The sequence below is a fragment of the Hymenobacter metallilatus genome (assembly GCF_003944705.1).
Classification (GTDB): Bacteria; Bacteroidota; Bacteroidia; order Cytophagales; family Hymenobacteraceae; genus Hymenobacter; species Hymenobacter metallilatus.
In genome coordinates this window covers 112,340-170,010 of sequence record NZ_RWIS01000008.1, presented here as the reverse complement: position 1 = coordinate 170,010, position 57,671 = coordinate 112,340, and the positions used below count along the sequence as shown (strand labels likewise).

At 61.3% G+C, this 57,671-nt stretch carries 48 protein-coding genes (2 of these 48 running past the window's edge); 14 read left to right on the top strand and 34 right to left on the bottom strand.

The window, feature by feature from the left end; translation table 11 throughout:
* From EI290_RS13310 to EI290_RS13295, 4 genes are all read right to left on the bottom strand, one after another.
* Positions 1-704 carry the 5' portion of a LytR/AlgR family response regulator transcription factor gene (locus EI290_RS13310; protein ID WP_125431082.1) on the bottom strand. 76 nt of this gene lie to the left of the window's left edge, so only the first 704 of its 780 coding nucleotides appear in the window; the start codon lies at positions 702-704; its stop codon lies beyond the left edge, outside the window.
* 211 nt (positions 705-915) lie between these two features.
* Positions 916-1,953 carry a sensor histidine kinase gene (locus EI290_RS13305; protein WP_125431079.1) on the bottom strand — a complete coding sequence of 346 codons (1,038 nt, stop codon included), beginning with the start codon at positions 1,951-1,953 and terminating at the stop codon, positions 916-918.
* A gap of 6 nt (positions 1,954-1,959) precedes the next feature.
* Positions 1,960-2,910: an alpha/beta fold hydrolase gene (locus EI290_RS13300; RefSeq protein WP_125431076.1), complete on the bottom strand. Its 951-nt coding sequence runs from the start codon at positions 2,908-2,910 to the stop codon at positions 1,960-1,962.
* Positions 2,911-3,330: 420 nt separating this feature from the next.
* Positions 3,331-3,942 (bottom strand): recombinase family protein, encoded by a 612-nt coding sequence (locus EI290_RS13295; RefSeq protein ID WP_125431073.1) that lies wholly within the window; start codon positions 3,940-3,942, stop codon positions 3,331-3,333.
* Between the two features lie 187 nt (positions 3,943-4,129).
* Here EI290_RS13295 and EI290_RS22245 point away from each other — a divergent pair, with 187 nt between their 5' ends.
* Both EI290_RS22245 and EI290_RS13290 read left to right on the top strand, forming a co-directional pair.
* Complete coding sequence (locus EI290_RS22245) at positions 4,130-4,360, top strand: transposase-like zinc-binding domain-containing protein (protein ID WP_449404930.1); 231 nt, start codon at positions 4,130-4,132, stop codon at positions 4,358-4,360.
* Positions 4,361-4,401: 41 nt separating this feature from the next.
* A complete protein-coding gene (locus tag EI290_RS13290) occupies positions 4,402-4,833 on the top strand; it encodes an IS1 family transposase (protein WP_125431070.1) in 432 nt (143 codons plus the stop codon).
* Between the two features lie 42 nt (positions 4,834-4,875).
* Here the strand turns inward: EI290_RS13290 and EI290_RS13285 are convergent, their stop codons facing one another.
* A complete protein-coding gene (locus tag EI290_RS13285; RefSeq protein WP_125431067.1) occupies positions 4,876-5,373 on the bottom strand; it encodes a hypothetical protein in 498 nt (165 codons plus the stop codon).
* A 37-nt stretch (positions 5,374-5,410) separates the two neighbouring features.
* Positions 5,411-10,387 carry a DUF6443 domain-containing protein gene (locus tag EI290_RS22595; RefSeq protein WP_221766262.1) on the bottom strand — a complete coding sequence of 1,659 codons (4,977 nt, stop codon included), beginning with the start codon at positions 10,385-10,387 and terminating at the stop codon, positions 5,411-5,413.
* Between EI290_RS22595 and EI290_RS13275 the strand changes: the two genes are divergently transcribed.
* Positions 10,301-12,274: a Tn3 family transposase gene (locus EI290_RS13275; protein WP_246008949.1), complete on the top strand. Its 1,974-nt coding sequence runs from the start codon at positions 10,301-10,303 to the stop codon at positions 12,272-12,274. The genes EI290_RS22595 and EI290_RS13275 overlap by 87 nt on opposite strands.
* An 83-nt stretch (positions 12,275-12,357) precedes the next feature.
* Here the strand turns inward: EI290_RS13275 and leuB are convergent, their stop codons facing one another.
* The 12 genes from leuB to EI290_RS22465 form a co-directional block, all read right to left on the bottom strand.
* Positions 12,358-13,482: a 3-isopropylmalate dehydrogenase gene (gene leuB / locus EI290_RS13270; RefSeq protein WP_125431064.1), complete on the bottom strand. Its 1,125-nt coding sequence runs from the start codon at positions 13,480-13,482 to the stop codon at positions 12,358-12,360.
* Complete coding sequence (leuD, locus tag EI290_RS13265; RefSeq protein ID WP_125431061.1) at positions 13,470-14,069, bottom strand: 3-isopropylmalate dehydratase small subunit; 600 nt, start codon at positions 14,067-14,069, stop codon at positions 13,470-13,472. The genes leuB and leuD overlap by 13 nt, the downstream gene beginning before the upstream one ends.
* A gap of 160 nt (positions 14,070-14,229) precedes the next feature.
* Complete coding sequence (gene leuC / locus EI290_RS13260) at positions 14,230-15,642, bottom strand: 3-isopropylmalate dehydratase large subunit (RefSeq protein ID WP_125431058.1); 1,413 nt, start codon at positions 15,640-15,642, stop codon at positions 14,230-14,232.
* A gap of 169 nt (positions 15,643-15,811) precedes the next feature.
* Positions 15,812-16,978, bottom strand: coding sequence for a 2-isopropylmalate synthase (locus EI290_RS13255; protein WP_125431055.1), 1,167 nt, complete (start codon positions 16,976-16,978; stop codon positions 15,812-15,814).
* 260 nt (positions 16,979-17,238) lie between these two features.
* The gene (locus EI290_RS13250) at positions 17,239-17,679 is read right to left on the bottom strand and encodes a hypothetical protein (RefSeq protein ID WP_125431052.1); all 441 of its coding nucleotides are present in this window, start codon (positions 17,677-17,679) and stop codon (positions 17,239-17,241) included.
* A gap of 86 nt (positions 17,680-17,765) precedes the next feature.
* The gene (gene ilvA, locus EI290_RS13245; protein WP_125431049.1) at positions 17,766-19,040 is read right to left on the bottom strand and encodes a threonine ammonia-lyase IlvA; all 1,275 of its coding nucleotides are present in this window, start codon (positions 19,038-19,040) and stop codon (positions 17,766-17,768) included.
* A gap of 132 nt (positions 19,041-19,172) precedes the next feature.
* Positions 19,173-20,267: a ketol-acid reductoisomerase gene (gene ilvC / locus EI290_RS13240; protein ID WP_125431046.1), complete on the bottom strand. Its 1,095-nt coding sequence runs from the start codon at positions 20,265-20,267 to the stop codon at positions 19,173-19,175.
* Positions 20,268-20,446: 179 nt separating this feature from the next.
* Positions 20,447-21,037 (bottom strand): acetolactate synthase small subunit, encoded by a 591-nt coding sequence (gene ilvN / locus EI290_RS13235; RefSeq protein ID WP_125431043.1) that lies wholly within the window; start codon positions 21,035-21,037, stop codon positions 20,447-20,449.
* Between the two features lie 128 nt (positions 21,038-21,165).
* Positions 21,166-22,911, bottom strand: a complete 1,746-nt coding sequence (gene ilvB, locus EI290_RS13230) for a biosynthetic-type acetolactate synthase large subunit (protein WP_125431040.1) — start codon at positions 22,909-22,911, stop codon at positions 21,166-21,168.
* Entirely contained in the window at positions 22,868-24,595 is a 1,728-nt protein-coding gene (ilvD, locus tag EI290_RS13225) for a dihydroxy-acid dehydratase (RefSeq protein ID WP_125431037.1), read from the bottom strand. Before ilvD ends, ilvB begins: the two co-directional genes overlap by 44 nt.
* 259 nt (positions 24,596-24,854) lie before the next feature.
* Positions 24,855-25,742 carry a branched-chain amino acid transaminase gene (locus EI290_RS13220; RefSeq protein WP_125431034.1) on the bottom strand — a complete coding sequence of 296 codons (888 nt, stop codon included), beginning with the start codon at positions 25,740-25,742 and terminating at the stop codon, positions 24,855-24,857.
* 44 nt (positions 25,743-25,786) lie between these two features.
* Positions 25,787-25,960, bottom strand: a complete 174-nt coding sequence (locus tag EI290_RS22465; protein ID WP_185816983.1) for a hypothetical protein — start codon at positions 25,958-25,960, stop codon at positions 25,787-25,789.
* 171 nt (positions 25,961-26,131) lie between these two features.
* Between EI290_RS22465 and EI290_RS13215 the strand changes: the two genes are divergently transcribed.
* Positions 26,132-27,676 (top strand): hypothetical protein, encoded by a 1,545-nt coding sequence (locus EI290_RS13215; protein ID WP_125431031.1) that lies wholly within the window; start codon positions 26,132-26,134, stop codon positions 27,674-27,676.
* 4 nt (positions 27,677-27,680) lie between these two features.
* On the opposite strand, the gene EI290_RS13210 is transcribed toward EI290_RS13215, so the two are convergent.
* The 3 genes from EI290_RS13210 to EI290_RS13200 form a co-directional block, all read right to left on the bottom strand.
* Positions 27,681-29,129 carry a nitrilase-related carbon-nitrogen hydrolase gene (locus EI290_RS13210; RefSeq protein ID WP_125431028.1) on the bottom strand — a complete coding sequence of 483 codons (1,449 nt, stop codon included), beginning with the start codon at positions 29,127-29,129 and terminating at the stop codon, positions 27,681-27,683.
* Positions 29,130-29,247: 118 nt separating this feature from the next.
* Entirely contained in the window at positions 29,248-30,087 is an 840-nt protein-coding gene (locus EI290_RS13205; RefSeq protein WP_125431025.1) for a hypothetical protein, read from the bottom strand.
* A gap of 11 nt (positions 30,088-30,098) precedes the next feature.
* The gene (locus EI290_RS13200) at positions 30,099-30,548 is read right to left on the bottom strand and encodes an ABA4-like family protein (RefSeq protein WP_221766261.1); all 450 of its coding nucleotides are present in this window, start codon (positions 30,546-30,548) and stop codon (positions 30,099-30,101) included.
* Between the two features lie 156 nt (positions 30,549-30,704).
* On the opposite strand from EI290_RS13200, the gene EI290_RS13195 reads away from it, so the two are divergent.
* Positions 30,705-31,412: a hypothetical protein gene (locus tag EI290_RS13195; RefSeq protein ID WP_125431022.1), complete on the top strand. Its 708-nt coding sequence runs from the start codon at positions 30,705-30,707 to the stop codon at positions 31,410-31,412.
* A 119-nt stretch (positions 31,413-31,531) separates the two neighbouring features.
* Here the strand turns inward: EI290_RS13195 and EI290_RS13190 are convergent, their stop codons facing one another.
* From EI290_RS13190 to EI290_RS13180, 3 genes are all read right to left on the bottom strand, one after another.
* Positions 31,532-31,969: a hypothetical protein gene (locus EI290_RS13190; RefSeq protein WP_125431019.1), complete on the bottom strand. Its 438-nt coding sequence runs from the start codon at positions 31,967-31,969 to the stop codon at positions 31,532-31,534.
* 109 nt (positions 31,970-32,078) lie between these two features.
* Positions 32,079-34,262, bottom strand: coding sequence for a dipeptidyl peptidase 3 (locus tag EI290_RS13185; protein ID WP_246008948.1), 2,184 nt, complete (start codon positions 34,260-34,262; stop codon positions 32,079-32,081).
* 138 nt (positions 34,263-34,400) lie between these two features.
* Entirely contained in the window at positions 34,401-35,516 is a 1,116-nt protein-coding gene (locus EI290_RS13180) for an AMP-binding protein (protein WP_125431016.1), read from the bottom strand.
* A gap of 154 nt (positions 35,517-35,670) precedes the next feature.
* Between EI290_RS13180 and EI290_RS13175 the strand changes: the two genes are divergently transcribed.
* Positions 35,671-35,889 (top strand): hypothetical protein, encoded by a 219-nt coding sequence (locus EI290_RS13175; RefSeq protein ID WP_125431013.1) that lies wholly within the window; start codon positions 35,671-35,673, stop codon positions 35,887-35,889.
* Positions 35,890-35,953: 64 nt separating this feature from the next.
* Here EI290_RS13175 and EI290_RS13170 read toward each other — a convergent pair whose 3' ends face one another.
* The 6 genes from EI290_RS13170 to EI290_RS13145 form a co-directional block, all read right to left on the bottom strand.
* Positions 35,954-36,370, bottom strand: a complete 417-nt coding sequence (locus tag EI290_RS13170) for a DUF6370 family protein (protein ID WP_221766260.1) — start codon at positions 36,368-36,370, stop codon at positions 35,954-35,956.
* Positions 36,371-36,949: 579 nt separating this feature from the next.
* Positions 36,950-37,768, bottom strand: a complete 819-nt coding sequence (locus tag EI290_RS13165) for an alpha/beta fold hydrolase (protein ID WP_125431010.1) — start codon at positions 37,766-37,768, stop codon at positions 36,950-36,952.
* Between the two features lie 304 nt (positions 37,769-38,072).
* Entirely contained in the window at positions 38,073-38,897 is an 825-nt protein-coding gene (gene menB / locus EI290_RS13160) for a 1,4-dihydroxy-2-naphthoyl-CoA synthase (protein WP_125431008.1), read from the bottom strand.
* A 132-nt stretch (positions 38,898-39,029) separates the two neighbouring features.
* Positions 39,030-40,904 carry a 2-succinyl-5-enolpyruvyl-6-hydroxy-3-cyclohexene-1-carboxylic-acid synthase gene (gene menD / locus EI290_RS13155; protein WP_125431006.1) on the bottom strand — a complete coding sequence of 625 codons (1,875 nt, stop codon included), beginning with the start codon at positions 40,902-40,904 and terminating at the stop codon, positions 39,030-39,032.
* Between the two features lie 146 nt (positions 40,905-41,050).
* Positions 41,051-42,271 (bottom strand): chorismate-binding protein, encoded by a 1,221-nt coding sequence (locus EI290_RS13150; RefSeq protein WP_125431004.1) that lies wholly within the window; start codon positions 42,269-42,271, stop codon positions 41,051-41,053.
* Positions 42,268-42,699, bottom strand: a complete 432-nt coding sequence (locus tag EI290_RS13145) for a hotdog fold thioesterase (protein ID WP_125431002.1) — start codon at positions 42,697-42,699, stop codon at positions 42,268-42,270. Before EI290_RS13145 ends, EI290_RS13150 begins: the two co-directional genes overlap by 4 nt.
* Before the next feature lie 207 nt (positions 42,700-42,906).
* Here EI290_RS13145 and EI290_RS13140 point away from each other — a divergent pair, with 207 nt between their 5' ends.
* Complete coding sequence (locus EI290_RS13140) at positions 42,907-43,530, top strand: histidine phosphatase family protein (RefSeq protein WP_125431000.1); 624 nt, start codon at positions 42,907-42,909, stop codon at positions 43,528-43,530.
* Between the two features lie 166 nt (positions 43,531-43,696).
* A complete protein-coding gene (locus tag EI290_RS13135) occupies positions 43,697-45,457 on the top strand; it encodes a pyruvate dehydrogenase complex dihydrolipoamide acetyltransferase (protein ID WP_125430998.1) in 1,761 nt (586 codons plus the stop codon).
* 82 nt (positions 45,458-45,539) lie between these two features.
* On the opposite strand, the gene EI290_RS13130 is transcribed toward EI290_RS13135, so the two are convergent.
* The gene (locus EI290_RS13130; protein WP_125430996.1) at positions 45,540-46,148 is read right to left on the bottom strand and encodes a hypothetical protein; all 609 of its coding nucleotides are present in this window, start codon (positions 46,146-46,148) and stop codon (positions 45,540-45,542) included.
* Positions 46,149-46,442: 294 nt separating this feature from the next.
* Between EI290_RS13130 and EI290_RS13125 the strand changes: the two genes are divergently transcribed.
* From EI290_RS13125 to EI290_RS13105, 5 genes are all read left to right on the top strand, one after another.
* Entirely contained in the window at positions 46,443-49,001 is a 2,559-nt protein-coding gene (locus EI290_RS13125) for a TonB-dependent receptor (protein ID WP_125430994.1), read from the top strand.
* A 209-nt stretch (positions 49,002-49,210) separates the two neighbouring features.
* Positions 49,211-51,544, top strand: coding sequence for a S9 family peptidase (locus tag EI290_RS13120; protein ID WP_125430993.1), 2,334 nt, complete (start codon positions 49,211-49,213; stop codon positions 51,542-51,544).
* A 220-nt stretch (positions 51,545-51,764) separates the two neighbouring features.
* On the top strand, positions 51,765-52,301 hold the full coding sequence (gene hslV, locus EI290_RS13115; protein WP_125430991.1) for an ATP-dependent protease subunit HslV: 537 nt from the start codon (positions 51,765-51,767) through the stop codon (positions 52,299-52,301).
* A gap of 133 nt (positions 52,302-52,434) precedes the next feature.
* A complete protein-coding gene (locus EI290_RS13110; RefSeq protein ID WP_125430989.1) occupies positions 52,435-52,950 on the top strand; it encodes an STM3941 family protein in 516 nt (171 codons plus the stop codon).
* Positions 52,951-53,101: 151 nt separating this feature from the next.
* Positions 53,102-54,073, top strand: coding sequence for a deoxyhypusine synthase family protein (locus EI290_RS13105; protein ID WP_125430987.1), 972 nt, complete (start codon positions 53,102-53,104; stop codon positions 54,071-54,073).
* Positions 54,074-54,169: 96 nt separating this feature from the next.
* Here EI290_RS13105 and EI290_RS13100 read toward each other — a convergent pair whose 3' ends face one another.
* Positions 54,170-55,078: a DUF3667 domain-containing protein gene (locus EI290_RS13100; RefSeq protein ID WP_125430985.1), complete on the bottom strand. Its 909-nt coding sequence runs from the start codon at positions 55,076-55,078 to the stop codon at positions 54,170-54,172.
* 146 nt (positions 55,079-55,224) lie between these two features.
* Between EI290_RS13100 and EI290_RS13095 the strand changes: the two genes are divergently transcribed.
* A complete protein-coding gene (locus EI290_RS13095; RefSeq protein ID WP_125430983.1) occupies positions 55,225-55,554 on the top strand; it encodes a hypothetical protein in 330 nt (109 codons plus the stop codon).
* 93 nt (positions 55,555-55,647) lie between these two features.
* On the opposite strand, the gene EI290_RS13090 is transcribed toward EI290_RS13095, so the two are convergent.
* Both EI290_RS13090 and EI290_RS13085 read right to left on the bottom strand, forming a co-directional pair.
* Positions 55,648-56,706 (bottom strand): N-acetylmuramoyl-L-alanine amidase family protein, encoded by a 1,059-nt coding sequence (locus EI290_RS13090; RefSeq protein ID WP_246008947.1) that lies wholly within the window; start codon positions 56,704-56,706, stop codon positions 55,648-55,650.
* A gap of 199 nt (positions 56,707-56,905) precedes the next feature.
* Positions 56,906-57,671 carry the 3' portion of an SDR family oxidoreductase gene (locus tag EI290_RS13085; RefSeq protein ID WP_125430981.1) on the bottom strand. It continues 83 nt past the right edge of the window, so the window shows 766 of its 849 coding nt (coding positions 84-849); its start codon lies off the right edge, out of view; the stop codon is at positions 56,906-56,908.

Here is a 57,671-nt window from a genome sequence, read left to right as displayed (position 1 = left end):
AGCTCCACCAGCAGCTTGCCGTTGAAGTGCGGGTGCAGGCGCTGCACGGCGGGCAGCTGGGCCAGGAGCTGGCGGTTGAGGCGAAAAAACTGCATCGGGTCGAGCAGACTTTCAAGCTGCTCCAGGGTGTACTCCACCACGAAGCGGCGGCCGTCGAGAGTACAGAGGGTAGTGGTTTCGTGTCGGCTCTGAAACCAGGCGGCCTGGGCAGCGGCCAGAGGCAGCAGCTGTTCGCCGCTGCGCACCAGAAACCGGGTTTTGAACTGCCGCTCCGGCCGGGGCAGCGCATCGAGCAGGCGCTCCAGGCGCTGGGCGGTATCGTCGGGGGCGGGCGGGGCGGTGGTTGGGGTGCGCCACTCCTGCAGCTTGGTGAGGGCAGCCGTCAACTCCGCCAGCTTCACGGGTTTCAGCAGGTAGTCCACGCTATTGGCCTTAAAGGCCCGGATGGCGTAGGCATCATAAGCCGTAGTGAAGATAACCGGGCTGCGCACCACTGTTTGCTCAAACACCTCCAGGCTCAGCCCGTCCGCCAGCTGAATGTCGCTCAGAATGAGGTCGGGCGCAGGGTACGTATCCAGCCACTGCAGGGCACCGGCCACGCTATCCAGCACGGCCACTACTTGGGCCTCGGGGGCCGCCTGGCGCAGCAGCCGTTGCAGCCGCTCGGCGGCCGGGTATTCGTCTTCGAGCAGCAGAACGGTCATTGTAGAGGAGTTAGGAGCGAGAAGCCAGGAGAACAGAGTGGAAGGGCAGAAGTAGGATCGTCATGCTGAGCATGTGGCGTATCAGGCCAGTGTCCGGAGAATCTTGGGTCCTAACGTTACAACAAACCTGTCATGGCAACTATATAAAGCGGTAGAGATTCTTCGGCTTCGCTCAGAATGACGTTCCTACTCACTACTCACTACTCACTACTCACAACAACGGCAGCCGCACCTCAAACCAACCGGCTTCCTGCGTTACGGCCACCGGCTGGGGGGCCTGCAGCAGCTCGTAGCGGTGGCGCACGTTGCGCAGGCCGGTGCCAGTGCCGGGGGCGAGGCCGGCGGTGCGGGGGCGCAGGGTGTTGCGCACGGTAAAGTAGCCGGTGGCAGGGTCAGCGGAGAGTTCCAGCTCCAGCGGATGCTCCCGGGAGGCCACGTTGTGCTTGAGGGCGTTTTCCACCAGCAGCTGCACGCTCAGGGGCGCCACCCGAGCCGCGTAGGCTGCGGCGGGTACCTGCCAGCACACCCGCAGATTGTCGCGGAAGCGGGCTTTGTGCAGGGCCAGGTACGTTTCCACAAAAGCCAGCTCCTCGCGTAGCAGTACGGTGGGCTGGTCGCGGGCCAGCAGCACGTAGCGGTACACATCCGAGAGCTGCTCCACGAAGTCCTGGGCGGGCTCGTTATCGGGCTCAATGAGGGCCGAAAGGGTATTGAGCGAGTTGAACAGGAAGTGCGGATCAAGCTGGCTTTGCAGGGCTTCCAGCTGGCTGCGGGTATTGGCGCTCTGCAGCTGCTCGGTGCGGCGCACGTTGTCGGCCCACTGCCGGAAGAAGTTCCAGCTTTCATAAATGAGCTGTACCACCACCGTGGGTAACATATTCAGCCCAAACTCAAACCAGAATGCGGACCAGGTTAAGTGGCCGTGCTGCAGGTAGGCGGCCACCTTCCCAATGCCCAGGGTAGTAAGCGCCGCCACGGTGGTGTTGGTAAAGGCCAGCCACCAGAGGCGCTGCCGGGTTTGCTCTACCCGCGGAAACCGCCGAAACAGGTAGCGCCATAGCGCCCGCCCCAGCAACCAGAATATACTGGTAATAGTCGTTGAAATGCCCCAGGCCACTACCAGCTCCTGCCAGGAGCGCACCCGCAAGGCCCCGCGCGGCAGCAGCACTAACGCACCCAGCACCGGAATACCCAGCAACAAAAACCACTTATCGTTGAGGTAGGCCGGGCGCTGGGCAGTGGTTGACATGGAGATTTAGCGGGGAAGCTGCTGCACGAAGCTAACAACTGCCTTCCGGAACTGCGCTGGCTGCTCCAGAAAGGAATTGTGCTTGCCCGGCAGCGTCACTACTTGCTTACGCGGAAACCGATAGGAAGCCGCCGTAGCGCCTGTTGTCCGGTCGTCTGTGCCCAGGATTACCAGCGCAGGCATTGTGAGTTGAGCGGTGGCGGGGGCGTAATCCTGGCCGTAATCAGCCAGCCGGCCGCTGAACACCTGCTGGGCAAACTCCGGATTGCCAGATACGGCGCGGCTGGCGCGCATGGCGCGGGCGGCCAGGGAGTCGTGGGAAAACTGCAGTTGGCCGGCTAGTTTCTGCTGCTGTAGCGCCCCCATTACCATCCCAAACCGTTGCATGGAAGGCAGGCCGGGGGCAGGTCGGGCGGCGGCGGGCAGTAGGCTGCTACCGTAGGCCACCATGCTATCCAGCCCGGCTACCGGGTTCAGCACCGCGTTGGTGAGCACCAGGGCCTGTACCCGCTGGGGGTACTGCCGGGCGTAGGCCGTGGCAATGGTGCCGCCGAAGGAGTGGGCCAGTACCACCCATTTCTGCACGCCTAGTTGCTGGCGCACTTCTTCCAGATCCTGCACCATACGGGCCATGGAGTAGTTTTTGGAGCGGCTGCTGCCCGAGCGTCCACTGCCACGCTGGTCCAGGTACACCATCTGCAATTGGTCCTCGAGCCGGTTGCCGCCCAGCTTTTCAAATGAGTAGCTGCCTGCCCCCGGCCCGCCGTGCACAAACAGACAGGGCGTGCCCTTGCCCGCTACCTGCACAAACAGTTTCACCGAGTCGGAAGTAAGAACGGTGCGGGGGCCGGCCCCCAGCGTAGGCTGTTTCTGGGCCTGGGCAGTAACGCCCAGCACCAGCAGCGCGAGTAGCAGCAGAAACCGAGAGTGAAGGACGGAGGTGGAGAAGCGGAGCATGGGGGTAGGAAGTAGGAAGTAGAATGGGAGAGGCAGATGCTAAGTGGTTAACTGCTTCAAACATCCGCATCCTCCGGCACGCATCCTGGCACAAACGGGGCGAACCGGCCGCAGGCCTGGGGCGAACCGCCACAGCTAGGCCGGTGAACCGTTGGCATCGACTACAAAAAAAAGGCCCGGATGCCGACAACAGCTGTCAGCATTCCGGACCTTAAGCATCCCTCTCCGGTGCAAACATGTGCCGCAGCGGCGTCCGTAATTCGGGCCGATGCTCTACAATCCGGACTGATATCCGGCGGGGGCTGAACGAGGCGAGTTGGCTGTTGCAGCATGCCTGCCCCGGGTGTTCAGGTAGGGGTCCTCTCAGAAAACGGAATAAATAGCACGCTAGGGGAGTTGACCGAAAGTTTGGTACAAAACTCAATCGGCCGGTTTACTCACGGTGGTTTTTCGGTGGCTATGAATGACGACGCCCCGGTGGCGCAGGTATTTATACAGGGTAACTTTAGAGATGCGCAGGCGCTGGGCGATTTCGTTGACGCCCAGTTGCTGCTCCTTATACAAGGTCTCGGCGACGATGGCCGTCCGCTCGGCCTCTTCCGATAACCCTCGGCGACGGCCCCCGACTCGGCCCCGCGCCCGCGCGGCAGCCAAGCCGGCGTAAGTCCGCTCCCGGATGAGTTCTCGCTCGAACTCGGCTAGAGAAGCAAACAGGTTGAACACGAGCCGCCCCTGGGCCGAGGTCGTGTTGATGGCATCGGTGAGGGAAACCAGGCCTACGCCTTTGAACTCCAGCTCAGCCACCATGTCCAGCAGATGTTTGAGCGAGCGGCCCAATCGGTCAAGCTTGTAAATGTAGACGGTATCGCCTTTGCGCAGACTGGCCAGCATTCGGTCAAGTTCCGGTCGGGCTTTGGTGGCCCCGGATGCTTTCTCCTGGAAGATGGTTTCACAGCCAGCCTTGTTGAGGGCATCGAGTTGTAGTTCCAAGTTCTGGTCGCGGGTCGAGACGCGAGCGTAGCCGATATTCATGGGGGCAAAGTACAGGTTTCTCATTACGAAGATACCCGTTATTGTACTTTGATTGCTGAACAAGTTTTCTGAACCGTTTTCAGCCGTTTAGGCGGCAGTTCACTTCTCTGCTACTCGCTATCTGGTTTGTACAGAAAAACGAGCCAATAATTTTAGAATTAATTATTCTAAGTAGAAAAGGCGTTCGATCCAACCCACATTCCGATGTACCAAATGCAGTAGTGCAGCCCTACGCGAAAATGGCACAAGTAAAGGCAAATCCAAGTACCTGTGCACAGCTTGTCGCCACCAAGCCGTATTTGCAGCCAGCGGCCCCACGCAAAGCGGCGCAGTACGCCCAGATGGAAAAGCTGCTGGAGCGGGTGTCGCAACGGGCCATTGTGCGCCTGACGGGCGTAGCGCGGATGACGGTAGCTAAACTGGCAAAAAAAAGCGCAGACCGGTCCGACCAGTAGCCCGTTGCCTCACCGGCCGAGGGAGTTGGAGCTGGATGAGCTGTGGACGTTTGTGGGGCGGGAACAGCGCAAGAAATGGCTGTGGCTGGCCGTGGAACTTTATACCAGACGGATCATAGCTTGGGTGTTGAGTAGTCAGGGCCGTGCCACCGCCCGGCGCCTGTGGCAGGCACTGCCCGCCCCGTATCGGACGGGCACCTGTTACCACACGGACGAATGGGGGGCCTACAAAGGCGTGCTGCCCAGGCACGCCCACCGGGCCCACCCGAAAGGCAGCGGCCAGACCAGCATTGTGGATGTCATCAATTGCTCGTTGCGACAGAAGTGCGCCGTGCTGGTGCGCAAGTCCTGCTCGTTCAGTCGCTGCTTGGCCATGCACCACGTGCGCATTCAACTCGTCATTGACGAGCACAACCGACGATGCACCACAGCTTAGACCACCACCAAGATTCGCTTACTGTTTTACTAGCACCAGACTCTAGAAATCTAAATTATGATTTAATATTCTATTTTTTCTATCATATATCCAAGATCCAAGCCTTCTTTTTACCCCGTCATTATACCAATCTATTTTTTCAATTCTTCCATTTTTCTTAAAAAATATTATCATGAATATTTTATCCATTTTATATTGCTGTATAAAATCAACATGTCCATCTTTATTAAAAGATATCCACATTCCTTCTTTCTGATCATTAACATAATTATTAAAAATATTTTTACTTGTAATTGTGCTATAAATAAAAGGTTTTTTTGTATGAACGTTGCCTGGCGAAATACCAAATGATTTATCATCTATTGTTATTTCGCATTCAATTCTACTTTTCCCTAATATTATTCCTGATTTATGATTGATTATATTTTTATATTGTATATAGTGAATATTATTTAAATTGATTAGTGTATCAGTATTCCTTTTCTTTTCAAAAAAACGAAAGGATTGGCCGTATATTATTCCTATTGATGCGATATGCATGACTATTGCTAGGCAAAAACACCGAAAGAAATATTTTCTAAGGAATTGCATATGGGACAGGTATGTTATTTTCAAAATACACTCCAGTTGATCCTGATGCCTCACTACTTTGTGCATACTGTTTACCTGTTGTGGTAACTCCTGGTTGTTTTGATCCATTTATGCCAGGATATTTCCGTAGCATTTTCAAAATTTCAGGCGTGTAAACTCCTCCAGACTTTTGCAATGCATCCAGAATTTCCATTGATTCATATGTCTTTTTATGTGTGGCATCGCTAGGCTTTGATAAGCCTAATGCTCTGACAGTTTCAAGGCTTGCAACTTTTGTTTCCATTTCATCATCGATATCATTCGATGTTACTCCTCTTTCATCATATCCTATTTTTCCTTCGTAATACAAAGATGCTCCTGTTAATTCGTCTGATAAAGTTAACAAAGTAACCTGTTGATCTTCCGTCACTACTACATCAATTTGAGCTTTTCCATCCTTTAATAATTTTATCGATGCCTCTCCGCCCTTATCTAGCCCTGTCGCTTTCTTAGTGCCAACATTGACTATTACTATAACATTGTGATCTGCATGTAGCGCATCAAATCTATCTTTTCTTTTACCTGACAATGTGCTTTTGTATTCTTTCAGCCATTGTTTGGATGCTTCGTTGTCTGCAGGAACTACGTCATTTGGTCCTCTACCATCAGGGTCAATAAATCGAATGGGATTATTGAATGCATAATTATAGGGAGAATGTCTGCGCATTTGGTCGGCTAATGGGTCCACAACATGCCAACGCCCGAGTGCCCTATCGAACATACGAGCGCCGTAATCCTGCCAGTTCAGGCCAAACTCGGTCTGCTTCTCCTTGCCATTCCACGTGTACTGGTTCTGGGGAGTAGCCGATTTGCTCAGCCCAGCCAAGTCCAGTCCATAGGGATCATACTGATTCTCCTGCACCTGCAGGCCTTGGCGGTGCTCAACGGTGATGTCGTCGAAGAACACCTCCGTATCACTCTCGTTGGCCACGTAGGCCTGCACGTAGCCCGCCTGGGGCACGATGACCGAATCCTGCAGTTCCTCGTACTGACCTTGCGCCGCCAAGGTGAGTTGTTTGGTCTTGACGCGCACCAGCACCGAGTCGCGGTTAAAGACCAAGATCCGCACGTAGGCTTTCGGCACGCCGCCCGTGAGCTGCTGCAAGGCCGGTAAGGTAGCCGCCGTCAGACCGACGCTCAGCAGCGACAGCACCCGCACGCGCCGAGTGCCCTCCGCGGTGGGGGTAGGAGCAGCGGGCTGCTGCAGCAGGGAAGCCACGAAGCTGGCCAGCGAGAAACCCCAGGTGCTCTGCCTCACCGCCTCGTTGTAGAGGCCGTAGGCGGTTACCTGGATGGTATCCCGGCGGGCCACCGACAGCTGTTTGAGGGGACCGATCGGTGTGGGCTTCGCCCCGCCGGCATTCAGCTTGGCGACATACGAGGTGCCGTTGTGGCCGAATTGCGGCCCGACGAAGGCACGGGTCGAGTCAAGGGAAGCGGGGTCAAACTGCTGGCTTTCCCGCGCGCGCTGGCTTTCTTCCATCGTGGCCAGCACACTACTCTTCTCGCCCGGGTGGAAGGCGACCCGCAGGTTGCCCAGGTGATCCTTAAGCGTATACTCGTAGCGAATCTTGGCCGTGACCTGGTTGGCGTAGTCGCGCCGGTAGATGTACAGCGCCCGCCCTTCCGCGTGGGTCAGCCAGCGCAGCGAGTCGCGCTCGTACTGCCAGGCGCCCAGGTAGTCCGTGCGCACGGGCGTGGGCGTGCCCGCTTCCGTGGCCAGCTTGGCCACCTTTTGCCCGGTGGCCGTGTACAGGTACTGCAATTTATTGCCATTCTGCCACTCGATCAGCTCGGGCAGGTGCAGGTGATTGTACCGAATGCGGGTGATGCCCTTGTTCTTGTCGCTGGTGAGTGAGCCGGCCGCGTCGTAGGTATAGTCCGGCGTACTTGAGCCGGCCGTAGCCCCATCCGAGAAGTCCGGGCGCTCAGGCACGTTCGCGCCCCAGCTGGTCGCGGCCGGGGCCAGATCGTCCACCCGCTGCAGGCGGTTGCTTTCCGGTTCGCTGGTGGCCGGCGTATAGCGGTAGCGCAGGTTGTCGGTCTCGGCGTACTGGGCCGGGCTGGTGCGCGTGGCGGCGGCTACCAGCCCCCGCCGGCGCAGGGTCACGAGGTTACCGCCCGCGTCGTAGGAAGCAAAGGAAAAGCGGTAGTTGCCCCGCTCGGCACCCCACGTGCTGGTGGGGCTGCTGCCGGTGCGGGCCACGAAGTCGCCCTGCAAGAGGCGGTTGGCCTGATCGTAGCGGTAGCCGTAGGCCCGCTCGATGCCGTCGCTCAGCGAGCGCCAGGTCTGCCCGGCAATATTGCCATTAAATTGTGGGGTGTTGAAGCCTTGGTCGTAGCTCAGCGAGAAGTTCCACAGATCCTGGGGATCGGGATTGGCGACGTCGTTGATGTGGGTGAGCCAGCCGCGGATGTTGTAGCGGTAGTCCACCGTCTGCAAAGCGGCCGGCCCCGTACCGGGCAAGGGTGGGGTGACGGCTTGGCCGGCGCTGGCCACCAGATTCCCGCCCAGCAGTTTCTGCTCCAGTTGGCCCAACTCGTTGTAGCGGTGGCGGGCAATCACCTGCGGGGTGGCTTGGTCCAGTGCCTGCGTCACGCTCAGCAACCGGCCGGCGTGGTCGTAGCGGCTCTGCTCGCGCACGGTGTGAGCCGCCTGGCCCGGCACCTGGTGCACGGCGTAGCTGGCCAGGGCCTTGCCGGCAAAATCGTAGCGCGTGGTGACCACGTCCGTGCCCCCGCGGGCATTGGTGCTCTGCACCTGAATCGGGCGCAGCTGCTCGTCGAAGAAGCTCACCGTCGTGAGCCACGCGCCGGGCTCGCTCTCGGCCACGCCCAGCACCCGGACCTGGGTGCGGGTCGTCTGGCCGGTCACGCGCAGGTCCGCCTGCGGGACTTCCGAGGGAGCACAGGCCAGCTGCGCGGCAGCGGGTGCCTGGTAGTGCGCATCATCGGAGCCGTTGCCGTCGTAGTCATAGCGGTCGTAGTCGCTCACGCTCAGCAGCTGGCTGCCGGCGAGCGCGGCCACGTCCGGCCAGCTGCGATGGGTGTATGGTGCCCGGGTGAGTGTGGCCGTGGTGCTGGGTTCTTCCCACAGGGGCGTCCCGGCTGGTTGCTGGGCCTGCTGCTGGAGCAGTTGGTCACGCTGCTGACTCGCGGTGCCCGTGAGCGCGGGAAACCGGACCAGGGCGGTGTAGACGACCCGGCCCAGGGCATCGTACTTGGTGGCCACCCATTCCTGACGCGCCTGCTGGGCCACATCCTGGGTCAGCAGGGGCTGGTCGAGTTCGTTGTAGATAGTCTGGGAATAGCCCTCCTGATCCGGGACCTTCTTCTCGATCAGGCGCCCCTGCTCGTCGTAGTGGTAGCGGAACAGCAGCCGCTCCACGCCCGCCCCCTCCACGGCCCAGGCCCGGGTCGGGTTCTTCCGGAGGCGCTGCACGGCCTTGGGCGGCAGCACGGCCCGCAACCGGCCGAAGTCGTCGTAGACGTAGTAGGTCTTGAGCCACTGGCGGGCCACCTGCTGGTAGTTCCCGTCCAGGCCCACCTGCTTGAGCACCACCCGGCCTTCCTGGTCGGTGAACTCCTGCCGCCACTGGCCCTGCTCGTCGCGGGTCTGCTTGACCCACAGCTCCCCCGGGGCGTAGGCCCCCTGCGGCAGCAGGTCCTCGCGGTCCGCCCCGTAGCCGGGCTGCCAGCGCTGCACCGAGTCGGCCGCCAGGTTGGGCCGCTCCTCCAGCGTGACGGCGTGGCCGCCGGCCAGCTGCCAGCTCTCGCCCGCGCTGGCCTGGGCCAGCGGGCGGCTCAGGGGCGAGGCCTCGAAGCTGGTCTCGGCGTAGGGCACGCTGGTGACGGGCAGGTTGGGATTCGGATTGTGGCGGTAGAAGCCGTACTGCTCGAAGACGGCATCGGGCCGGTAGCTACCGGTGGCGGTGCCGACACTGGTGTAGGGCAGGTACTGCTTCGGCGAGCGGCCCAGCGCGTCGTAGGCCACGGGCTGCACGATGTCGCGGCCCAGCGGCGATTCCTGCCGCAGCACGGTCTGCACCGGCCGGCCCAGCCCGTCCAGGTACTCGGTTTTGATTTGCACGTCGGCCGCCGCCGCGGCTTTCACGGCCGCCGGATCCGTGAAGGCACTGCGGGCCGCGTAGGTGCGCACGTAGTTGACCACCTCCGTTTCAGCTCCCCGGCTGGTGGGGGCCAGCGCGTCGGCCGGGGCCGCGGAGCCGTGGGCGTCCGGCTCGTTGAGGGCCAGCGGCGCGTAGGGCAGCAGCGTCACGTACTGCCCCCGCCCGTAGAGGGTCACGTTCGGCACCCAGTCGTTGGTCACGCGGGTACGGTAGGTGCCCTCCTCGCTCTCGCCCTGCACCCGCAGCGCATAGGTCGGCTGCGTTTGCCCGGGCACCTCCACCCAGGCCTGGCCCACCTGCCGCTCCCACTGGTAGCGGTTGTGCTGGCCGGGCAAGGCCCCTTGCAGGGTCTTCCAGCTGCCCGGCAGCGCCGGCAGCGTGTCGGCCTCCAGCGGCAGCTGCCGCTGGTTGGGGGCGGGAAAGTACGGGTGCTTCGGCTGGCCGGGGCCGGTGAGCAGTTGCTCCAGCGCGTCGAAGCCCAGGTAGTTGCCGCTCAGGTTGGGGGAATTGGCAAACGGCCCGGCACCCAGCGCGGCAATGCCGGTGAGCCGGTTGTTCTGTAGTTGGATAGTCGTGGCCGTGGGCAGTTGCAGCACACTGGCCGGCAGTGTGCCGGTGAGCCGGTTGTTGGGCAACGTCAGGTACGACAGGTGCGGGAGCTGGCCCAGGCTGGCGGGCAGCTCTCCGCTGAACTGGTTGTTGTCCAGGTGGCAATAGCCCAGCTGGCTCATCTGGCCCAGCGAGGCGGGCAGCGGGCCCGACAGGCGGTTGTTGGCCAGGTTGAAGATGACCACCTGGCGCAGGGTGCCGATGTCCGGGGGCAGCGGGCCGGTGAGCTGGTTCTCGCTCAGGCCCAGGATGTAGACCGCGCGCAGCTGGGTCAGGCTGGCCGGCAGGGGCCCGCGTTTCTGGCAGCCCTGCCGCTGCGGGCTGCCCCGGCCGCCCGGCCATTGCTGGCCGCGATTGACGTGCTGCGCGGGATGAACGCAACGGGAGCCCGCAAACTCCCGGCTGATGCGCCGACGGCCTTTATCAGCAAGCGGTGGCAGAAAGTGGTGCGGACGGCGGAAGGCCTGGACCGCCGCTACTACGAGCTGTGCGCGCTGGCCGAACTCAAAAACGCGTTGCGCTCGGGCGATAGGTGGGTGCTGGGTTCGCGCCAATTCAAGGACTTCGAGGAGTACCTGGTGCCGGCGCACTCGTTTGCCGCGTTACTCAAGGCTGGCGAGCTACCCTTAGCTGTGGAACCCGATGGAGAACAGTATCTCCAGCAGCGTCTGGCGCACCTGACCCAGCAACTGGAAACGGTCAACCGCTTGGCCGCCGCGGGCGAGTTGCCGGATGCCAGCCTGACGGCGGCCGGCCTGAAAATAACCCCTTTGGATGCCGCCGTGCCAGACACGGCCCAGCGGCTGATCGAACAGGTGGCCCGTCTGCTGCCCCACGTCAAGAGTACGGACCTGCTGCTGGAGGTGGACGAGTGGACCGGATTCAGCCACCACTTCACGCACCTGAAGACCGGAGCGGCGGTCAAAGACCCGGCGCTGCTGCTCACCACCCTGCTGGCCGACGGCCTGAACCTGGGGCTGACGAAGATGGCCGAATCCTGTCCCGGCAGCACCCACGCGAAACTTTCCTGGCTGCAGGCCTGGTACATCCGCGATGACACCTATTCGCTGGCCCTGGCCGAGCTGGTCAACGCGCAGCTGCGTCATCCCTTCGCGGCCCATTGGGGCGACGGCACCACGTCCTCGTCGGATGGGCAGCGCTTCCGCGCCAGCGGCCGGGCCGAGAGCACCGGGCACCTCAACCCCAAGTACGGGGCGGAGCCGGGCCGGCTGTTCTACACCCACGTCTCGGACCAGTACGCGCCCTTCAGCAGTCAGGTCATCAACGTCGGGGTCCGGGATGCGACTTATGTGCTGGACGGGTTGCTCAACCACGAATCCGACCTGCGCATCGAAGAGCACTATACCGACACGGCCGGCTTTACCGACCACCTGTTTGCGGTCATGCCCTTGCTGAGCTACCGCTTCGCTCCGCGCATCCGCGACCTGAGCGAGACCAAGCTGTACGTGCCGCCGGGCTCCCCCACCTACGAGGCCGTGCAGCCCTTGCTGGGCGGCACGCTCAACGTGCGCCACATCCTGGCCCACTGGGAAGAGATTTTACGCTTGGTCACCTCCATCAAGCAGGGCACGGTCACGGCCTCGCTCATGCTGCGCAAGCTGGGCAGCTACCCGCGCCAGAACGGGCTGGCCGTGGCCCTGCGCGAACTGGGCCGCTTGGAGCGCAGCCTCTTCATCCTGGACTGGCTGCAAAGCAAGGAATTGCGCCGCCGCGTGCAGGTGGGTCTCAACAAAGGTGAAGCCCGCAACGCGCTGGCCCGGGCCGTGTTCTTCCACCGGCTGGGCGAAATCCGGGACCGGGGCTTCGAGCAGCAGCGTTACCGGGCCAGTGGGCTGAACCTGCTCACGGCCGCCATCGTGCTGTGGAACACGGTGTATCTGCAGCGGGCTATACAGGCGCTACGGGCTCATGGCCAACCCGTGGATGAGGCGCTGTTGCCCTACTTGTCGCCGCTGGGCTGGGAGCACATCAACCTGACGGGTGACTACTCGTGGCGCAGCAAGCGCGCTCCCGGCAAATTTCAGCCCCTACGGCCCCTTCCCAACCCTTAACGTGCTATTTATTCCGTTTTCTGAGAGGACCCCAGGTACACCAGCCCGGACCGTAGAAAACGGGCCGAAACGGAGTAGTGCGGCTAAATAATGGTGCTCATACCAAGCCGGATGTTGTTGCGGTGCATCTCGCAGTCGGCAATATCCAGCACGGCGTAGGCAATGAAGCTACCCACCTGCTCGGTGGTGTAGCGGGTGGCGGGGTTCAACTCAGGCGTGACTACCTGCTGGTTGAGGGCGTGCTGCACGGCGTTGCGCACGGTGTCAGCCTCTTCCTGTAGCCCGAAGTGGTCCAGCAGCATGGCCGCCGACAGAATAGTGGCAATAGGGTTGGCAATGCCCTTGCCCTTGGCTTGCGGATAGGAGCCGTGAATGGGCTCAAATAAGGCCGCCCCATCACCCACCGAAGCCGAGGGCAGCAACCCCAGGGAGCCGGCAATAACGGAGGCTTCGTCGGAGATGATGTCGCCGAACATATTTTCGGTCAGAATCACGTCGAACTGCCGCGGGTTGAGGATAATCTGCATGGCGGCGTTGTCCACGAACAGGTAGTCGAGGGCCACGCTGGGGTACTGCGGGGCCAGCTGCCGCACGGTTTCGCGCCAGAGGCGGGAGGTTTCCAGCACGTTGGCCTTGTCCACCAGCGTGAGCTTATGGCGGCGGGTTTCAGCGGCCCGGAAGGCCCGGTGGGCAATCCGCTCAATCTCCGCCCGCGAGTAGGTGCAGTTGTCGTAGGCCGAGTTGCCCTCATCAAACCGACCTTTTTCCCCGAAGTACACCCCGCCCGTCAACTCCCGGAAAATGAGGATATCGGTGCCCTGAATCCGCTCGGCTTTCAGCGGGGAGTGCTCCAGCAGCTGGTCGTAAGCCGTCACGGGGCGGATGTTGGCGTAGAGGCCCAGCTCCTTGCGCAGGCGCAGCAGGCCCTGCTCGGGGCGCACCGGGGCGGTGGGGTCGTTGTCGTATTTCGGGTCGCCGATGGCTCCCAGCAGTACGGCGTCGGCCTGGTGGCAGGCATCGAGGGTAAGCTCGGGCAGGGGCGAGCCGGTGGCGTCAATGGCGCAGGCTCCCATCAGTTGGTAGTCGAACTGGAACTCGTGCCCGAACCGCTCGGCCACGGCCCGCAGTACGCGCACCGCCTCGGCGCATACCTCCGGCCCGATTCCGTCGCCGGGCAGTACCACAATCTGTTTGCTTAGAATATCCATGTCCGGTGTTGCTCGAAGGCAGTTATGGCTTCTTCCTGGCTGAGCAGGAAATCAATGTCGTCGTAGCCGTTGATGAGGCATTCCTTCTTGTAGGCGTCCAGCTCGAAGCGAATCGGCTCGGATCGGCCCGGCACCTTCAGCGTCTGGCTGGGCAAATCCACCGTCAGCTCCACCTGCGCGTCTTGTTCTACCAGAGCAAACAGCTCCTGTAGCTCGGCGGGCGTTACCTGCAGCGGCAGCAGGCCGGTGTTGAGGGCGTTGCCCCGGAAAATATCGGCGAAGTAGCTGCTGATGACCACCCGAAAACCGGCGTCGTACAGCGCCCAGGCGGCGTGCTCCCGGCTGGAGCCGCACCCGAAGTTCTGGCCCGCCAGCAGTATCTGGTGGCCCTGGTAGCGGGCATCATTCAGCACGAAATCCGGCTTGGGCTGGCCGTCGGCGGCGTAGCGCCAGTCGGCAAACAGGTTCCGGCCGAACCCTTCGCGGGTAGTGGCTTTCAGGAAGCGCGCCGGGATAATCTGGTCGGTGTCCACGTTTTCGATGGGCAACGGAACCACACCGGAACGCAGGGTGGTGAATTTTTCCATGTGGGGGTGGGGTGAGAGAAGGTGAATTCTGTCATCCTGAGCGGAGCGAAGGACCTTATCCCGTTGGGTATCGTGCGGGAGTTTTGAGCCCGCAGAAGACGCAGAAGCTTGCGCAGAGGACGCAGAAGCTGTTCGAGCGGGGTAAGGTCCTTCGCTCCGCTCAGGATGACAGTTGGTAGGTATCTACATACTCCGCCACATCTACCAGCCGGCCTTCCACGGCCGTAATGGCGGCTACCAGGGGAGAGGCCAGCAGGGTGCGGGCGCCGGGGCCCTGGCGGCCTTCGAAGTTGCGGTTGGAGGTAGATACGCAGTAGGCCCCGGCCGGAATTTTGTCCTCGTTCATGGCCAGGCAGGCGCTGCAGCCCGGTTCGCGCAGCTCGAAGCCGGCAGCGGCCAGCACCTGGTCGAGGCCCTCGGCAATGGCCTGCTGCTCTACCTGCTTGGAGCCGGGCACGATGATGGCCTCCACGTGGGGCGCTTTGCGCTTGCCCCGCACGTAGGCGGCTACCGTGCGCAAATCCTCGATGCGGGAGTTGGTGCAGCTGCCGATAAACACGTGGCTGATTTCCTTGCCTAGCAGCGACTCGCCGGCCTCAAAACCCATATACCGCAACGACTTCTCGAAACTCGGCGCTTCGGCCGCGGCGGCCGGGGCCGGAATGCTGGCCGCCAGCGGCATACCCATGCCGGGGTTGGTGCCGAAGGTTATCATGGGCCGGATGGCCAAGGCCTCGAAGCGGTGCTCGGCATCAAACGGCGCGTCCTCGTCCGAAAACAGAGTTTGCCAGTGCGCTACAGCCCGGTCCCAGGCCTCGCCCTGGGGCGCGAAGGGGCGGCCGTGCAGGTACTCAAAGGTGGTGGCGTCGGGGGCAATGAGGCCGCCGCGGGCCCCCATTTCGATGCTCATGTTGCACACCGTCATGCGGCCTTCCATGCTCAGGCTGCGGATGGCGCTGCCGGCGTACTCCACGAAGTAGCCGGTGGCCCCACCCGTGCCCAGCCGGGCAATGATGTGCAGGATGATATCCTTGGCCGATACGCCCGGCTGCAACTCCCCATCCACGGTAATGCGCATGCGCTTGGGCTTATCCAGCAGCAAACACTGCGAGGCCATTACCTGCGCCACCTGGCTGGTCCCGATACCAAACGCAATGGCCCCGAACGCGCCGTGGGTGGAGGTGTGCGAATCGCCGCACACGATGGTGAGGCCGGGCTGGGTCACGCCCAGCTCCGGCCCAATCACGTGCACGATGCCCTGGTAGGGGTGGCCCAGCCCGTACAGTTCCACGCCGTGGCGGGCGCAGTTTTCGGTGAGCTTATCCACCTGGGAGCGGCTGAGCGGGTCCTGAATCGGCTGGTCCTGGTGGCGGGTGGGCACGTTGTGGTCGGCGGTAGCCAGAATCTGCTCGGGGCGGCGCAGCGTCAGGCCCCGGGCCGTCAGCTCGTCAAACGCCTGGGGGCTGGTCACCTCGTGAATTAGGTGCCGGTCAATGTAAAACACCGACAGTCCGCCGGCCACCGCGCGCACCACGTGCGCATCCCAGATTTTATCGAATAAGGTGTGGGGCATGAGTTATTAGGGTAGGAGGGTGTGGGGGTGGGAGGGTAGGGGGAGGTAAAAAGCCCGTCATGCTGAGCGAAGCCGAAGCATCTCTACCTCTGACTAACCAATAGCATTTCAACGAAGCGGTAGAGATGCTTCGGCTGCGCTCAGCATGACGTTCTGGTGTGCGGGCGAATTACCCCGCCGTTACCAGCTGTTGCTGCTCCACCATCACGCGCAAATCCTCGTCCACGACCTCCTTTTGACGGTCGGCCAGGACGAGGAAATGAGTGTAGGCTTTGTTGAGGGCCACGCGGTCGAAGTCGTAGCCGATTTTCTGGAGGCGGTAGGCCAAAGCGGCGCGGCCCGAGCGGGCCGTGAGCACAATGCTGGAATCGGGCATACCCACCTCGCGCGGGTCGATGATTTCGTAGGTTTCGCGGTGCTTAATCACGCCGTCCTGGTGAATGCCGCTGGAGTGGGCAAAGGCGTTGGCGCCCACAATGGCCTTGTTGGGCTGCACCGGCATGCTCATCAGGTGCGACACCATGGCCGAGGTTTCGGCCAGCAGCCTGGTGTTGATACCGGTGCTGAAGTTGAGGTAGGGGTGCTGCCGGAGTACCATCACGGCTTCTTCGAGGGCCGTATTGCCGGCCCGCTCGCCCACCCCGTTGATGGTGCATTCCACCTGCCGGGCCCCGCCCAGCACGCCCGCAATGGAGTTGGCCGTGGCCATGCCCAAATCGTTGTGGCAGTGGGTGGAGAGGCGCACCCGCTCAATGCCGCGCACGTTATCCACGAGGTACTTGATTTTGGCGCCGTACTCGGCCGGGAGACAGTAGCCGGTGGTGTCGGGGATGTTGAGCACGGTGGCCCCGGCCCGGATGGCGGCCTCGCACACGCGGGCCAGAAACTCGTTGTCGGTGCGGCCGGCGTCCTCGGCGTAAAACTCCACGTCCTCCACAAACGACTTGGCCAGCTTCACGGCCGCCACTGCCCGCTCCAGCACCTGCTCGGGCGTGCTCAGCAGCTTGTACCGGATGTGCGAATCCGAAGTGCCAATACCGGTGTGAATGCGCGGGTAGCGGGCCACTTTCAGGGCCTCGGCCGCCGTGCGAATGTCGTTTTCCACGGCCCGGGAAAGGCCGCAGACGGTGGCCTCGCGGGTTTGGGCCGCAATGGCCGCCACCGCCGCAAAGTCGCCGGGGCTGGAAACCGGGAAGCCGGCCTCAATCACGTCCACGCCGAGTAGCTCCAGCTGCCGGGCAATGAGCAGTTTCTCGTCCCGGTTCAGTTTGCAGCCGGGCACTTGCTCCCCGTCGCGCAGGGTAGTATCGAAGATGTGGACTTTCTCGGTTGACATGGGGCAATGACTTCGTGGCAGAAGGAAAGCCCCAAGTACACCCCCAGCCCCGGTCCCCCGAAACCGTTTTTCGGCACGCCTACTATTTCAAAAAGTTATTGATATGGCTGTAAGTTGCTGATATATAGTGTGTAGTTGCTAAGTAGCTTACAAAGGCCAACCGCATCAACAACGGCTGTAGGGACGCGACACTCCACGTCTCGGCGTTGAACTGCCGGCACTTAGCAATGAGGTGTTGACATACATTAAGTAATTACCGTTCAGTTGTTTTTAAGCCAATCCAACGAGTCATTCCTGATAATGACGAGCCTAGAGGATGTTTTTGGAACGGTGTCAATCCCCATTGGTTGGTACGGGTCACTTCTACAGGAAAAATCTATAATGATATTACAAGTGGGCTTCTTGATAGTGAAAAACTGCTCGCCCCTGATTTTTACCAGCGTATCTCCAACGCTTAACCGATCCTTGACATAAATGTAAAAAGCCGTTCTATCTCGAAATTCAATGATCTTACCTGTTGCTGGATCAGTACCCTGTAATTCGATGCTTGTTCCTATCGGTCCAGAATCTGCGACCATGATATTGACTTGCCTGCGCCCCATGCGTTTTGCAAAATCTTCACATGAGGTATGTGTATGGCAGGCAGAGAGAGTGTGAAGCAACGACATTAGCGAAAAAACTATCATCACTTGTTTGCGCATAGCAAAAGGGAGAATCATGGAGTCGTATTCTTCTCACAAGTATATCAACTATAATCAGTGTGAAGTGAAACCACCTATGTCTCACTTCACACCAGCAAACTCAAAAAATCTTGTTTCCCGTTTAAATACTCGTACGAAAATCCTTCGGCCACCATGCGCTGCTGGATTTCGGCAATGTCGTGGGGGCGCTGCACTTCCAGGCCGACGAAAACGGGGCCTTTTTCCTTGTTATTCTTCTTGATGTATTGAAACTGGATGATGTCGTCGTCCTCGCGCAGTACGTGGTTCACGAAACGGCGCAGGGCCCCGGGCTTTTGGTTAAAGGTGACCAGGAAATAGTGCTTGCGGCCTTGGTGGCGCAGGGCCCGCTCCTTGATGTCCTCCATGCGGGTGATGTCGTTGTTGGAGCCGCTGAGGATGCACACCACCGTTTTGCCCCGGATCTGGGCGGCGTACTGGTGCAGCACCGAGAGGCTGAGCGTGCCGGCCGGCTCCAGCACAATGCCTTCCTCGTTATACATCTTCAGTAAATCCTCGCACACCTGGCCCTCGGGCACCAGCGCCACCTCGTCCAGCAGCTCCCGGCAGATAGCAAACGTCAGCTCGCCCGGGCATTTCACCGCCGCCCCGTCCACGAAGCTCTCGATGTGCTCCAGCGGCTGCCGCTGCCCCGTCTGGATGGCCCAGTGCATGGAGGGCGCGCCCAAGGGCTGCACGCCCACCAGCCGGGTAGCGGGGCTGAGCTGCCGGAACACGCTGCTCACGCCCGCCGCCAATCCGCCGCCCCCGATGGGCATAAACACGAAGTCGATGGGCGCGGGCGCGTCGCGCAGGATTTCCAGGCCCACAGTGGCCTGCCCGGCCACCACGGCCGCATCATCAAACGGGTGCACGTACACGCCCTGGCGCTGCTGGCAAAACTCCTGCGCCGCCCTCGACGAATCATCGAACGTAGCCCCGGTCAGCACAATTTCCACCTGGTCGCGCCCGAACAGGCGCACTTTGTCCACCTTTTGGGCGGGGGTGGCGGCGGGCATGAAGATGTAGCCCCGCCGGCCCAGCAGCTGGCAGGCGTAGGCCACGCCCTGGGCGTGGTTGCCGGCCGAGGCGCACACCACCGGCCGGGTGGCCTCATCGGCCGGCAGCCCCGCCATCTTATTGTACGCCCCCCGAATCTTGTAGGAGCGCACCACCTGCAAATCCTCCCGCTTCAGGTAAATATCCGCTCCAAAGGTGGCTGAAAGCCCCAGGTTGTGCTGGAGTAGCGTGGGGTAGATTACGCCCTGCAGCGTGCGGGCCGCCTGCTCCACCAGGAGCAGCGGCAGGGCCGGGGTGAGGGTGGCTGGTTGAGAAGGATGCATGGTGGTAGAGAAAAGTAGCGCGCAGCTCCGCTTCGCGCACGAGCCGCAGGCGAGTTCCCACGCGCCCGCAGCTTACGCCTGGTACTCGCTTCGCTCGTGCGCGAAGCGGAGCTGCGCGCTACTGGGTTGCTCTTAATTCCCGTTGGCCGTCAGGGCGTAGGCTTCTTCTGTTTCAACTTTCTCAGCGGCGCGGGAGCGTAGCTCGCGCACGGTGGCACCGGTTTGCCACAGTTCCGAGTCGCGCACTTCCTTGAGCTCGGCTTCCAACTCCTGGCGGTAGCCGGGCGTAGAGCCGCGCTGGATGGTGCGGGCGGCTTCCTGGCCCGAGGCCACGCTGTCGTACAGCTCGTTGAGCACGGGCAGGGTAGCTTCGCGGAAGCGGCCTTTCCAGTCGAGGGCGCCGCGCTGGGCCGTGACGGAGCAGTTGCTGAACATCCAGTCCATGCCGTTTTCGCCCACCAGCGGCACCAGGCTCTGGGTGAGCTCCTCCACGGTTTCGTTGAAGGCCTCGGAGGGCGAGTGGCCGCGCTGGCGCAGCACCTGATACTGGGCCTCGATGATGCCGGCCAAAGCGCCCATCAGCACCCCCCGTTCGCCGGTAAGGTCGGAGTACACTTCCTTGCGAAAATCGGTTTCGAACAGGTAGCCCGAGCCCACCCCGATGCCTAGGGCCACGGCCTTCTCGTAGGCGTGGCCGGTGGCATCCTGGTACACGGCAAACGACGAGTTCAACCCGCCTCCGGCCACAAACAGCCGGCGTAGGCTCGTGCCGCTGCCCTTGGGCGCTACCAGCACCACGTCCACGTCGGCGGGCGGGATGATACCCGTCTGGTCGTTGAAGGTGATGCCGAAGCCGTGGGAGAAGTACAGGGTTTTGCCGGCCGTGAGGTAGGGCTTAAGTGTGGGCCACACAGCAATCTGGCCGGCATCCGACAACAGGTTGGCCAGGATAGTGCCCCGCTCGGCCGCTTCTTCCAGGCCGAACAGCGTTTCGCCGGCCACCCAGCCATCGGCCTCCGCCTTACGCCACGAAGCCGAATCGGGCCGCTGCCCCACAATCACGCGGAAGCCGTTGTCGCGCAGGTTCAGGGCCTGGCCGGGGCCCTGCACGCCGTAGCCCAGCACGGCAATCGTCTCGCTTTGCAGAATGGTGCGGGCCTTTTTCAGCGGAAATTCCTCGCGGGTTACAACGTGTTCTTCTACGCCGCCAAAGTTGATGGTTGCCATGATGGTTGGGGGTTATTAGTTGGTAGTTGTTCGTTGCTGGTTGTTTGTTATTAGTCGTTCTGGCGGGCGGACCCCACCCCCGGCCCCTCCCCTCCGGGAGAGGGGTGCCAGACGCGAGTTCAAGAATATTGATTCGTTGAACGCACCCCTCTCCCGGAGGGGAGGGGCCGGGGGTGGGGTCACATCGAAAACACCTTGTCGCGGCGGTCGAGGAACTGGTTTTCGCTCACTTCCTCGCCGGGCTGCTGGCGCTCGAACTCGCGCAGCTTGTGGTGGAAGCCTTGGCTGGTTTTGATGATGGCAATGCGGGCCGAGCGCACAAACTCGATGAGGCCGTAGGGATGCAGCACGGCCAGCAGCTTGTCGGTTTCCTCGCGGTGGCCGGTGGTTTCAAACACCGTGTAATCCTTGCGGATGAGTACCACCCGGGCCCCGTGCTCGCGCAGCAGCCGCTCCACCAGCGCCCGCTCGGCAATGATATCGGTGGGCACTTTGTAGAGGGCCATTTCCTGCCAGATGACTTCCTCGTTGGGGTTGAAGTACACCTTCAGCACCTCCACCTGCTTTTCCATCTGGCGGGCAATCTTGCGCACCACCTCCTCCGACTCGTGCACCACGATGTTGAAGCGGTGAATCCCCTCAATCTCCGAAGGCGAGGTGTTCAGGCTCTCGATGTTGATTTTGCGTCGGGAGAAGATGATGGCCAGCCGATTAAGCAGTCCCACCTGGTTCTCGGTATAGGCCGTTATGTTGTATTCCTGGCGAGTCATGAGATGGTGAAATGGTGAGGTGGTGAAATGGTGAGTTTGATGTTCGGGTAGTTCTGATGGCGCAAGTGGAGTAGACGGGAACGGCAGCCGCCCGTCAACTCACCATTTCACCACCTCACCATTTCACCTCAGCGCAGCCGGATTTCGCCAACGCCGCAGCCCTGGGGCACCATGGGGAAGATGTTGTTTTCGCGGGTGACGCGCACTTCCAGCAGGAAGGAGCCGGGGTGGTCCAGCAGCTGGCGCAGGGCGGGTTGCAAGTCGGGGCGGTGCTCTACGCGGCGGGCGGCAATGCCGTAGCCGCTGGCCACGGTTACGTAATCGGGGCTGGCAATTTCTACGCAGGAGTAGCGCCGCTCGTGAAACAGCTCCTGCCACTGGCGCACCATGCCCAGAAACTGATTGTTGAGCAGCAGAATCTTTACCTCGATGCCAGTCTGCATGATGGTGCCCAGCTCCTGAATCGTCATCTGAATGCCCCCGTCGCCGATGACGGCCACCACCGTGCGGTGCGGCGCACCGTACTTGGCCCCAATGGCGGCCGGCAGCGCAAAGCCCATGGTGCCCAGGCCGCCACTGGTAATGCTCAGGCGCGGATGGTTGAGGCGGGCGTAGCGGCAGGCCACCATCTGGTGCTGGCCCACGTCCGTCACAATAATGGCCTCGCCCTGGGTCAGCTCGTTGAGCTGGTGAATCACCTCGCCCATGGTCAGCTCGTCCTGGGTCGGGAATAGCTCGTCCTGAATCACGGCGGCTACTTCCTCGGCGTCATGGTCGCGGAAGCGTTGGCGCCACTCCGGGTGCTGGCGGGCGGCTACCAGCTGCGTGAGCAGGGGCAGGGTTTCTTTGCAGTCGCCCCACACCGGCACGGTGGCCACCACATTCTTGTCGATTTCGGTGGGGTCGATGTCGAGGTGAATCACCTGGGCCTGGCGGGCGTATTTGTCGAGGCGGCCCGTTACCCGGTCGTCGAAGCGCATGCCGATGGCCACGAGTACGTCGCACTCATTGGTGAGGACGTTGGGGCCGTAGTTACCGTGCATGCCCAGCATGCCCACGTTCAGCGGGTGGCCGGTAGGCAGCGCCCCGGCCCCCAGAATCGTCCAGGCCGCCGGAATACCGCTTTTTTCGATGAACTCCCGGAACTCCGCCTCGGCCTGCCCCAGCAGCACGCCCTGGCCCCAGAGTACCAACGGGCGCTGGGCCTGGTTGATGAGCTCGGCGGCGCGCTGCACGTACTCGGGGCGCACCATGGGCCGGGGCCGGTAGCTGCGGATGTGGGTGCAGGGCTCGTGGCCGGCGTGCTCGAACAGCTGCAGCTGGGCGTTTTTGGTGATGTCGAGCAGAACCGGGCCGGGCCGGCCGCTGCGGGCAATGTAGAAGGCTTTGGCCAGCGCCGCCGGAATATCCCGGGCGTCCGTTATCTGGTGGTTCCACTTGGTAACGGGCGTGGTGATATTCAGAATGTCGGTTTCCTGGAAGGCATCGGTGCCCAGCAGATGCGCAAACACCTGCCCCGTGATGCACACCAGCGGGGTACTATCAATCTGGGCGTCGGCCAGACCGGTTACCAGGTTGGTGGCGCCGGGGCCGCTGGTGGCAAACACCACGCCCACCCGGCCCGAGGCCCGGGCGTAGCCCTGAGCGGCGTGAATCCCGCCCTGCTCGTGGCGCACCAACACGTGATTGAGCTGCTCCTGAAAATCGTACAGGGCATCGTAAATGGGGATGATGGCCCCGCCGGGGTAGCCGAACACGGTGTCCACGCCCTCGGCCACCAGGCCCTGCAACAGGACCACGGCACCGGATACCTGCGGGGCGGCCAGGGCCTCAGGCGAGGCTGGCGCGGACTGAAGCTGCGGGTTCGGGAACATGGCGGTGGTCGGCTAAATCGGTGATGCAGCCGTGGCTGGCGTCGCTCACGGTGCGGATGTATTTCAGCAGCACGCCCTGGCTGACCGGGGGCGCGGGCTGCTGCCACTGCTGGCGGCGCAGGGCCAGCTGCTCGTCGCTCAGGGCTACGTTCATGGTGTTGGCGGCAGCGTCTAGCGTAATCCAGTCGTCGTTTTCCACCAGGGCCAGCGGGCCGCCGTCGTAGGCCTCGGGGCTTACGTGGCCGATAACAAAGCCGTGGGTGCCGCCCGAAAAGCGGCCGTCGGTTAGCAGGGCCACCTTATCGCCCAGCCCGGCCCCGATGATGGCCGACGTGGGCTTGAGCATCTCGGGCATGCCCGGCCCGCCCTTGGGCCCCACGTACCGAATGACGACGACATGGCCCGGCTGAATCAGGCCCTGCACAATGCCCTCATTCAGCTCCTCTTCGGAGTCGAACACGATGGCCGGGCCGGCGAAGCGGGAGCCTTCCTTGCCGGTAATCTTGGCCACCGCGCCCCGGGGGGCCAGGTTGCCGTACAGAATCTGAATGTGGCCGTCGGGTTTGATGGGGTTGCTGGCCGGGCGCAGAATGTCCTGCTCGGGTCCCAGCGGAGCCACGTCGGCCAGGTTTTCGGCCAGGGTGCGGCCCGTTACGGTCAGCAGGTCGCCGTGGAGCAGGCCGGCGTTGAGCAGGGTTTTGAGCACGGCCGGCACCCCGCCCCGGGCCGATAGGTCCTCCATCAGGTACTTGCCGCTGGGCTTGAGGTCGGCCAGCACCGGCGTCCGGTCGCTCACGGCCTGGAAGTCTTCGAGCGTGAGCTGCACGCCGGCGGCGTGGGCAATGGCCATGAGGTGGAGCACGGCGTTGGTGGAGCCGCCCAGCACGGTGGTGACCACCATGGCGTTTTCGAAGGCCTCGCGCACCAGAATGTCGCGGGGTTTGAGGTCCAGCTCCAGCAGGCGGCGCAGGTAGGCGCCGGTGCTGCGGCATTCCTGCTGCTTCTCGGCGCTTTCGGCCGGGGCCGACGAGGAGTAGGGCACGCTCAGGCCCAGCGTTTCGATGGCGGCGGCCAGGGTGTTGGCCGTGTACATACCCCCGCAGGCTCCCGGCCCCGGGCAGGCGTTGCGGATGATGCCGCGGTAGTCCTCGTCCGAAATCTGGCCCTGCAGTTTCTGCCCGTAGGCCTCAAAGCACGACACAATGTTGAGCTGCTGCCCCTTGAACGTGCCGCCCCGGATGGTGCCGCCGTACACCATCAGGCTGGGGCGGTTGAGGCGGGCCATGGCAATGAGGGCCCCGGGCATGTTTTTGTCGCAACCCACTACACAGGCCAGCGCGTCGTAGTTGTGGGCCCCGGCCATGGCCTCAATGGAATCGGCAATGATTTCCCTCGACACCAGCGAGTAGCGCATCCCCGGCGTGCCGTTGGTGATGCCGTCACTGATGCCGATGGTGTTGAAGCGCAGCCCCACCAGGTCCTGCTCCTGCACGCCCTGCTTCACCGCGTCGGCCAGCTGGTTGAGGTGCATGTTGCAGGTGTTGCCCTCGAAGCCCGTGGAGCAGATGCCCACGAACGGCTTGCGCAAATCGGCTTCCGCAATGCCGGAGCCAATCAGCATGGCCTGCGAGGCCGGCAGACTGTCATCCTGGGTGTAAATGCGGCTGTATTTGTTGAGGGCCATGCGGGGGAATGTGCTGATGTGCGGATGTGCTGAATAATGACAGCACATCTGGCGCTTCGTTCTGGTAGTTCGCCTCACCCCCCGGCCCCCTCTCCGAAAAGGAGAGGGGGAGCCAGATGATTGGTAGGGGGAGGCAGAAAGGCTGACGGTTGTAGAGACGCGACACTTCGCGTCTCGTCGTTGCTGAGGTTGTTGCGTTGGGGTTGACTTACTGTGCAGTGGTTGTCGTTCAGATGCCGAAACGCGAAGTGTCGCGTCTCTACAGCGCCACGCTCACCGACTGCCCCGTGACCAGCGCCTGGTAGTGCTGGGCCAGCATGCCGCCGATGGTTTGCTGGAAGGGTCGCTCAAACACCACGTCGTCTACCGAGGCCACGCCGATAACCTCGGCCGCTGTGCCGGTCATGAAAGCGGCTTCGGCGGTGCGCAGCTCCTCAGGGCCAAAAAACCGTTCCGTGACGGTGATGCCGGCCTCGCGGGCCAGGTCGATGATGGTGTTGCGGGTGATGCCGCGCAGGATGCTGCCGGCCGGAGGGGTAACCAGTTCGCCGTTGCGCTCGAAGAAAAAGTTGGCCCCGGGACCTTCGGCCACGTTGCCGTGCATGTCCAGCAGCAGGGCCTCATCGTAGCCCCGGCTTTTGGCCTCGGTGCTGGCAATGATGGAGTTCACGTAGTGGCCCGCCACTTTGGCCTCGATGGGCACGGCCTTGGGATTGGGCCGTTCGTAGGGCGACACGGTGAGGCGCAGGCTTTGGTCGCCGAGGTACTTGCCCCATTCCCACACGGCCACCAGCACATTACTGGTGGTAGCCGCCTTCAGGCTCATGTTGGGCGCGCCGGCAAACACCAGCGGCCGAATATAGGCGTCCGTCAGGCCGTTGCGCTCCAGCACCTCGTAGCTGATGCGCGTCAGTTCTTCCACCGAGTACGGCAGCGGTAGGCCAATGGCCTTGCATGAATAATGCAGGCGCTCATAATGCTCCCCGGCCTTGAAAATGCGGGTGCCGGCCGGCGTAGCGTAGGCCCGAATGCCCTCAAACACGGCATAACCGTAGTGCAACGATTGGGCATACACGCCGCAGGTAGCTTGCGCGGCCGGTACGAACTCGCCATCCAGAAAGGCGACGGTATCAGGGGAGTAATACATGAGCGTGGTACAACTGACAAACGGAGGAACCGCCCGCGTGCCGCTTAGCGGAGCAGGAAGGGAAATGCAGGCGAAGCAGGCCGCACAACCGACGAGCCTTGGTTTGATTCTATTCGGAGCAGGGCGTAGGAGCCGGCTACGGTTTGGCCGTTGGGCGTAGCCGTGAGAATGGTGGCCCGCCAGCCAGCTCCGGCAAATGCAGAAAATAGTGCGGACAAAGAGGTGGAGAAGTGAGCTGACATAGCATCTTTGGGCTGATATTCGGCTGCTAAGTACCCGCAGAGGGTTAGCGGTTGAAAACTTCTTTCTAATAGCCCTACTATTTCTAGAAAATCACTTTTGTTGTATAAGTATCATAAAATCAAAAGGTTAATTTTTGAATTTGTACAATGCCCAACGAAAGTACTGACCCGGTTTTTCAGCTGATAAAGTCGCTGACCCGCACCGAAAAGCGCCACTTCCGCCTGTTTGCCAACCGCCAGGGTTCGGCAGAGGGGCTCAAGTTTTTGCAGGTATTTGATGCCCTGGACGGGCAGGACCGGTACGATGAGGAACGGATGCTGGCCCAGGTGCCGGCCATCAAAAAAGTACAAGTAGCCAACCTCAAAGCTAACCTCTACAAGCAGCTGCTGTCCAGCTTACGCATGTACCACGCTGGGCACAACCTGGATATTCAGTTGCACGAGCAACTGGATTTTGCCCGGGTGCTCTATAACCGGGGCCTGTACCAGCACAGCCTGCGTATGCTGGAAAAAGTAAAAGCCACGGCCCAGCAGGCCGAGCTGCGCCACATTGTGTTGCTGGCGCTGGATTTTGAGAAGCTGATTGAGGGTCAATACATTACCCGGAGCATTCAGGGGCGGGCCCGGCAGCTTTCCGACGAAGCCACCGACACGGTGCAGCACATTGGGCGCGAGCATGAGCTGTCGAACCTGGCGCTGCGCATGTACGGGCGCTACCTCAAGATAGGCCACACCCGCAACCAGCAGGACTACGATACCATTACCGCCTATTTCCGCCGGGATTTGCCCGCCCTGGACCCGCGCCAGGCCAGCTTTTTTGAGCAGCTCTATTTTTACCAGGCGCATGTGTGGTACTATACCATCACGCAGAACTTCCGGCAGTGCTACCGCTACGCCCAGAAGTGGGTGGATTTGTTTGAGCACAACCAGCTGATGTGTGAGCAACAGCCCATGCTCTACATCAAAGGCATGCACAATGTGCTGGTGACCACCTACAATATGCTGTACTACAGTCGGTTTTCGGAGGTGTTGGGGCAGCTGGAAGCCTATGCCGCCGACCCCGACCGGCGCAGCAACCCCAACATTGAAGCCCTGTTGTTTCTCTACATCTATACCAACCGCCTCAACGGATATTTTATGCGGGGAGAATTCACGGCTGGTCTGCAAGTAGTACCCGACCTGCTGGAAAACCTGGAGCGGTTCCGGATGCAGCTGGACTCGCACCGGCGGCTGGTGTTCTACTACAAAATTGCCAGCTTATACTTTGGCAGCGGGCAACCCCTTAAGGCCATAGAGTACCTGGACAAGGTAATTTACTTCAAGGAGGCTAACCTGCGCGAGGATATCCAGTGTTTTGCCCGCATCCTGAGCCTGATTGCCCACTACGAGGCCGGCCGCGACGAGGCGCTGGAGTATCAGGTGCGCTCGGTGTACCGCTTTCTGGGCAAGATGAACGACCAGCAACCCATGCAGGAGGCCATTTTTCGGTTTCTGCGCGGGCTGGGTACAGTGGCACCTTCCCAGTTGAAAGATGCTTTCCTGAAGCTGAAGAATGAGCTGACCAAAATTGCCGAAAACCCTTATGAACGACGGCCTTTTCTGTACCTGGACATTATTTCCTGGCTGGAAAGTAAAATCGAAAATGTGCCGGTGCAGGAGGTAATTCGCCGCAAATTTGCCGGGTTGAAGTAGTGCTTTACCGGGCAGGCGTACCTCTGCCCCGGCGGCCTGCAAGCAAAAAACCAGCCCCGGCTAGCACGCACAGCCAGCCTAGCACATTACCTGTGCGGGTGTAGAGCGTGGGCAGCTGTTGGGGCACGGGGGTGTTTACCAGCAGCGTACTGCCGGGTATGGCACTACTGGCGCGCCGGGCAATGAAGCGGCCGTGCGCGTCGCTCACACTTAGCCATCCACTCCGGGAGGAGCGCACCACCATATAGCCATTCTCAACGCCGCGCGTAGCCGTCATGCGGGCGGCTAGTGCGGCATCCAGATCAAAATCCCAGGCAGGTACCAACAGCACAGCTGCCCGCCGGGAGCCGTAGGCGCGGCCCAGGGTGGCAAAATGCATGTCCTTGCAGATTGCCAGCCCGTAGTGTAGCCCGGCAATGGTGCGCACACTATACAGCGTACCCGCCGTAAAGTCCCGCTCCGGGGGGGCTAAAAAGTGCTTCTGATAGACTGCGGAAAGTCTGCCATCCGGGGCAAATAGCCAAGCCAGATTGGTTTGCTCACCGCTGTTGTCCAGTCCTATTCCTGCTTCCAGCCATACCCGGTTTCTGGCGGCCCAGCGGCTGAACCGGTGTTGCCAGCCGGGCACCTGCCCCGGGGATAAATCGGCAATTTTTTCTGGCAGCACAACAACCTGCGCGCCCTGTGCGGCCAGGCGGGCAACATGGGCTTCATAGTGCTGCAGAATATTGGCTGTATAGGCAGTGGTTGCCTGTCGGCCAATGGCATCGTCAATGCTTGCCAGTCCGAACGTTGTGCTGGCACCCGTAACCGGCTGCCGGAGTCGCCAGGAACCGTAGCCATACGCCATCAGCGTGAACAAAACCGGCGCAGCGTATGCCAGGTACCCACATGGCAGGCGGCGGCCGTAAGTACATCCGAGGGCCAGGGCGGCCGGCACCAGCGTAACCAGAAACAGCAACCCCGCTACGCCACCCAGGGCTGTAACCTGAAGCAGCGGCAGAACCGTAGCCTGAGAATAGGCCAGGCTGTTCCAGTTACCATCGGGCAGTAAGGTTGCCATCAGGGTGTCCAGGGCTACCCACAGCACCGGATATACAACTACCGTCCACCAGCTGCGGTAGCGTAGAATCACCCGCCGCGAGGCCATAACCGTGAATGACCACAGGAGTGTTTGGGCTCCCAGTACGGCAACAGCCGCTACGTCGGGCATCACCAGCCGGTAGTACGGCAGGTTGGCAGTGGCCCCAATGGCTGAGGCCAGTATCACCAGCCAGCGCGCTTGGTGGCCATCCAGTCGAAGGGCCAGCCACAACAGGAAAGCCGGAACCAGCCAGACCAGCCACCATACTGGCTCAAGCCCCACTACAAACCGTAGCAGCCACCCCGTGAATAGCGCGGCTACAAGGTTGAAAACCAGAGCGCGGCGGGAGGTGATGGTTGTGAAGGGCATAGCAGAAAGAAGGGGGGCCTCAACTCTTGGTTGGCAAATGCAGCTGTATCCGGTTCAAAATACCGGCATTTCACAGCAAAGTGTACAAGAGAGTCTGCTACCACTGCCGGCAGATACGTTACGCCGGTAGCAGGGGACGCCCCTGCATGGCCGAGAAAAACAGGTACGCAACTAGGGCCGCATACAGCAGCGTACCCAGCCCGGTGAACAATACGGCCCGTGTAGGCACTCGGCGGCTCAAGCCCCAGCCGAGCAGGGGCAGAGCCTGCAGGGCATGCATACCCAGAAAATGGGCAATGCGCAGGTCGCCGGCGCGGGTGCTCCAGCCCAGGCCCGGCAGGCCCGGTCCCCCATCGGGGGCGCCCACGGTGTGGCGGTTCAGGCCTATCATAGTGCCACCCAGCACCGAGCCCACCAGAAACACCAGCAGCCCCAGCCGTACGCCCCACACGTAGCCGGCCGGCCCATGCGGGCGGTAGCGCCACACCAGATACAGCGCCGCCCCGGTGAGCAGGGTATTCAGCAGAATAAACACGCCCATCAGCCCAAAAACGAGGCCATCAAAGGCGGTAGCGCTGTTGTAATGCGACGTAGTACCCCGGGCCGCCTGCAGGAAAATGCAGCCGATTTCAACCACCATGCACACGGCCACTCCCCAGCTGATGCGCTGAACCGCGCGCTGCGCCTGGGCGGGCAAATCGGCCAGGAGCCAACCCAGCGTCCAGGTGTAGGCAGCAACGGAGATAGTAAACTTGAGCGGCTTCAGCCACACCGGCGCACCGGTTACCACCCGGCTATCCAGGGGCAGCAGCAGTAGCGCCACCAAGCACAGCAGCACGTTCAGCCAGCCGGCCAGGCTTAGCACAGGATTTACGCGGTGCAGCAGCCGCAGCCATGCCCAGGCAGGGTGGGTAGCAGGAACAGCAGAAACGGGGTTCAGCGGTAAGGCAGCAGACATGGTCAGGGATATTAGGTAAGGGAAGTATCCGTTGCGCGGCCCAAAAAGCGCCGGACCAGGGCGTACAGCAGCAGGCCAACCGGCCCAAACAGAAACGTGAGCAGCAGACAGGGCACCAGCGCCCAGTGGGGCAGGCCGCGCCGCTCGGCATCCTGGCTTTCCCAGATGCCCAAACACAAATCAAAGCAGAGGTAATGCACCCAGCCGGCCAGTAGGGCCCAGGGGTTCCGGAACAGGGCAGCTACCTCCGCTAAGGAGCCAAAGCCGCCTTCCGAGGCATGAGCTCCCAGGTAGTGGCTGCCAATGAGCAGGGCGTAGCCTCCGGCCAGCAGCAGCGGCAGCGCTCCGCTGCGTACCAGCAGGCGCGTTACCCGCCAGCGCGGAGCCAGCACCAGCAGGACCCAGCCCACCATAGCAACCGAGTTAGCCAGGGAAAATACGAAATCAGGGTGCAGAGGCATGGCGGATGGCAAGTAGAAGGTTCGGCCACAAACATGCCTAAAAGCCCGGCCTCCACCTATCCTATTCAGGGCCAAGTGTAGGGGCCAGCCGGGCGAAGCGGAAAAATCCGGTGGCCAGGCGGAAACCTCTACCGCCCCAGCGCGTACCTTCGGGCCGTGAAAATTGCTGTTATGCGTTGCGCCCTGCGTTGGAGCAGCCTGACCCTGGCCGGGTCAGTGGGTACCGCAGTAGCGGGCTGCCCCGCTCTGCCCCCGCCCGACGATAGCACCTTCGTGCGCCAGTCGCACCGCCGGGCCGTATTTCAGTTCGACCAGCGCTATTCCATCCTCAACGGAACGGTAGTGGGCATTAATGGGGTAAAAGGGGGCATAGAGTGGCGCGGCCGGTGGCGGGCCGGGCTGGGTGTATACCGCCTGTCAGGCGGAGTGCCCACGCGCGCTGTCCAGCCGGCCGGGTTTCCGGCCGGCACCCGCGACGAGGTGCGCTTTCGGTATCTGGCGGCCTACGGCGAATATGTGTTCATTGGAAACCCGCGCTGGGAGCTGAGCACCCCGCTGCAGTTGGGCATTGGTAGCTACTACACCAAGTATTCCTTTCCGGACGGGGGAGTTTTGCGCACCAATAAGCAGGTGCTGTACCTGGCAGAGCCATCGGTAGCGGCGCATTACCGCGTGTTTCGCTGGGTAGGGCTGGGGGCCGGCACCGGGTACCGGCAGGTCTTTGCCTCAGGCCAGCAGCCGGAGGATCAAATCAGCGGCTTTATCTTCTTTGGCCGGGTGAAGCTGTTTCTCGGCGACTTGCTAAAAGTAGTACGGGGCCACGAGCGGCTTTTCTCCCAGAAGGGGCTGAAGGATAAAGGATGAGGGATAAAGGATAAAGGATGAAGGATAAGGGATGAAGGATAAAGGATGAGGGATAGTCGTTTAACGGTGTCCTTTATCTCTCATCCCTTATCCCTCATCCTTTATCCTTCATCCTCCCGCTACCGGGGCACGGCAATACCTTTGGCTGACAGAGGGCGGCGCAGTACGTAGCGGCGCACGTATTCGCTGGGCTCCCCTTTGCTATAGTTGATGGGCTGCTCCAGAATCTGCACTATTTCCCAGCCCAGGCCGCCCATGTAGTTAAGGGCGCTGATGGTTGTGGCAAATACCTGAATCTTACCGGCCTCGCGCACGATTTGCTCCGAGCCGCCCAGCTTTTCGTAGCCGTAGCCGAAGTCCACGTAAATGTCGCCGGATTTCTCCTTCTCCGGCTTGCCGATGTTTACAAAGCCGGTGCGCATCAGCTCACAAAACTCGTAACGCACGGGCTCCGGAACCGCCGGCCGGACCACCGGCGACGATTGAGCGTGCGTGGGGGCGGTGCTGGCAGCCAACAGGCCAGCCAGCAATAAAAGCGTGTAGAAAAGGCGTTTCATGCAGATAGATTGGGGGAATGGGAGAAAAAAGCCGGGAGCCGGGTGTTGGAAAGTAAACATATTTGGCCAGCATGACCGGGCTACCAGTGCCCGCAGTGCCCGCCGGCGGCTAGTTGTAAGCGGGCAGCAAGCGGTACCGCCGGCCGTATTCCAGCATCTGCTGCGAGAAGTCGGTGGGGTATTCCAGCTTCACGTCCGTGATGGTGCCATCCTGTACCACGGGTACCAGCCGGGGCTGAATAAAGCCGGAGTATGGCGCAATATTCAGCTTTTGGTAGCGGGCCAGCACTTCTTTGTGCAGGGCCGGATCCACTTTCACGCCGTAGGTTTCGATGAGGGCCTTCCCGGCCGCGTAGTCACCCTCGCTGGTAATGCGCTGCAGCTCCCGCAGTAGCTGCCCAAACAGGCCGCGCAGCTTCTCATAGTCGTTTACCCGGAAGTAGGTGTTGCCGTCGCGGGTGAGGCGCTCAATTACCTTGTCTTTCTGTCCCTTCTCAAAGGCCCATCTGGCAACCATCTGGCGGTTGCGCATGTGCGCTTCCTCCACGGTTTCGCCCAGCTGCAGGCGTACCAGCTGCGTGAGCAGGCCGTTGCGGATGTACTGGTCGTACTCGGCCCGAGCCACTTCGCCACCAGCGGGCAGTACACCCAGCTGAACCAGCTTGGCATCGGGCAGATAGTATAGCGCTACCAAGTCAGCGCGGGCTTCTTCCAGGGCCGAAGCGTAGCTTTTCAGAGTTTCCTTGGGCGTGCCTACGCCCTTGTTCAGCTGCCCCGAGGCGTGCCCAATTACCTCGTGCATGTCGGTGTGAAGCTTGCCGGCCAGGCCGGCGTACTGGCGGGCACGCTGCTTTTCGGCGTCGTCGAAGGCAAACTCATCCAGCATACCTCCCGCGTCGGCGGCGCCGTAGGCATCCACAATGTTGCCCAGGTTCACCGATTTGGAGCCGTGCTCTTTCCGGATCCAGCTGGCATTGGGCAGGTTGATGCCAATGGGCGTATTGGGAGCCGCGTCGCCGGCCTCTACCACCGTGGTAATTACCTTGGCCGTAATGCCGATAACGTTTTTCTTTTTGTGCTCGGGCTTGATGGGGGAGTTATCCTCGAACCACTGCGCCTCATCCCCGATGGCCTGAATGCGCTTGGTGGCCTCCAGATCCTTGAACGACACTACCGACTCGTAGCTGGCGCGGTAGCCCAGCGGGTCGCCGTACACCTCAATAAAGCCATTTACCACATCGGTGCGGCTGTGCGTATCGTGTACCCAGGCAATGTTGTACTCGTCCCACTTCTTCAGGTCGCCGGTCTGGTAGAACTCAATAAGTTTCTGCAGCGCCAGCTGTTGCTCGGGGGTTTCGGCTATGGCCGCGGCCTTCTGCAGCCAGAACACCACTTTGCTCAGGGCTCGGCCGTACATACCTTCCGTACGCCAGGTGCGCTCCGTAATGCGGTTCTGCTTGTCCTTTACCAGTTTGGAGTTGAGCCCGTAGGAAATGGGCTGAGGATCCTGGCGGTTGATTTTCTTTCGGTAGTAGGCTTCTACCTCCGTTTGCGTCAGGCCCTCATAGAAATTGTTAGCCGAGGTTTTCACCAGGTCCTTACCGGCCTCCTGGTTCACGCGCTTGGGTGCCACATTCGGGTCGAACAGAATGGGCGTCATCGTAGCCAGAAATTTCGTAACCGACTCGCCCGGCTCCAGGGGCAGCTGCTTGGGGTCGGTGGCGAAAATCAGCTCCTTGAAATAGGCCGGCGTGCACTCGGGCAGAAACTTGCGGGTGCTGTAGTGGTGATGAATGCCATTGCTGAACCACACCCGCTTGGCGTAGGTGGCAAACTTGGTAGCCTGATCAATCTGCTGCTGGTTGGTGCTGGCGGTGCGCCGCTCCTCGTTGGCCTGCCACACGGCTTCCAGGGTGCGGCGCACGCGCAGGTTGTGCTTGTAGTTTTGGTCGTAGATGATGTCGCGCCCACTCAGGGCGGCTTCGTAGAGGTAATACAGCAGCTCCTTCTGGCGCGGCTCCAGCGTTTCGAAGCCCGGCACCTGGTAACGCAGAATGCGCAGGTCGGCAAACTGCTCCATCACCACCTGAAACGCAGGAGCAGTTGGCAGGGGCGCTGAGACAGGTGCGGCGGCATCGGCAGCGGCGGCCGTTTCCAGCTGCTGCACGGCCAGGACAGTAGCCGAGTCAAGGGCCGCCGTAGGGGCAGTTGAAGTGCCGGAAGTGGTAGCGCAGCCGCCGCCCAGCTGGGCCAGCAGCAGCAAAGCCGCCGCCGATACACGGGTAGTATTCATGGGGAAAGGGCAGGGTAGAACTTGCACAAATCAACGGATAATTTCACATACCCAAGGGAAATGAGAAGTGAGAAGTAGCAGGGAATAACGTTCGGGTCTGCCACGCTTTTCCTCCGGCCTCTCACTTGCTGCTGTGCACTACTTCACGGTGCGCAGGGTGCCCAGGCGGTCCAGCTTGCCGGAGGCGGTAGTACGGAACTCTGGTACGGCCACCAGCTCCCGGGGCACCTCATACTTATCGAGGCGCTGGCGCAGCAGCTCCAGCAGTTGCTCCTGTTGGCGGGCAGTCAGCCTGGGACCTTCCAGAAAAGCAGTTACCTGCTCGCCCAAGCGCTTATCAGGGCGGGCGGCTACGAAGGCCCGCCGGCCCAGGCCCAGCTCGGTAAGGGCTACTTCCAGCACTTGCTCCACCTTTTCCGCCTGCACTTTCACGCCCCCGGTATTGATAACAAAGTCGGCGCGGCCCAGCCATTCGAAGCTGCGCCCATCCGGGGAAAGGCTAATCCGGTCGTTGGTCGTAATCAGATGGTTTTCGGTTACATCGGCCCGTACCGTGAGGCAGCCCCGGCCATCCTGGCCTACCTCAATGCCGGGCAGCACGCGGTACGTGGGCTGTACATGGGGGCCGTTAAGGCGGCGCAGGGCAATGTGCGAGGCCGTTTCCGTCATGCCATAGGTTACATACACGGGCACTAGCAGCTGCTGGATTTCCTTTTCCAGGCTACGTTCCACGGGTGCCCCTCCCACCAGAATTCCCTTCATGCGGTTGAGGCGGGAGGCATGGCCGGCAGCCAGCACCGCCCGCAGCTGCAAGGGCACGAAGGAGGTGAAACTGAACTCGGCAGAGGCCGCTACCAGCGCCAGCGGATCGGCGTGGGGCTCTACAATGGTTAGGTGCATACGTCGCTCCAGGCCGCGCACCAGCATCATCAGCCCCCCCACAAACTCGCAGTTCAAACACACCAGCATCCGGTCGCCGGGGCCCAGGTCAAAGTAGTCGCCGGTGCGCCGGGCCGAAGCTTCCAGCTGCCGCCGCTTCATTTGTATCAGCTGGGGCTGGCCGGTGGAGCCGGAAGTCCGCAGCCCGAACTCCTGCGCCCCATTCAGCCACTGCCGGATAAAATCCAGCACCCGGGCCTCGTAACCATTCAGGTCGCGGGGGGCGCGGGCAGGGTATTGCTGAATGTCGGCGTAGCGAAACGAGCGGCCGTTGAGCAGCAGAGAATCGGGCAGAAGGTCGGTATCGGCGGCCATAGGACGATGCAAAGTGGAAAGAGCGGCAAGATAGGTGCCGGAACCACCACCTACGCATCCCTTGCGCTTACAGGAGGCATAACTATATGCGCTGCGGCTTGACTTCGAAGGGATTAAAGGTGTATCTTAAGCAGGTCGCCAACTTCTTAACCCCATGCTCATTTCCGCATCAAGTCCGTTTGGCCTGGCCAGAGCCTTCGTGTTCCGGCGCTACCTCACGCTCCGCCCCGAAGTAGCTCACCCGGCCGCCACGTCCGGAGCCGATGCTGCCCTCCGGGCCCGCAAACTGCGGAAGAAACGCGCCAAGCAGGAGCGGTTACGCAACTTTTTCGGCTGGTGCGCCGGCTGCGAGGCCTATGGCTCCATATTTTAAAGGGGGCCGCGCCCACGCAAAGTCCCGCCCGGTGCCACCCCGCTCTGCCCCCCGGATTAGCTGCTTATTGCGCTTTTTTAGGTTCAGGCAGCAAGCGGAAGTAAGTAACTACAAACTGCTCGTTAACCACCCGGCCCTGCACTTCGGCTTGCCGGATAGCTTGGCAAAAACCATCCTTGGCATGGGCGTCGCCGTGGGAGTCAATGGTAGTGCCTTCCACAAAATAGGCCTTGCCGGCAGTGCGCACGGCCAGGTCGCAGCTCTTGCCGGGTAGGCCCAGACGGCATTGCCCACAGGCGGCCTCCACTACCTGAACCGGCTGGGCTGGGTCGGGAACTGATATGGACGGATGGGCCGTAGCCGGCGCGGTTTGGGCCCTGGCTGCGGTGGCCGCAGTACCCAACAGAAAAAGCAGCAAGAGGTGTTTCATGGCCGGCGTGCCGCCCCAAGGGTTACAGAGCGACGCCAGTAAGGTACGCATAGGCGCTGAAAGACACCGGGCCCGGCTGCAATACTAAGTGGAAAGGCCGCTTGCCTACGCTCATTAACCCATACCCGCCCCGGCCGGCTGCCCGGAAATGGGTGCCGCTACATCCGGAGCGGGCGGCGTCCCGCACGAAACTGCCGCTTCCGGGCGGTGCGCTGGCCGGCCGAAAGCACCGCTTGCAGCGGCTCATACTTGGTGTGGTAGTAGGTTGTTGGTTTCAACGGAGGTCTGGGGAAAAGCAGCAGGACCGGTAGCGGCTGCAGTTTCTCCTGAAAAAAACGGGCCTGGAAGCCAGTACTTCCTGCATTCTGTCGCCCCGCATCATCTCCCGTTTAGTTTGCAGGTGTTTACGCTGCCTTACGGCCCCGGCAGCGTGCCGGTGCCAGCATATTATGCGCTTGAGGGCAAAACACTGCTGTGCACTGATTCCGATGGACTTGCTTGTTTTATTTCTTGGGTTCCTGAGTAGCGGCAACTTTCGGCCTTTTCAGCTTCTGCTGCCTCAATTCCCGCCTGGCTCACACCAAGAAATGATGGTTGTCATCAGGGCCGCACCAGGGGGCCGCCACATAGCTAAGCCTGGGGAATGGCTGTTTGGGTTCCGCCCAGATACCGGTGTAGTGCCGCAATAGTGGCCACGGGCGCGTTCAGGTGTGGGTAATGCCCATCGGTGTCAATGATATCCAGCGTGCTGTCGGGGAGGTGGGCATGTAGGTAACGGCCCACTGCCGCCGGAGCCACCGAGTCCTGGGCGCACTGCACCACCAGAGCTGGCACTTGCAACTGGGGCAAGGCCGAGCGGTAATCAGATAAGAAGGTAGCATGGGCAAACTGCCGGGCCACCGCGGGGTCGACGCTGGTGAAGCTGGCCAGTAGCTCATCCAGTAGCTCCGGGCGCATGTCACCCCCAATCAACGATGGTACAATTGCCCGCGACCAAGCCCGGTAGTCCAGGTCCAGAAACCCGAGCAGCTCCTCCAGATCGGCGGGGTCGAAGCCACCGGGGTAGTCTCCGTCGTTTACATAGCAGGGGGAGGCCGCCAGCAGCACCAGCCGCTCGAACAGCTCCGGCGCTTTAATGGCTGCCAATACGCCAATCATACCGCTTACCGAATGCCCCACGTACACTACTTTCGGCATATTCAGGGTGCGCAGCAGGGCAATCAGGTCGGCGGCATAGCCATCCAGGGTCTGGTAGCGGGTAAAGTCGTAGGCGTTGCGGTCGGAGCGGCCGGCGCCAATCAAATCGAACAGCACTACCTGATAGAAAGGCGCAAACGCCGGGGCCACATATTGCCAGCTGAGCTGGTCAGTGCCAAATCCGTGGGCAAACATAAGCGGTTGTTGCCCGGCCCCATACGTGGAAACGTAATGACGCTGTAAGATATCCATACCCTTAGTGAGCCAGACGAGTAAGCGCGGATAAGTACCATCCGACCTTCACCTGATTGAACGTATAAACTGCCCTGTAAGCGGTTAATTGGCAAGCATTTCCCAACAAAATCCTGTCTTCCTAAAATGGGAAATCGGGTAGGGCTACTGTTAATACTGTTGAGTTTACAACTTGTAAAGTTCTATTGATATGATATAATCCTGTTAATCAGGATGGTAACGAGAATGTAGGTTTGGCCACTTAGCGCAAAAAAAGGCCCATACCGGATGGTACGGGCCTTCTGACAAGCGCTATGGTTACCAGTTACGGAAACTTAGGATATTTGGAGAAGTCAGGCTTGCGCTTCTCAATAAAGGCGTTTTTACCTTCCTTGGCTTCCTCGCTCAGGTAATACAGCAAAGTGGCGTTGCCGGCCAGCTCCTGAATACCAGCCTGACCGTCCAGCTCGGCATTGAAGCTGGATTTGAGCATCCGCAGGGCCAAAGGACTCTTCTCCAGAATTTTGTGACACCAGGCCACCGTGGTTGCCTCCAGCTGATCCAGGGGAACTACTTTGTTTACCAGGCCCATATCAAGGGCTTCCTGGGCGTTGTACTGGTCGCAGAGAAACCAGATTTCACGCGCCTTTTTCTGGCCTACTACCCGGGCCAGGTACGAGGCCCCGAAACCACCGTCAAACGAGCCAACAATGGGCCCCGTCTGACCGAAGCGGGCGTTTTCGGCGGCAATACTCAGGTCGCAGACAACGTGCAAAACGTGTCCGCCCCCGATGGCCCAGCCGGCTACCATAGCCACCACCGGCTTCGGAATAGAGCGAATAAGCTTCTGCAAATCCAGCACGTTCAGGCGGGGTACCGCGTCGTCGCCCACGTAGCCGCCGTGGCCCCGCACGCTCTGGTCGCCGCCCGAGCAGAAGGCCTTGCCGCCCTCACCCGTCAGGATGATGACGCCAATGTCGGTCCGGTCGCGGCAGATGTGCATGGCCTCAATCATCTCCTGCACCGTGAGGGGTGTGAAGGCATTATGCACCTGCGGGCGGTTGATGCTGATTTTGGCAATACCTCCGTGCTGGGTGAAGAGGATTTCGCGGAACTCCTTAATTGGGGTCCAGGTGAGCTGTTCTGACATAGGTAGAAGAACGTAAAGGCGACTGTCATCCTGAGCAAAACGAAAGGACCTCATCACGCATGGACGGTCGTCGTTTAGTAGCTCAGATGTGGTAAGGTCCTTCGCTTTGCTCAGGATGACAATACAAGCAGATTAAGAAAAAGATGTGCGGACTTGCGCCCGGTACTGTTCAAAGAATTCGGCGTTGGTAGGGCTGCTGGTGGTTATTTCGAGCAGGGCCGCGCCGGATTCGGCTGCAAAGAAAACCGGTAGCGCCGACTCAAGTTCAGCAAAAGTAGAAACCGGCAGGTAGCGCAGGCCAAAATCCCGGGCGGTATTCTCGGCCCGCAGGGATTGGCGGGTTTCAAAGAACTCCTCCAGCTCCGGCTGCTGGCGGGGGCCGTCAATCAGCCGGAAGATGCCGCCGGCGTGGTTATTGAGCAGAATGACGCGCAGGTTGGGCGTGGGGTAGTTGTGCCAGAAAGCGTTGCGGTCATAAAAAAAGGCCACGTCGCCGGTGAGCAGCACCACGGGCCGGTCGGGGCGGGCCAGGGCGGCGCCCACGGCCGTGCTGGTGCAGCCATCAATGCCGCTGGTGCCCCGGTTGGCAAACACCTCTACCATGCGCCCCGCGGGTAGGCCCAGAATGTTGGCGTAGCGCACGGCCATGCTATTGGCCAGGTGCAGGGCCGCATGGTCGGGGAGGTGCTGCAAGGCCCGGTAGATGGCCGTAAACTCGTTGAACGGCTGGTTGGACTGCCCCATAAACTCCCGCAGAAACCCATCGGCCCAGTTCTCGGCCGCCTGCCAGGGCCGCAGGTAGGCCCCTTTGGCCGTGGCTTCGGCCTCTGTGAGGTGAGCCCCGCCACCGGGCCAGGTCAGGCGTGGCACTGGGGCTACGCGGGTGGCATCCGGGGCGGCGGTGTATGCCTGGGGTGCCTCTCCCCCCGGAGAGGGGGCAAGGGAGTGAGGCGAAGGTAAAGCAACCGGCAGCAGCTCAAAAAAATCCAGCGGTTCCATCCGCACAATTTTCGTGAGCGACTGGAAGGTATCGGCTACGGCTCCGGCGGGCTGAATGTGCCAGTGCTGGGCCGGCCTGGCGTTGCGCAGGTACAGCTTCAGGGCCTTGGAAATCAACGACTGGCCGAAGGTGATGAGCAGCTCCGGCTTGAGCGCCTCTTTCAGGCCCGGTTCGGGCACGGCCATAAATACGTCCTGGCGGCCCAAAGGACGGTTGCGCTGGTCATAGCCGGCCGCGGCGGGCAAGTGCAGGTTGGCAATCAGGTCGCCGACCACGGGCACCTGGTAGGCGGCCGCAAACCGGCGCAGAGCCAGCAGCAGGTCGGCGTGGTAGGGGTGCTGGCCGGCTACCACCAGCACCCGGCTGGTGCTCCGGATGGCGGCGGCCAGCTCCTGCAACACGGCCGCTGGCAGCACCGGGCTGCCCGGCAGCTCCCGCGTCACGCGCACCGGTCCAAATTGCAGCTCCTCGCCCTGTTTGGGATAAAAGGGCTCCCGCAGCGGCACATTTACCTGCACGGGCCCCGCCGGAAACTGCTCGGCCAGCTCAATAGCCTCCGAAACCAGCCGGGCGGCGTGCCACTGGGCGTCGGGGTGGGTGGTATCGGCGGGAAACGTGAAAGAGCCTTTGGCGTGTGCCCCGTAGAGGTCGGTTTGGCGGATGGTTTGCCCGTCGAGCTGGTCTATCCATTCCGGGGGACGGTCGGCGGTAAACACCACCAGCGGAATCTGCTGGAAATACGCTTCGGCTACGGCCGGCGCGTAGTTGAGGCCGGCCGTGCCGGAGGTGCATACCAGCGCCACCGCCCGCCGCTGGCTTTGCGCCAGCCCCAGCCCAATGAAAGCGGCGGCCCGCTCGTCGGGCACGGTGCGCACCGTAATGGCCGGGTGGCGGGCAAAGGCAATGGTAAGCGGGGCGCACCGGGAACCCGGCGACAATACCACGTCCGTAATGCCCAATTGGGCGCAGATTTCAGGGATATTGTGAACGGCTTGCAGGGTCGACATAAGCTATAGATTGGTACAGAAGAACGTCATGCTGAGCGCAGCGGAGCGAAGTCGAAGCATCTCTACCTCTGACTAATTGATTAGCATTGCAACGAAGCGGTAGAGATGCTTCGGCTCCGCTCAGCATGACGTTCACCAAGCAATTTTTAATTCAAAATGGCCCCAATGGTCCGTAGTTTCAGTTCGGTTTCCTGCCACTCCCGCGCCGGCTCGGAGTCGGCGGTGAGGCCAGTGCCGGCGTACAGAATAGCCTCCTGAGGCCGCAGTTGCAGGCAGCGCAGGTGCACGTAGAGGCGGGACACGCCCGCATCGGGCAGATTTACGGGGCCCAGAAAACCAGCATAGTACGCCCGGTCGTAGCCCTCGTGGTGGCGCAGAAATTCCAGGGCTGGCTGCTTAGGTACGCCACCCACGGCGGGCGTGGGGTGCAGCAGCCGCAGCATATCGGTGCCCAGGGTAGGGAAGGGCACCTCATTGAGCTGCACGGCAAAATCGGTGCGCAGGTGCAGCAGCTGCCCGGCCACCACCGTGCGTGGGCCCTGCTCATCGTACTCGCGCAGGCGCAGCTGCTTAAAGCAATTCACAATGAAGCGGGCCACCATGGCGTGTTCCTCCAGGTCTTTGTGGGCCCAACGGGCGGTGGCGGGCTTCATGCCCGGCAGCAGCGGCTGAGTGCCCGCCAGTGCCATCGTCCGGAATACCTGGTGCTCATCTACCTCGGCCAGCACCTCGGGCGTAGCGCCCAGCCAGGTGCCCACGCCCGGCGCACTCACCAACGATACAAAGGCGTTGGGGTAGCGCGTTTGCAGCTCCTCGAAGGCAGCCAGGGCATCGAACCCGGCCGGCAGGGGCTGCCGCACGGCCCGGCTGGAAACCACCTTGCGCACCGTGCCGGCCTCAATAGCGGCTATGCCGGCCGCCACCAGGGCTTCGTACTCCTCGCGGGAGGCCGGCACCGGCACCGGCTGCCGGCTCACGTGCCAGGGCAACTCGGCCGCGTCGGGGAGGGCTGCAAACCGCTGCCGCAGCTCCGGTAGGCGGGCAGCAGCGGCGGCGCTTACCCAAATTTCATCGGGGTGAGCCAGGTCGAAAAACAGGTCGGCAGGCAGAAACAGCGGCGGGTTGTGGTCGGAGTCGCGAAAAGGGAAAAAGGCGAATCCGGCCGGGGCTGTGGGTTCCAGCGCCGGTGGCAGGCCCGCAAATGCCGAGTCTACGTTCAGGCACAAGCACAGGCGGGCGTACTGCGTGTTCGGCAGCCGCCACAGCGCCACCGGCCGGCCGCTGGTAAGGGCCAGCGCCACCAGGCGCCGCAGCCGGTCGGGTACGGGCAACTGGGGCTGCCAGGAAATCCGCTGCAAGGAACTCATGCCTGCGGCTTGGCTGGGGGCAGGTCAATAACAGCCATGGTGATGCGGCTGATGCACACCAGGGCCCCGGTTTCCTCGTGCGTAATCCGGATTTCCCAGACCTGCGTGCTGCGGCCCACGTGCAGGGGAGTGGCCCGGCCGATTACATGACCGTCGCGCACTCCTTTGAGGTGGTTGGCGTTGATTTCGAGGCCGACGCAGGCCTGCCGGGTGGGGTCTATTTTGGTGGCGGCGCCCACGCTGCCCAGGGTTTCGGCCAGGGCTACCGAGGCCCCGCCGTGCAGCAGGCCCATGGGCTGATGGGTGCGGCCATCCACGGGCATCCGGCCTTCCAGGTACTCGTCGGTGAGGGCAGTGAGTTCAATGCCGAGGGCGTCGGCCAGGGTGGGGCGGGTGCCTACCCAGTGGGTGAGTTGCTCCAGCGTCATAGCGGGCGGTAAGAACAGCGGCGCCGGCCGTCGGGGGTGGGGCGGCCGCCTGATAAAAGATGCAGAAGGGAAGATAGTATACAACCATTCTGGGGCGAAAAGGTACGGGGTGTTGCGCAGGTTGTGGCTTCCTGGCGCGGCAATTTGTGCATCCGTGTACCGGAAAAGCCCGTACTTTAACGGCATAACCAGCAAAAGCAGCGGGAAATGAGCGTCAAAAAAATCTACCTCATTCGCCACGGCCAGACGGATTTCAACGTGCGCGGCATTGTACAGGGCAGCGGCGTCGATTCTTCCCTGAACGAGGCCGGCCACCGACAGGCGGCCCGCTTTTTTGCGGCCTACCGCCACGTGCCCTTCGACAAAGTGTACACCTCCCTGCTGCAGCGCACCCACCAATCGGTGCGGGGGTTTCTGGAGCTGGGCCTGCCCCACGAGCAGCACGCCGGCCTCAACGAGATTAGCTGGGGCACCCGGGAAGGTATGCGCATTACCCCGGAGGAAGACGAAGAGTACCACACGGTGCTGCAGGACTGGCGGGCCGGCCGTACCACCGCCCGCCTGCAGGGCGGGGAAAGCCCCGAGGAAGTAGCCGCCCGCCAGCGCCCCGTCATTGAGCTGCTTACTTCCCGTACCGAAGAGGAAACCGTGCTGGTGTGTATGCACGGCCGGGCCATGCGGGTGCTGCTCTGCCAGCTGCTGGGCTACCCCCTGAGCCAGATGGACAGCTTTGAGCACCACAACCTCTGCCTCTACCAACTCGACTACACCGGCTCCCTGTTCACCGTGCGCAGCTTCCTGGACGTGCGGCATTTGCAGGAAATGGTCTAAGAACAGGCAAGCGGCTCTACGCTCGAACCAGCAAATTGCAGCGCAATCTATCCGGAGCTACAGGCGAAAATTCGCTGCTGACAGCTGGTTTTGCCATCCGCAGGTTTCGTTTGCAGCCCCGAATTTTCGGGCTAATTTTGACCCACTCAATCCAACGACGATACCGATGGCCGAACTCATAAAAATGCCCAAGATGAGCGACACAATGACCGAAGGGGTCATTGCTTCGTGGCTCAAAAAAGTAGGCGACAAAGTAAAATCCGGGGACATTCTGGCGGAAGTTGAAACCGACAAAGCCACCATGGAACTCGAGAACTACGAGGACGGCACTCTTCTTCATATTGGCCCCAAAGAAGGCGACGCCGTGCCCGTAGATGGCCTGCTGGCCATTGTGGGCAAGGAGGGCGAAGATATTTCGGCCCTGCTCAACGGCGGCTCGGCCCCGGCCGCTCCCAAAGCTGAAGCGGCCCCCGCTCCAGCAGCCGCTGCCCCGGCTGAGGCCCCCAAAACGGAAGCTGCTCCGGCACCCGCTGCCCCGGCTCCCGCTGCCGCTCCGGCTGCTCCGGCCCCGGCTGCCGCGCCCGCTCCGGCCCCCGCCGGCAACGGCAAAAAAGCCACCATCATCCGGATGCCCAAAATGAGCGACACGATGACGGAAGGCACCATTGCCGCCTGGCTCAAGAAGGTAGGCGACAAAGTGAAATCCGGCGACATCCTGGCCGAAGTGGAAACCGATAAGGCCACCATGGAGCTGGATAACTACGAGGATGGCACCCTCTTATACATCGGCCCCAAAGAAGGCGAAGCTATTCCGGTAGACGGTGTGCTGGCCATCATTGGCGAAGAAGGTGCCGACGTGCAGGCCCTGCTCGGTGGTCAATCGGGCGGTAGCGCGGCTCCGGCTCCAGCCGCTGCTGAAGCTGCGCCGGCTGCTGCCACTACCTCGGCCCCGGCTCCGGCGGCCGAAGCCGGCAACCAACCACCAACTACCACCAACCAGTCGGGCCGCATCTTCGCTTCGCCGCTGGCCAAGAGCATTGCCAAAGACAAAGGCATCGACCTGAGCACTGTAAAGGGCTCCGGTGAAAACGGCCGCATCGTATCCCGCGACCTAGAAGCTGCTGCCGCCCAACCTGCTGCCGTAGCTGGTCCGGCTACCCAGCCCACCGCGGCCCCTGCTCCTCAGGCTGCTCCGGCGGTATCTGCCCCGGCCCAACCACCAACCACCAACAACCAACAGCCAGAAGGCACCTACACCGACACGCCCGTGTCGCAGATGCGTAAGGTTATTGCCCGCCGCCTCTCAGAAAGCCTGTTCACGGCCCCGCACTTCTACCTGACCATGGAAATCCTGATGGACCGGGCCATGGAAGTGCGTACCCAGCTCAATGCCCTGTCGCCCATCAAGCTCAGCTTCAACGACCTGGTTATTAAGGCTGCTGCCGTAGCCCTGAAACAGCACCCCGCTGTTAACTCCTCCTGGCTCGGCGACAAAATCCGCCAGAACAAGGTGGTAAACATTGGCGTGGCTGTAGCCGTGGATGAGGGCCTGCTGGTGCCGGTGGTGCGCAACGCCGATGGTAAAGGCCTCAGCAGCATTGCCACCGAGGTGAAAGAGCTGGCCGGCAAAGCCAAGAGCAAAAAGCTGCAGCCCGCCGAGTGGGAGGGCAGCACCTTCACCATCAGTAACCTGGGCATGTTTGGTGTTGAGGAATTCACGGCCATCATCAACCCCCCGGATGCCTGCATCCTGGCCGTAGGCGGCATCAAGCAGACGGCCGTGGTGAAGGACGGGCAGCTGGCCATCGGCAATGTAATGAAGGTAACCCTCAGCTGTGACCACCGCGTGGTGGACGGTGCCACCGGCGCCGCCTTCCTTCAGACGCTGAAAGCCCTGCTGGAAGACCCCATGCGGATGCTTATCTGAGCCTGACGGAACCTGTAAAAGTTAAACGGCCCGCTCTGCACTTGCAGGGCGGGCCGTTTGCATTGGCTGAAATCAGCAGTGCTTACTTCACCCGCATCCACATTTGGCCATTGGCTTTGGTATACGCCACCAAGCCCTGATCCTTCGTGTAAAAGAACTCTGCTACGTCGTCTGTTTTAGTTGGCTGACTGCCTTTGGCCAGGGTGAACTTTCCCCAAAGACAACGTCCGTACGCTTGGCCATTCAGGGTCATGATACCGGTTAGTTTCACGCTGGCCTGTGTCTCGGCGGTGGCTGTTTCCTGCGCTTCATCGGCGGCAGTCTGCAGAAAGATCCGGCTGTCGGTCCAGTAGTTGGGGTCTGGGGCAACCGTTACTTGGTTATCGGCAAACTCCAGGCCCAACCCAGTGATGGGCACTGCGGGCTGAGGGTTGATGTAGTAGTACAGGTAGGCTTGGTGCACCCGGGTATGGCGGATGGTAAACCGACCGGAACCGGTTCGTTGACTTTCGCGACGGATGTGTACTTCTACGGGCTCGGCCACGCCGGTACTGGTGTTTTGAAACGTCAGGACTGTGCCGTCGGTGTCGTGCAGCCACGCCTGGGTTTCCTGCGGAATGGGCTCGTCGGAGGTGCAGCCGACCAGTAGCGCCAGGCCGCCGATAAACCAGGCGGATAAGGTAAATTTCATAGAAATAGGGGGTGAGAAGAGACGGATATCTGCCGACAGGTGCTAATAATTCAATCGGGTAAGCATGACAGATAACCGAATAAAGTATCGGAGTCCGTGGCAGAACTCGACAGTAAAGCTACCGATAGGGAACGATATGACGAAAGCAGCCCCGCCCGCAAAGGCAGCTGTAACTTTCAGCGCCCTGGACCGGGTGGCGGCCGGAGTGCATCGAAAAAACTCCTATACTTACCGGCAGCGGAGGCTGCGCCGGCAACTCTGCGGTTCGTGTTTCCTTCACCAATCAGCAGATATATGAAACAGCCGTTACTGGCCCTGACGCTTTGCGTCGTGAGTACTTCTATGGCCCTTGCCCAGGGCCAGACCCTGACCGGAAAAATAGTGGATGCCGCCGGCAAGCCCGTAATTGGCGCTACCGTGGTGGAAAAAGGTACCAACAACGGTACCGCCACTGGCAACGACGGCCGCTTTACCCTGAAAGCGCGCACGGCCAGTCCCCGCCTGCAAATCAGCTCCATCGGGTACGCCTCGCAGGAGGTGGCCGCCAGCGGCGGCGACATCAGTGTGAGCCTGGCCGACGCCTCGACGGGCCTGGGCGAGGTGCAGGTGGTGGGCTCCCGCAGCCAGAACCGCTCCGTCACCGACTCGCCCTCCCCGGTAGATGTAATTGACCTGCGGGAAGTAACCACCAAAACCGGCCAGCTCGATGTAAACCAGCTGCTGCAGTTTGTGGCCCCCTCCTTCAATTCCAACCGCCAGACCGGCTCCGACGGGGCCGACCACGTGGACCCGGCCACCTTGCGCGGCCTGGGCCCCGACCAGACGCTGGTACTCGTGAACGGCAAGCGCCAGCACCAGTCGGCCCTGGTGAACCTGTTTGGCACCCGGGGCCGGGGTAATACCGGCACCGACCTGAACGTGATACCCGCCGCCAGCATCGAGCGGATTGAGATTCTGCGCGACGGAGCGGCGGCTCAGTACGGCTCCGACGCCATTGCCGGCGTAATCAACATCGTGCTCAAAAGCTCGGTAAAGGAGCTTACCACCAACGTCAATTACGGTGCCTACGACGCCAAATACCGCTTCGACGACCAGCAATTCGACGGGGGCAACTTCAACGCCAATGTAAATTACGGGGTAGGCCTGGGCGAGCGGGGCAGCTTCGTGAATGCTACCCTCGACTTCAACCAGCGCCAGCATACCCAACGAGCCAACGTACCCAACGCCGATGGCCTGGCCCGCCGTGAGTACGGCGACCCACAAATCCGGAACCTGTCGGCGTACCTGAACTCCCGCTTTGCCCTCAGTGAGAAGTCGTACGTGTACGTGTTTGGGGGCGGCAACAAGCGCCAGGGCGACGCCTACGCCTGGACGCGCTTCGCCGACGACGACCGGAACGTGCCTGCCATCTACCCCAACGGCTTCGACCCCATTATTACCAGTGACATCTGGGATGCCTCCGGGGTGGTGGGCCTGCGCACCCAACTGGGCGGCTGGGAGCTGGATGTGAGCAACAACTTTGGCTCCAACCGCTTTGAGTATGGCGTGAAGAACACGCTGAATGCCTCGCTGGGGGCCAGCTCGCCAACCCGGTTCTACGCCGGTGGCTTCCAGCTGCAGCAGGACGTGGTAAACCTGGGCCTGACGCGCAACTACAAAACCGTGCTGCAGGGCCTGAACCTGGCCGTAGGCGCGGAAGCCCGGCGCGAGTGGTACTCCCTGTTTGCCGGCGAAGAAGCCTCATACCGCAACTACAGCCCACAGTCGGGTGCCGCCAGCGGCTCTCAGGGCTTCCCCGGCTTCCAGCCCTCCGATGCTATTAAAGCCCACCGGGACAACGTGGCCGCCTACGCCGATGCTGAGCTGAGCGTGACGCAGCGCTGGCTGCTGGCCGGGGCTTTGCGCTACGAGCATTACTCCGACTTCGGCAGCACCCTGAACTACAAAGCGGCCACCCGCTACAACCTCACCGAGTTCCTGACCCTGCGGGGCACGTTCAGTACCGGTTTCCGGGCCCCCTCGCTGGCCCAGATCAACTTCAACTCCACCTTCACCAACTTCGTGAACGGTACGCCGGTAGAGGTGCTGCTGGCCCGCAACAACAGCGCTGTAACCCAGAAGCTGGGTATTCCGAGCCTGAAGCAGGAAACCTCGAGCAGCGCCAACGTGGGCCTCACCAGCCGCCTGGGTTCCTCGCTCAGCCTCACCCTGGATGGCTACTACATCAAGGTGAAGGACCGGGTGGTGCTTACCAGCCAGTTTTCGGCCGACGACCCGGTGATTGGCCCTGACCTGCAGGCCCTGAACGTAGATCAGGCCCAGTTCTTTGCCAATGCTGCTGATACCCGCTCCTTGGGGCTGGATGTAGTATTGAGCCACACAGCTACGCTGGGCGAGGGGCGGCTCAATTCCACGGTGGCTGCCAACTTCAACCATCTCAAAATTGACCGGGTGCGCACCTCGGGCCGCCTTACGGGCCGGGAGGAGGAGTTTTTCGGGGCCCGGGAGCAGGCCTTTGTGAAAGCCTCCGCCCCGCCGTCTAAAATCAACCTCACTTTTGACTACCAGCTGGGCCGTTTTGGGGCGCTGGTGCGGTTCGTGCGCTTCGATAAGGTTACCCTCATCGACTGGAACGGGGACCCGATGAAGTATGACCCGCGCATCACCACCGACCTTACCCTGAACTATGCCCTCACCAACCAGTTGCAGCTGATTGTGGGCAGCGCCAACCTGTTTAACCGCTACCCCACGCTCTTCGACCCCCAGCTGACGGAAACCGGCGGTGCCTGGGACCCCGTGCAGATGGGCGCCAACGGCCGCTTCTACTTCGCCAAGCTGCAGGCCCGGTTTTGAGTAGTGAGTAGTGAGTAGTGAGTAGTGAGTAGTGAGTAATGAGTACGGCAGAATCAGGGAAGAATATTTCCGGGTTCTGCCGTACTTGCTTGCGCGTTATGGCTAAGTTTCCGGAAGGTCATGCTGAGCGCAGCTGAAGCATGACCTTCCAGTAGCTTCGGTTCTCGCCGCCCCGCTTTCATTGCTCATTGTTCACTGCTCATTACTCTATGCACAAGTATTTGCTGGCCCTTTCGGCCGCGGCGTTGCTGGCTCCGGCCACGGCCCCGGCTCAGCAGCGGCCCGTGCTCACGGCCCAGGATTACGCCCGGGCCGAGCGTTTTTTGGGTTATCATACCTCGGCCCTGGTAGATGGCAGCATCGGGCAGCCACACTGGCTGGCCAACGACCGGTTCTGGTACCGGGTGCTCACGGCCCGGGGGAGTGAGTACGTGCTGGTAGACCCGGCCCGCAAAACCCGCACGGCCGCCTTCGACCAGGCCAAGCTGGCCGCCGCACTGTCTTCGGCCAGCGGCAAATCCTACGAGGCCGGCCGCCTGCCCTTCCGCAGCTTCACCTACTCGCCCGACGAGAAAACCCTGGCCTTCGCCGCCGCTGGTAAAGCCTGGAAGTACGAGGTAGCAAGCGGGCAGCTGACGCCCGACGCGGCCCCGGCAGCGCCCCCGGCCAACGCCGACAACGAGGTGGAGTCGCCGGACGGGAAGCTGGCCGCTTTCATTAAGGACGACAACCTGTGGGTGCGCAACACCGGTACCAACCAGCTCACCCAACTCACCACCGACGGGACCAAGGATCACGGCTACGCCACCGACAACGCCGGCTGGAGCCACAGTAACAAAGCAGTGCTGCGCTGGTCGCCTGACTCGCGCAAGATTGCCACCTTCCGCCAGGACCAGCGCAACGTGGGCAGTATGTACCTGGTGAGCACCAACATCGGGCACCCCCGCCTCGACAGCTGGAAATACCCCCTGCCCGGCGACCAGGACATTGCCATGATTGAGCGGGTGGTCATTGAAGTGGGTACCCCGAAAGTGGTGCGCTTCCAGATGGCCCCCGACCCGCACCGCGGCTCCCTTTCCGACGATATTTCCAGCAGTGGCACCTTCGATGACGTGGACTGGAGCCCCGATGCCCGGGAGCTGGCCTTCGTTTCGACCTCACGCGACCATAAGGAGGAGAAATTTCGCATTGCCGACGCTGCTACCGGCACCGTGCGCGAGGTATTCACCGAAGCTGTGGCCACCCAGTACGAGTCGGGCCAGGGCGCTATTAACTGGCGCTACCTGCCCCGGAGCAAGGAAATTATCTGGTACTCGGAGCGCGACAACTGGGGCCACCTGTACCTCTACGATGCTACCACCGGCAAGGTGAAGCGCCAGATTACCAAGGGCAACTGGGTAGTAACGCAGCTGCTGGGCGTGGATGAGCAGAAGCGGGAGCTGTACTTTCTGGCCGACGGGCGGGAGCCGGGCAACCCCTACTTCACCCACCTCTACCGCATTGGGCTGGACGGCAAAAACCTGAAGCTGCTCACCCCCGAGCCCGGCAACCACCAGGTAACCCCCTCGCCCTCGGGCCAGTACTTTATTGACACCTACTCCCAGCCCGACAAGCCCGGCCAGACGGTGCTGCGCGCCGCCGACGGTAAGCTGCTCTCCACCCTGGAGAAAACCGATATTTCCCGCCTCAGCGCCACTGGCTGGAAAGCGCCCACGCCCGTTACCGTAAAGGCCGCCGATGGGCAGACCGACCTGTACGGGCTGATGTTTACGCCCACCGCCCTGGACGCCGCCAAGAAGTACCCGGTTATCGACTACATCTACCCCGGGCCCCAGGGTGGGGGCGTGGGCAGCTGGTCGTTTGCCACGGCCCGCAACGACCACCAGGCCCTGGCTGAGCTGGGCTTTGTGGTGGTGGTGCTGGAGGGCAGCTGCAACCCCCTGCGCTCCAAAAGCTACCACGATGCCTGCTACGGCAATATGGCCGAGAATACGCTGTCGGACCAGGTAAGCGGTATCCGGCAGCTGGCCCAGCGGTATCCGTACCTGGATGTGGAGCGGGTGGGCATCTGGGGGCACTCGGGTGGGGGCTACGCTACGGCGGCGGCTCTGTTTCGCTACCCCGAGTTCTTCAAGGTGGGCATTTCGGAATCCGGCAACCACGAAAACCGCAACTACGAGGACGACTGGGCGGAGCGCTACATTGGCCTGCTCAAGACCAACCCCGACGGCACCACCAACTACGACAACCAGGCCAACGCGCCCTTCGCCAAAAACCTGCAGGGCAAGCTCCTGCTGGCCCATGGCCTGATGGATGACAATGTGCCGCCCTATAATACCTGGCTGGTAGTGGAGGCTCTCACCAAAGCCAACAAGAGCTATGATTTGGTAGTGCTTCCTAACGCCCGCCACAGCTTCGGGACCTACTCGCCCTACATGATGCGCCGCCGCTGGGACTACTTCGTGCAGCATCTGGCCGGGGCCGAGCCTCCACAGAACTACGAAATGAGGCCCCAGCCTGACCCGCGTAATGCGGTGCAGTAGGAGTAGCTAATTAGAACAGTCATTCCGAGCGAAGCCGAGGAATCTTGCGGGCTGATGGTTGAATAACATTGCAACCGTCAGCCCGCAAGATTCCTCGGCTTCGCTCGGAATGACATTTATAGAGTTGCGGTCCGGTAAGCTTCGGCTGGGCGTTGCGGCCGGATTCCCGTAGCTTTGCGGCTTCCTACAGAAGAGTACCCGTATCCTTTTTGATTTTGCCATGAGAATCCGTTCCACTACCGTGCTGGGTGTGCGCCACAACGGCCAGATTGCCCTCGGCGCCGACGGCCAGGCCACCATGGATAAGCACGTAGCCAAGAGCAACGTACGCAAAGTGCGTAAGCTGCACGAGGGTAAAGTGGTAACCGGCTTTGCCGGCTCCACTGCCGATGCCTTCATGCTGCTCGATAAGTTTGAGGAAAAGCTGGGTGGCTACGGGGGGCAGCTGCGCCGCGCAGCCATTGAGCTGGCCAAGGAGTGGCGCAAAGACCAGTACCTGCGCAAGCTGGAAGCCATGATGGTGGTGGCCGACCGGGACGAGCTGCTCATCATTGCCGGCACCGGCGACGTGCTGGAGCCTGATTCTGACGTGGCCGCCATCGGCTCGGGAGCCATGTATGCCCAAGCCGCCGCCCTGGCCCTCAAAAAGCACGCCCCCCACCTCACCGCCCGCCAGATGGTGGAGGAAGCCCTGCACATTGCCGCCGACATCTGCATCTACACCAACCACAACCTCCTGATTGAGGAGCCCAGCTAACCCATCATGCCGAGTCCATTGAAGCATCTCCACCGCGCAGACGTTGTTTGGTAAAGATACTTCGACAGGCACAGCATGATGTTCTTTTACCTCTGCAAGAAGTACGAGTAGGTAGTAATGCCCATTCCACGCTATGACTGAGAATCTCATATTCCACAACTCGCGCTGGCGCTACGCTCTGCTCACGCTGGGCGGACTGGTGTTTGTGGCCATGGGCGTTTTTATGATTGTGACTGAGGGCAAATGGGGGCTAGGGCTGGTGAGCATTGCCTTTTTTGGCATGTGCGCAGTAGTAGGCGTTTGGCAGTTTTTTGATACCCGGCCCCGCCTGCAACTATCGGATGCGGGCATCCTGGACCGCACCCTGGGCGTGGGCCTCATTCCCTGGACCGATATTGCCAATGCCTACGTGCGGGGCATTAACCACGAGTACTTCATTTGCCTGCAGCTGTACAATGAGGAAGCGTACGTGCGCCGCCTGCCGCCACTGAAGCGCAGACTGGCCAGCGCCAACGCCGCGTTGGGCTTCACGATGCTGTCCGTGAACCTGAGCGGTGTAAATCTGAACCCGGAACAGCTGTTGGAGTACATTTTGAAGCAAAGCGCCGCTGCGCAGGTGCAGCCACCTATTTCGCCTGCCAGCCCGTAGCGTATTCACCGGCCCGGGGCGTGTTATGGCAAGCAACCCAGCCGCAGTAGCACCCTGTGCAGAATCTTCGCCAACTGCCTGCCATATTGAACGATTCCGGCCCTTTTTCCGATAGAACACCGACACCCACTACCACTGAACCTACGATTCGATGAACGTAACCAACTTCCTCAAGCACCACTACCGCCACTTCAACGCCGCTGCCCTGATTGATGCCGCTGAGGGCTATAACAAGCACTTGGCCGAGGGCGGTAAAATGATGATTACCCTGGCCGGGGCCATGAGCACCGCCGAAATGGGCATTCAGCTGGCCGAGCTGATCCGTCAGGATAAAGTGCAGATCATTAGCTGCACCGGGGCTAACCTGGAGGAGGATATCTTTAACCTGGTGGCCCACGACTTCTACGAGCGGGTGCCCAACTACCGCGACCTGACGCCCGCCGACGAGCAGGCCCTGCTGGAGCGCCACATGAACCGCGTAACCGACACTTGCATTCCGGAGGAAGAAGCCATGCGCCGCCTGGAGCACTCGGTGCTGAAGTTTTGGGAGAAGGCCGATAAGGCCGGCGAGCGGTACTTCCCCCACGAGTTCTTCTACCAGATCCTGAAGTCGGGTGAGCTGGAGCAGTATTACCAGATTGACCCCAAGGACAGCTGGATGCTGGCCGCCGCCGAGAAAAACCTGCCCATCATCTGCCCCGGCTGGGAAGACTCTACGCTGGGCAACATCTTTGCCGGCCACGTCATTTCGGGCGACGTGAAGAATGTGCACACCGTGCGCACGGGCATTGAGTACATGATTTACCTGGCCGAGTGGTACACCCAGCAGGCTACCGAAGAAAGCAAAATCGGCTTCTTCCAGATTGGCGGCGGCATTGCCGGTGATTTCCCCATCTGCGTGGTGCCCATGCTGCACCAGGACCTGGGCCGTACCTCCGTGCCGCTGTGGGGCTACTTCTGCCAGATTTCGGACTCTACTACCAGCTACGGCAGCTACTCCGGTGCCGTGCCCAACGAGAAAATCACCTGGGGCAAGCTGGGCCAGGATACGCCTAAGTTCATCATCGAGTCGGACGCTACCATTGTAGCCCCACTGGTGTTTGCCATGGTACTGGGCCAATAAGCGCCTCCCGAATAGAATAGCCGAACGCAAAAGCCCGCCGCTGACATTCAGCGGCGGGCTTTTGCGTTCGGCTATTCTATTCGGGAAGCCTGGGCGTTACTGTGGCGTGGGTGCGGTAGCCTTGGCGGCCCGGGCCTGCTGCTCCATCTGCTGCTTTACTTGCTGCCGCATAGCTTCCTTGAAGGTAGACCAGTTCAGGGCGTAGGTGGTACATACAATGGCCAGCACGCACACCAGGTAGCCCAGCATATACGTCATAAAGCCGCACCACATGCGGCGAGCCAGGCTGAGGCTGGTGTGCGCAAGTAGGCTGCCGTACGCCCAGGTAGCGTAAGCCACCACCGGCAAGATGAACAGGACGCTGGCAGTACCAATGTGGGGGGTGCCGCTGTACCGGTACAGCACCGGCACGTATAGCAAAGCAAAGAAGTTGCAGATAGCCGTAATAAAGGCCGCAATAATCAGGCACTCAGCGTAGTTGTAGCCCCCACGCCGCAGAAACCACCGCGCCATCAGTGCCCATACCGGCACCATAGCTACGTAAAACCAGCTCAGGTACTTCATGAAAAAGGTGGTAGAAGTTTGCTGCATCTGCCACACGGCCTCGGGTATGGCAGGGTCGCGGGGCGGCAGAAACTGGATGTGCAGCACCGAGCACACCAAGGCGTACACGCCCGTCACCAGAAACAGCAACGACAGCGGCCGGAAATGGTCGACGCGCTTGCCGGCCAGGTAGGCCCGGATAGTGGGGCCCGGGCGGCGCACCATGGTTTTCAGCGTGTACAGAATACCCTTATCCACGTGCCAGATGGAATGCAGCACGTCGTGGGGCATATCGGCCATGGTTAGGCGGTGGGTATGGAGTGCGTCCTGCCCGCAATGCCCGCAATACCGGTCGGGCACCGGAGAGTCGCAGTTCAGGCAGATATGCGGTGCCACGGGTTCGGATGCCAGCGCCGGAGCATCCGAAACGTGGGAAGGAAGGGGTTGGGTAAGCGTCTGCATAGGAGGTAGCCAGTAGTGCCCTGGAAATATAGCTGAAAAACCATGTGGTTGTCTGTTAAGTAACTACCCTTGGGAGCTGACTGATTAGGGTTGCCGCGTCCGGATACCGTACCTTCGGCCAGTATTTCACCCTCAGCCCCACTGCTATGAGCATCGACCTGGCCAGCTTCCTGCATCACACGCCCGAGAGTGAAAAAACCACGGTGTACGTGCACATTGATGAGGATGAAATAGCTACGTACGAGGCCCTGCTTATTGCCCAGACGCGCTTTCGTAAGCTGTTCATCACCCTGGAGCCGAAACGGCGCTACCTCACGCATACCCAGCATCCCGACGAAGAAGAGCCCGAAATTGACTTTCTGGAGGAGTATGAAGAAGTGGAGGCCCTACTGGAAGACGCCGGCCTCGACGGCATCCACGACGGGGAGCAGGGTATTCTCTACCACAACCTACTGTTTCTGCTGATGAACCCCTAAATGGAGTTATGAATGCTGAGTTATGAGAGATGAATTGTCGGGCCAGTACAGCCAACAATTCATCTCTCATAACTCAGCATTCATCTTTTACGGCTACCTCCCCGTATAGTCGGCCAGCAGGCCCTCGTAAATCCAGTTGGCCAAAGCCTGGCGGTTGTCGGGTACCACGAAGCGGCGCTGGTCCTTGGCGTTGCGGATGTTGCCGAGCTCCATGAACACTGCCGGGGCGTGGCTGGTGCGCACCTCGTACAGGCTGCCGCGCTCCGATACATTGCCGGAATAGGGCCGGTTGGGCTGGGCCCGCTTGTAGCGGTTGGTGAACACCTTATGAATGTTTTTGGCCAGCCGCAGCCCCGCCGTGCTGTTAGCGTGGTGGTAAAAAAACACGTCGATGTTCTGGCCCTCGCTGCGGCTGTCTACGTGCAGGCTCAGCAGGCGCTGGTAGGCTCCTTTATGGTGGGCGTAGAGCTTGTTTACCTGCGCAATGCGCTGACGCAGGCGGCCCAGCTGACTCAGCGGAATCACCTGGCGCGGGTAGGTCACCTCGTCGTAATCGACGGGTAGCACATTCTGGTCCCGGATACCGTCGTTGGGGTCCTGCACTAGCACATACACGGTGGCGCCGTGCTCCAATAGTACCCGGGCCAGGCGCACGGTCACGTCGTAGGCGTACTCATCTTCGGCCAGCTTGAAAGAGCCGTACTTGCCAATGGCACCGGGGTCGGGGCCGCCATGCCCGGGCGAGAGGTAATACACGGCCCCCCGCAGGGCCCGGTCGCGCACCGGAACCGGGCTGTAGCCCGCCCCAAACAAGGTGGCCGGAAGCAGGGGCTGGGTGCTTTTGCCCCGGGCAGCACGAGTGGAGGCACGCAGGCGGGCAGTTGTTTTGCGCCCGGGCGCAGCGGGTTTCATGCTGGATGCGGGAGCAGGCAGCACGTAGCTCCGGCCCACCACCAGGCCACCGGCCGGCGTCAGGCGGCCAGCATTCAGCTGCCGGAACTGCTGTTGCTGCTGGCGGGTGTTAAGGCCGTAGCGCTGCAGCAGTACTTGTACTCCGTCGCCGCGCCGGGCTACTGCTTTGCGGGCCCTGGTTTGGCCAAACGCACCACCGGAAATCAGGATAAGCAGAACAAGAAGGGCAGCGGTGCGCAATGACAGAAGGCGTAAATGAGTGGGCAAAACCAGCGTCCGGGCGTGTGCACCCCAAAACTCTAGGGCAGCAACGGGGGCTGGCGGCTCACGCAATAGGTGGTACCAGAATGCAAAAAAGGCAGTAAATCTTCGGATTACGAATAAAAAAGGCCCGCAGCCCAGCTGCGGGCCTTTTTTGCATGCTACAAGCACGATGTTGCTAGGCTTCCCCGAAACCAGTGGTAGCAGCCAGCTCCTGCCAGTGCTGCATCTGCTGCTGCACCAAAGCTATTTTTTGATCGGCTAGCTGGTAGGCATCAGCTCCCAGAAATACATGCAGGGGCTGGCGCTCAGTTTCGCTGAGCCGCAGGAGGGCGGCAGCAGCTTTTGCCGGGTCGCCGGGCTGGTGGCCGTTTATCTGCTGCTCGTGGGCTGTCTGGGAGTCGCGTACCGACTGGTACTCGGGCAGAGGGTGCTGGGGTGTGCCCAGCGAGCCGCTGGTTAGGAAGTCGGTGCGGAAATAGCCGGGGTACACCACACTGGCCTGCACACCAAACTCCTGTACTTCCGCCGCATACGATTCGGTGAGGCCAGCCACCGCAAATTTGGTGGCGCAGTAAATACCCCAGCCCGGAAAATTGCCCGTGAAGCCCCCCACCGAGGAAATATTAAACACCCGCCCGCGGCCTAGTCGGCGCAGATGGGGCGTGGCGTACCGCAGCACGTGCAGCAGCCCAAATACATTCACGTCAAAGTTGCGACGCGCCTCCGCGTCGGTAAGCTCTTCTAGTGCGCCCACCTGGCCGTAGCCCGCATTGTTCACCACTACATGCAGCCCGCCCAGGGTGCTGATGGTGGTTTCGATGGCCTGCCGCACACTATCCTCGTTGCCCAGGTCCATGTGCAGGGGCAGGAAACGGCCGTTGCTAGGCGGCACGGCTTGTTGGAGCTCGGTCAGGTTGCGGGAGGTGGCCGCCACCGTATAG

Excerpts from the sequence above, each read along its gene's own strand:
- EI290_RS13305 (WP_125431079.1), bottom strand. The coding sequence starts at position 1,953 with ATGTCAACCACTGCCCAGCGCCCGGCCTACCTCAACGATAAGTGGTTT.
- EI290_RS13300 (WP_125431076.1), bottom strand. The coding sequence starts at position 2,910 with ATGCTCCGCTTCTCCACCTCCGTCCTTCACTCTCGGTTTCTGCTGCTA.
- EI290_RS13295 (WP_125431073.1), bottom strand. The coding sequence starts at position 3,942 with ATGAATATCGGCTACGCTCGCGTCTCGACCCGCGACCAGAACTTGGAA.
- EI290_RS13285 (WP_125431067.1), bottom strand. The coding sequence starts at position 5,373 with ATGCATATCGCATCAATAGGAATAATATACGGCCAATCCTTTCGTTTT.
- leuB (WP_125431064.1), bottom strand. The coding sequence starts at position 13,482 with ATGGATATTCTAAGCAAACAGATTGTGGTACTGCCCGGCGACGGAATC.
- leuD (WP_125431061.1), bottom strand. The coding sequence starts at position 14,069 with ATGGAAAAATTCACCACCCTGCGTTCCGGTGTGGTTCCGTTGCCCATC.
- leuC (WP_125431058.1), bottom strand. The coding sequence starts at position 15,642 with ATGCCCCACACCTTATTCGATAAAATCTGGGATGCGCACGTGGTGCGC.
- EI290_RS13255 (WP_125431055.1), bottom strand. The coding sequence starts at position 16,978 with ATGTCAACCGAGAAAGTCCACATCTTCGATACTACCCTGCGCGACGGG.
- EI290_RS13250 (WP_125431052.1), bottom strand. The coding sequence starts at position 17,679 with ATGCGCAAACAAGTGATGATAGTTTTTTCGCTAATGTCGTTGCTTCAC.
- ilvA (WP_125431049.1), bottom strand. The coding sequence starts at position 19,040 with ATGCATCCTTCTCAACCAGCCACCCTCACCCCGGCCCTGCCGCTGCTC.
- ilvC (WP_125431046.1), bottom strand. The coding sequence starts at position 20,267 with ATGGCAACCATCAACTTTGGCGGCGTAGAAGAACACGTTGTAACCCGC.
- ilvN (WP_125431043.1), bottom strand. The coding sequence starts at position 21,037 with ATGACTCGCCAGGAATACAACATAACGGCCTATACCGAGAACCAGGTG.
- ilvB (WP_125431040.1), bottom strand. The coding sequence starts at position 22,911 with ATGTTCCCGAACCCGCAGCTTCAGTCCGCGCCAGCCTCGCCTGAGGCC.
- ilvD (WP_125431037.1), bottom strand. The coding sequence starts at position 24,595 with ATGGCCCTCAACAAATACAGCCGCATTTACACCCAGGATGACAGTCTG.
- EI290_RS13220 (WP_125431034.1), bottom strand. The coding sequence starts at position 25,742 with ATGTATTACTCCCCTGATACCGTCGCCTTTCTGGATGGCGAGTTCGTA.
- EI290_RS13215 (WP_125431031.1), top strand. The coding sequence starts at position 26,132 with ATGCCCAACGAAAGTACTGACCCGGTTTTTCAGCTGATAAAGTCGCTG.
- EI290_RS13210 (WP_125431028.1), bottom strand. The coding sequence starts at position 29,129 with ATGCCCTTCACAACCATCACCTCCCGCCGCGCTCTGGTTTTCAACCTT.
- EI290_RS13205 (WP_125431025.1), bottom strand. The coding sequence starts at position 30,087 with ATGTCTGCTGCCTTACCGCTGAACCCCGTTTCTGCTGTTCCTGCTACC.
- EI290_RS13200 (WP_221766261.1), bottom strand. The coding sequence starts at position 30,548 with ATGCCTCTGCACCCTGATTTCGTATTTTCCCTGGCTAACTCGGTTGCT.
- EI290_RS13190 (WP_125431019.1), bottom strand. The coding sequence starts at position 31,969 with ATGAAACGCCTTTTCTACACGCTTTTATTGCTGGCTGGCCTGTTGGCT.
- EI290_RS13185 (WP_246008948.1), bottom strand. The coding sequence starts at position 34,262 with ATGAATACTACCCGTGTATCGGCGGCGGCTTTGCTGCTGCTGGCCCAG.
- EI290_RS13180 (WP_125431016.1), bottom strand. The coding sequence starts at position 35,516 with ATGGCCGCCGATACCGACCTTCTGCCCGATTCTCTGCTGCTCAACGGC.
- EI290_RS13175 (WP_125431013.1), top strand. The coding sequence starts at position 35,671 with ATGCTCATTTCCGCATCAAGTCCGTTTGGCCTGGCCAGAGCCTTCGTG.
- EI290_RS13170 (WP_221766260.1), bottom strand. The coding sequence starts at position 36,370 with ATGCGTACCTTACTGGCGTCGCTCTGTAACCCTTGGGGCGGCACGCCG.
- EI290_RS13165 (WP_125431010.1), bottom strand. The coding sequence starts at position 37,768 with ATGGATATCTTACAGCGTCATTACGTTTCCACGTATGGGGCCGGGCAA.
- menB (WP_125431008.1), bottom strand. The coding sequence starts at position 38,897 with ATGTCAGAACAGCTCACCTGGACCCCAATTAAGGAGTTCCGCGAAATC.
- menD (WP_125431006.1), bottom strand. The coding sequence starts at position 40,904 with ATGTCGACCCTGCAAGCCGTTCACAATATCCCTGAAATCTGCGCCCAA.
- EI290_RS13150 (WP_125431004.1), bottom strand. The coding sequence starts at position 42,271 with ATGAGTTCCTTGCAGCGGATTTCCTGGCAGCCCCAGTTGCCCGTACCC.
- EI290_RS13145 (WP_125431002.1), bottom strand. The coding sequence starts at position 42,699 with ATGACGCTGGAGCAACTCACCCACTGGGTAGGCACCCGCCCCACCCTG.
- EI290_RS13140 (WP_125431000.1), top strand. The coding sequence starts at position 42,907 with ATGAGCGTCAAAAAAATCTACCTCATTCGCCACGGCCAGACGGATTTC.
- EI290_RS13135 (WP_125430998.1), top strand. The coding sequence starts at position 43,697 with ATGGCCGAACTCATAAAAATGCCCAAGATGAGCGACACAATGACCGAA.
- EI290_RS13130 (WP_125430996.1), bottom strand. The coding sequence starts at position 46,148 with ATGAAATTTACCTTATCCGCCTGGTTTATCGGCGGCCTGGCGCTACTG.
- EI290_RS13125 (WP_125430994.1), top strand. The coding sequence starts at position 46,443 with ATGAAACAGCCGTTACTGGCCCTGACGCTTTGCGTCGTGAGTACTTCT.
- EI290_RS13120 (WP_125430993.1), top strand. The coding sequence starts at position 49,211 with ATGCACAAGTATTTGCTGGCCCTTTCGGCCGCGGCGTTGCTGGCTCCG.
- hslV (WP_125430991.1), top strand. The coding sequence starts at position 51,765 with ATGAGAATCCGTTCCACTACCGTGCTGGGTGTGCGCCACAACGGCCAG.
- EI290_RS13110 (WP_125430989.1), top strand. The coding sequence starts at position 52,435 with ATGACTGAGAATCTCATATTCCACAACTCGCGCTGGCGCTACGCTCTG.
- EI290_RS13105 (WP_125430987.1), top strand. The coding sequence starts at position 53,102 with ATGAACGTAACCAACTTCCTCAAGCACCACTACCGCCACTTCAACGCC.
- EI290_RS13100 (WP_125430985.1), bottom strand. The coding sequence starts at position 55,078 with ATGCAGACGCTTACCCAACCCCTTCCTTCCCACGTTTCGGATGCTCCG.
- EI290_RS13095 (WP_125430983.1), top strand. The coding sequence starts at position 55,225 with ATGAGCATCGACCTGGCCAGCTTCCTGCATCACACGCCCGAGAGTGAA.